68 protein-coding genes (1 of these 68 cut by a window edge) are annotated in these 55,830 nt (G+C 43.9%); 57 read left to right on the forward strand and 11 right to left on the reverse strand.

From position 1 onward, the window contains the following. Positions 1-352: 352 nt before the first annotated feature. The 3 genes from G469_RS0103730 to G469_RS0103740 all read right to left on the reverse strand — a co-directional run bounded on the left by G469_RS0103730 (position 353) and on the right by G469_RS0103740 (position 1,931). Positions 353-745 (reverse strand): hypothetical protein, encoded by a 393-nt coding sequence (locus G469_RS0103730; protein ID WP_028263903.1) that lies wholly within the window; start codon positions 743-745, stop codon positions 353-355. Between the two features lie 66 nt (positions 746-811). Beyond that, the gene (locus tag G469_RS0103735; protein WP_028263904.1) at positions 812-1,477 is read right to left on the reverse strand and encodes a helix-turn-helix domain-containing protein; all 666 of its coding nucleotides are present in this window, start codon (positions 1,475-1,477) and stop codon (positions 812-814) included. 223 nt (positions 1,478-1,700) lie between these two features. Beyond that, positions 1,701-1,931, reverse strand: coding sequence for a helix-turn-helix domain-containing protein (locus tag G469_RS0103740; RefSeq protein ID WP_028263905.1), 231 nt, complete (start codon positions 1,929-1,931; stop codon positions 1,701-1,703). A 140-nt stretch (positions 1,932-2,071) separates the two neighbouring features. On the opposite strand from G469_RS0103740, the gene G469_RS09210 reads away from it, so the two are divergent. The 23 genes from G469_RS09210 (at position 2,072) to G469_RS0103875 (ending at position 14,243) form a co-directional block, all read left to right on the forward strand. Beyond that, entirely contained in the window at positions 2,072-2,272 is a 201-nt protein-coding gene (locus G469_RS09210) for a helix-turn-helix domain-containing protein (protein WP_028263906.1), read from the forward strand. Between the two features lie 135 nt (positions 2,273-2,407). After that, positions 2,408-2,602: a helix-turn-helix domain-containing protein gene (locus G469_RS0103750; RefSeq protein WP_028263907.1), complete on the forward strand. Its 195-nt coding sequence runs from the start codon at positions 2,408-2,410 to the stop codon at positions 2,600-2,602. Positions 2,603-2,775: 173 nt separating this feature from the next. Then, entirely contained in the window at positions 2,776-3,042 is a 267-nt protein-coding gene (locus G469_RS0103760) for a hypothetical protein (protein WP_028263908.1), read from the forward strand. After that, positions 3,042-3,239, forward strand: coding sequence for a hypothetical protein (locus G469_RS0103765; protein WP_028263909.1), 198 nt, complete (start codon positions 3,042-3,044; stop codon positions 3,237-3,239). The genes G469_RS0103760 and G469_RS0103765 overlap by 1 nt, the downstream gene beginning before the upstream one ends. Then, a complete protein-coding gene (locus tag G469_RS0103770; RefSeq protein ID WP_028263910.1) occupies positions 3,229-3,729 on the forward strand; it encodes a hypothetical protein in 501 nt (166 codons plus the stop codon). Before G469_RS0103765 ends, G469_RS0103770 begins: the two co-directional genes overlap by 11 nt. Beyond that, entirely contained in the window at positions 3,729-4,352 is a 624-nt protein-coding gene (locus G469_RS08295) for a DEAD/DEAH box helicase family protein (RefSeq protein ID WP_051353748.1), read from the forward strand. Before G469_RS0103770 ends, G469_RS08295 begins: the two co-directional genes overlap by 1 nt. Before the next feature lie 3 nt (positions 4,353-4,355). Next, a complete protein-coding gene (locus G469_RS0103780; protein ID WP_028263911.1) occupies positions 4,356-4,562 on the forward strand; it encodes a hypothetical protein in 207 nt (68 codons plus the stop codon). A 2-nt stretch (positions 4,563-4,564) separates the two neighbouring features. Beyond that, on the forward strand, positions 4,565-5,095 hold the full coding sequence (locus tag G469_RS0103785; protein WP_028263912.1) for a hypothetical protein: 531 nt from the start codon (positions 4,565-4,567) through the stop codon (positions 5,093-5,095). A 122-nt stretch (positions 5,096-5,217) separates the two neighbouring features. After that, a complete protein-coding gene (locus tag G469_RS0103790; RefSeq protein WP_156908401.1) occupies positions 5,218-5,628 on the forward strand; it encodes a hypothetical protein in 411 nt (136 codons plus the stop codon). 45 nt (positions 5,629-5,673) lie between these two features. Continuing rightward, on the forward strand, positions 5,674-6,057 hold the full coding sequence (locus G469_RS0103795) for a hypothetical protein (RefSeq protein ID WP_028263914.1): 384 nt from the start codon (positions 5,674-5,676) through the stop codon (positions 6,055-6,057). Beyond that, complete coding sequence (locus G469_RS0103800) at positions 6,047-6,277, forward strand: hypothetical protein (RefSeq protein ID WP_028263915.1); 231 nt, start codon at positions 6,047-6,049, stop codon at positions 6,275-6,277. Before G469_RS0103795 ends, G469_RS0103800 begins: the two co-directional genes overlap by 11 nt. 38 nt (positions 6,278-6,315) lie before the next feature. Then, positions 6,316-6,579, forward strand: coding sequence for a hypothetical protein (locus G469_RS0103805; protein WP_156908402.1), 264 nt, complete (start codon positions 6,316-6,318; stop codon positions 6,577-6,579). Then, entirely contained in the window at positions 6,576-6,743 is a 168-nt protein-coding gene (locus G469_RS09085) for a hypothetical protein (protein ID WP_156908403.1), read from the forward strand. The genes G469_RS0103805 and G469_RS09085 overlap by 4 nt, the downstream gene beginning before the upstream one ends. 293 nt (positions 6,744-7,036) lie before the next feature. Next, on the forward strand, positions 7,037-7,477 hold the full coding sequence (locus tag G469_RS0103820) for a beta-sandwich lipoprotein (protein WP_084522295.1): 441 nt from the start codon (positions 7,037-7,039) through the stop codon (positions 7,475-7,477). 2 nt (positions 7,478-7,479) lie between these two features. Next, positions 7,480-7,857 (forward strand): hypothetical protein, encoded by a 378-nt coding sequence (locus G469_RS0103825; protein WP_028263919.1) that lies wholly within the window; start codon positions 7,480-7,482, stop codon positions 7,855-7,857. Positions 7,858-8,186: 329 nt separating this feature from the next. Beyond that, entirely contained in the window at positions 8,187-8,696 is a 510-nt protein-coding gene (locus tag G469_RS0103835) for a DUF551 domain-containing protein (RefSeq protein WP_028263920.1), read from the forward strand. Continuing rightward, positions 8,689-8,991 carry a hypothetical protein gene (locus tag G469_RS0103840; RefSeq protein WP_028263921.1) on the forward strand — a complete coding sequence of 101 codons (303 nt, stop codon included), beginning with the start codon at positions 8,689-8,691 and terminating at the stop codon, positions 8,989-8,991. The genes G469_RS0103835 and G469_RS0103840 overlap by 8 nt, the downstream gene beginning before the upstream one ends. Further along, a complete protein-coding gene (locus G469_RS0103845) occupies positions 8,972-9,280 on the forward strand; it encodes a DUF6378 domain-containing protein (protein ID WP_051353749.1) in 309 nt (102 codons plus the stop codon). The genes G469_RS0103840 and G469_RS0103845 overlap by 20 nt, the downstream gene beginning before the upstream one ends. A 51-nt stretch (positions 9,281-9,331) precedes the next feature. Continuing rightward, on the forward strand, positions 9,332-11,464 hold the full coding sequence (locus G469_RS0103850) for a phage/plasmid primase, P4 family (RefSeq protein ID WP_028263923.1): 2,133 nt from the start codon (positions 9,332-9,334) through the stop codon (positions 11,462-11,464). Positions 11,465-11,992: 528 nt separating this feature from the next. Then, the gene (locus tag G469_RS0103855; protein ID WP_028263924.1) at positions 11,993-12,343 is read left to right on the forward strand and encodes a hypothetical protein; all 351 of its coding nucleotides are present in this window, start codon (positions 11,993-11,995) and stop codon (positions 12,341-12,343) included. Between the two features lie 313 nt (positions 12,344-12,656). Next, on the forward strand, positions 12,657-13,118 hold the full coding sequence (locus G469_RS0103865) for a hypothetical protein (protein ID WP_028263926.1): 462 nt from the start codon (positions 12,657-12,659) through the stop codon (positions 13,116-13,118). A 464-nt stretch (positions 13,119-13,582) separates the two neighbouring features. Next, positions 13,583-13,906: a hypothetical protein gene (locus G469_RS0103870; protein WP_028263927.1), complete on the forward strand. Its 324-nt coding sequence runs from the start codon at positions 13,583-13,585 to the stop codon at positions 13,904-13,906. Positions 13,907-13,925: 19 nt separating this feature from the next. After that, entirely contained in the window at positions 13,926-14,243 is a 318-nt protein-coding gene (locus G469_RS0103875) for a hypothetical protein (protein ID WP_028263928.1), read from the forward strand. A 544-nt stretch (positions 14,244-14,787) separates the two neighbouring features. Here G469_RS0103875 and G469_RS0103885 read toward each other — a convergent pair. Continuing rightward, positions 14,788-15,093, reverse strand: coding sequence for a hypothetical protein (locus G469_RS0103885; RefSeq protein ID WP_028263930.1), 306 nt, complete (start codon positions 15,091-15,093; stop codon positions 14,788-14,790). 501 nt (positions 15,094-15,594) lie between these two features. Between G469_RS0103885 and G469_RS0103895 the strand changes: the two genes are divergently transcribed. The 22 genes from G469_RS0103895 to G469_RS08900 all read left to right on the forward strand — a co-directional run bounded on the left by G469_RS0103895 (position 15,595) and on the right by G469_RS08900 (position 33,800). Then, the gene (locus G469_RS0103895) at positions 15,595-15,828 is read left to right on the forward strand and encodes a hypothetical protein (protein ID WP_028263931.1); all 234 of its coding nucleotides are present in this window, start codon (positions 15,595-15,597) and stop codon (positions 15,826-15,828) included. A 486-nt stretch (positions 15,829-16,314) separates the two neighbouring features. Further along, entirely contained in the window at positions 16,315-16,656 is a 342-nt protein-coding gene (locus G469_RS08305; protein WP_051353750.1) for an HNH endonuclease, read from the forward strand. Continuing rightward, complete coding sequence (locus G469_RS0103905) at positions 16,649-16,963, forward strand: hypothetical protein (protein ID WP_028263932.1); 315 nt, start codon at positions 16,649-16,651, stop codon at positions 16,961-16,963. The genes G469_RS08305 and G469_RS0103905 overlap by 8 nt, the downstream gene beginning before the upstream one ends. A 3-nt stretch (positions 16,964-16,966) precedes the next feature. Then, entirely contained in the window at positions 16,967-18,676 is a 1,710-nt protein-coding gene (locus G469_RS0103910) for a terminase large subunit (RefSeq protein WP_035425381.1), read from the forward strand. A gap of 163 nt (positions 18,677-18,839) precedes the next feature. After that, positions 18,840-20,087: a phage portal protein gene (locus tag G469_RS08310; protein WP_051353751.1), complete on the forward strand. Its 1,248-nt coding sequence runs from the start codon at positions 18,840-18,842 to the stop codon at positions 20,085-20,087. A 1-nt stretch (position 20,088) separates the two neighbouring features. Continuing rightward, positions 20,089-20,700, forward strand: a complete 612-nt coding sequence (locus G469_RS0103920) for an HK97 family phage prohead protease (protein WP_028263934.1) — start codon at positions 20,089-20,091, stop codon at positions 20,698-20,700. A gap of 15 nt (positions 20,701-20,715) precedes the next feature. After that, positions 20,716-21,972: a phage major capsid protein gene (locus tag G469_RS0103925; protein ID WP_035425382.1), complete on the forward strand. Its 1,257-nt coding sequence runs from the start codon at positions 20,716-20,718 to the stop codon at positions 21,970-21,972. A gap of 2 nt (positions 21,973-21,974) precedes the next feature. After that, positions 21,975-22,172 carry a hypothetical protein gene (locus tag G469_RS0103930; protein WP_028263936.1) on the forward strand — a complete coding sequence of 66 codons (198 nt, stop codon included), beginning with the start codon at positions 21,975-21,977 and terminating at the stop codon, positions 22,170-22,172. 20 nt (positions 22,173-22,192) lie between these two features. Next, the gene (locus G469_RS0103935; RefSeq protein ID WP_028263937.1) at positions 22,193-22,492 is read left to right on the forward strand and encodes a phage head-tail connector protein; all 300 of its coding nucleotides are present in this window, start codon (positions 22,193-22,195) and stop codon (positions 22,490-22,492) included. Then, positions 22,492-22,827: a hypothetical protein gene (locus G469_RS0103940; protein WP_028263938.1), complete on the forward strand. Its 336-nt coding sequence runs from the start codon at positions 22,492-22,494 to the stop codon at positions 22,825-22,827. Before G469_RS0103935 ends, G469_RS0103940 begins: the two co-directional genes overlap by 1 nt. After that, positions 22,817-23,236, forward strand: a complete 420-nt coding sequence (locus G469_RS08315) for a hypothetical protein (protein ID WP_035425383.1) — start codon at positions 22,817-22,819, stop codon at positions 23,234-23,236. Before G469_RS0103940 ends, G469_RS08315 begins: the two co-directional genes overlap by 11 nt. Then, positions 23,236-23,610, forward strand: a complete 375-nt coding sequence (locus G469_RS0103950; RefSeq protein WP_028263939.1) for a hypothetical protein — start codon at positions 23,236-23,238, stop codon at positions 23,608-23,610. The genes G469_RS08315 and G469_RS0103950 overlap by 1 nt, the downstream gene beginning before the upstream one ends. Then, on the forward strand, positions 23,611-24,204 hold the full coding sequence (locus G469_RS0103955; protein ID WP_028263940.1) for a major tail protein: 594 nt from the start codon (positions 23,611-23,613) through the stop codon (positions 24,202-24,204). Positions 24,205-24,404: 200 nt separating this feature from the next. Next, complete coding sequence (locus G469_RS0103960; protein ID WP_028263941.1) at positions 24,405-24,845, forward strand: hypothetical protein; 441 nt, start codon at positions 24,405-24,407, stop codon at positions 24,843-24,845. 207 nt (positions 24,846-25,052) lie between these two features. Beyond that, a complete protein-coding gene (locus G469_RS0103965) occupies positions 25,053-29,540 on the forward strand; it encodes a phage tail tape measure protein (protein ID WP_028263942.1) in 4,488 nt (1,495 codons plus the stop codon). Next, positions 29,537-30,376 carry a hypothetical protein gene (locus G469_RS0103970; RefSeq protein WP_028263943.1) on the forward strand — a complete coding sequence of 280 codons (840 nt, stop codon included), beginning with the start codon at positions 29,537-29,539 and terminating at the stop codon, positions 30,374-30,376. The genes G469_RS0103965 and G469_RS0103970 overlap by 4 nt, the downstream gene beginning before the upstream one ends. After that, positions 30,364-31,350, forward strand: a complete 987-nt coding sequence (locus G469_RS0103975) for a Gp37-like protein (RefSeq protein ID WP_028263944.1) — start codon at positions 30,364-30,366, stop codon at positions 31,348-31,350. The genes G469_RS0103970 and G469_RS0103975 overlap by 13 nt, the downstream gene beginning before the upstream one ends. Then, a complete protein-coding gene (locus G469_RS0103980; protein ID WP_028263945.1) occupies positions 31,350-31,592 on the forward strand; it encodes a hypothetical protein in 243 nt (80 codons plus the stop codon). Before G469_RS0103975 ends, G469_RS0103980 begins: the two co-directional genes overlap by 1 nt. Further along, a complete protein-coding gene (locus G469_RS0103985) occupies positions 31,592-32,464 on the forward strand; it encodes a hypothetical protein (RefSeq protein WP_028263946.1) in 873 nt (290 codons plus the stop codon). The genes G469_RS0103980 and G469_RS0103985 overlap by 1 nt, the downstream gene beginning before the upstream one ends. Positions 32,465-32,473: 9 nt before the next feature. Then, a complete protein-coding gene (locus G469_RS0103990; protein ID WP_028263947.1) occupies positions 32,474-32,791 on the forward strand; it encodes a hypothetical protein in 318 nt (105 codons plus the stop codon). A 2-nt stretch (positions 32,792-32,793) separates the two neighbouring features. Further along, positions 32,794-33,021 (forward strand): holin, encoded by a 228-nt coding sequence (locus G469_RS08320; RefSeq protein WP_035425384.1) that lies wholly within the window; start codon positions 32,794-32,796, stop codon positions 33,019-33,021. Continuing rightward, on the forward strand, positions 33,021-33,800 hold the full coding sequence (locus tag G469_RS08900; RefSeq protein ID WP_051353752.1) for a peptidoglycan recognition protein family protein: 780 nt from the start codon (positions 33,021-33,023) through the stop codon (positions 33,798-33,800). The genes G469_RS08320 and G469_RS08900 overlap by 1 nt, the downstream gene beginning before the upstream one ends. 783 nt (positions 33,801-34,583) lie before the next feature. Here the strand turns inward: G469_RS08900 and G469_RS0104010 are convergent. Next, positions 34,584-35,798 carry a tyrosine-type recombinase/integrase gene (locus G469_RS0104010; protein ID WP_028263949.1) on the reverse strand — a complete coding sequence of 405 codons (1,215 nt, stop codon included), beginning with the start codon at positions 35,796-35,798 and terminating at the stop codon, positions 34,584-34,586. Between the two features lie 483 nt (positions 35,799-36,281). Between G469_RS0104010 and G469_RS0104020 the strand changes: the two genes are divergently transcribed. The 7 genes from G469_RS0104020 to G469_RS0104050 all read left to right on the forward strand — a co-directional run bounded on the left by G469_RS0104020 (position 36,282) and on the right by G469_RS0104050 (position 42,621). After that, the gene (locus tag G469_RS0104020; protein ID WP_028263950.1) at positions 36,282-36,866 is read left to right on the forward strand and encodes a DUF454 family protein; all 585 of its coding nucleotides are present in this window, start codon (positions 36,282-36,284) and stop codon (positions 36,864-36,866) included. A gap of 157 nt (positions 36,867-37,023) precedes the next feature. Beyond that, positions 37,024-37,362, forward strand: a complete 339-nt coding sequence (locus G469_RS0104025) for a glutaredoxin family protein (protein WP_028263951.1) — start codon at positions 37,024-37,026, stop codon at positions 37,360-37,362. A 226-nt stretch (positions 37,363-37,588) separates the two neighbouring features. Continuing rightward, positions 37,589-37,897, forward strand: coding sequence for a hypothetical protein (locus tag G469_RS0104030; protein WP_051353753.1), 309 nt, complete (start codon positions 37,589-37,591; stop codon positions 37,895-37,897). A gap of 33 nt (positions 37,898-37,930) precedes the next feature. After that, positions 37,931-38,908 (forward strand): tetratricopeptide repeat protein, encoded by a 978-nt coding sequence (locus tag G469_RS0104035; protein WP_028263953.1) that lies wholly within the window; start codon positions 37,931-37,933, stop codon positions 38,906-38,908. Between the two features lie 204 nt (positions 38,909-39,112). After that, positions 39,113-40,750: an aminotransferase class I/II-fold pyridoxal phosphate-dependent enzyme gene (locus G469_RS0104040; RefSeq protein WP_084522297.1), complete on the forward strand. Its 1,638-nt coding sequence runs from the start codon at positions 39,113-39,115 to the stop codon at positions 40,748-40,750. A 194-nt stretch (positions 40,751-40,944) separates the two neighbouring features. Next, positions 40,945-41,991: an inorganic phosphate transporter gene (locus tag G469_RS0104045; RefSeq protein ID WP_028263955.1), complete on the forward strand. Its 1,047-nt coding sequence runs from the start codon at positions 40,945-40,947 to the stop codon at positions 41,989-41,991. 9 nt (positions 41,992-42,000) lie between these two features. Continuing rightward, positions 42,001-42,621, forward strand: a complete 621-nt coding sequence (locus G469_RS0104050; protein WP_028263956.1) for a DUF47 domain-containing protein — start codon at positions 42,001-42,003, stop codon at positions 42,619-42,621. Positions 42,622-42,728: 107 nt separating this feature from the next. On the opposite strand, the gene G469_RS0104055 is transcribed toward G469_RS0104050, so the two are convergent. After that, on the reverse strand, positions 42,729-44,114 hold the full coding sequence (locus G469_RS0104055; protein ID WP_028263957.1) for a Na+/H+ antiporter NhaC family protein: 1,386 nt from the start codon (positions 44,112-44,114) through the stop codon (positions 42,729-42,731). A gap of 210 nt (positions 44,115-44,324) precedes the next feature. Between G469_RS0104055 and G469_RS08330 the strand changes: the two genes are divergently transcribed. Further along, on the forward strand, positions 44,325-45,269 hold the full coding sequence (locus tag G469_RS08330; protein ID WP_035425385.1) for a LysR family transcriptional regulator: 945 nt from the start codon (positions 44,325-44,327) through the stop codon (positions 45,267-45,269). A 105-nt stretch (positions 45,270-45,374) separates the two neighbouring features. Beyond that, positions 45,375-46,712, forward strand: coding sequence for a histidine--tRNA ligase (hisS, locus tag G469_RS0104065; RefSeq protein ID WP_028263958.1), 1,338 nt, complete (start codon positions 45,375-45,377; stop codon positions 46,710-46,712). On the opposite strand, the gene G469_RS0104070 is transcribed toward hisS, so the two are convergent. Genes G469_RS0104070 through G469_RS08335 form a run of 3 tightly spaced genes read right to left on the reverse strand, consistent with a single transcriptional unit; the run spans position 46,699 to position 50,098 of the window. Next, entirely contained in the window at positions 46,699-47,895 is a 1,197-nt protein-coding gene (locus G469_RS0104070; protein WP_028263959.1) for an ABC transporter permease, read from the reverse strand. The two genes, hisS and G469_RS0104070, sit on opposite strands and share 14 nt — an antisense overlap. After that, positions 47,892-48,623: an ABC transporter ATP-binding protein gene (locus tag G469_RS0104075; RefSeq protein ID WP_028263960.1), complete on the reverse strand. Its 732-nt coding sequence runs from the start codon at positions 48,621-48,623 to the stop codon at positions 47,892-47,894. Before G469_RS0104075 ends, G469_RS0104070 begins: the two co-directional genes overlap by 4 nt. Before the next feature lie 11 nt (positions 48,624-48,634). Then, on the reverse strand, positions 48,635-50,098 hold the full coding sequence (locus G469_RS08335; RefSeq protein WP_051353754.1) for an efflux RND transporter periplasmic adaptor subunit: 1,464 nt from the start codon (positions 50,096-50,098) through the stop codon (positions 48,635-48,637). Positions 50,099-50,299: 201 nt separating this feature from the next. Here G469_RS08335 and G469_RS0104085 point away from each other — a divergent pair, with 201 nt between their 5' ends. Next, entirely contained in the window at positions 50,300-51,901 is a 1,602-nt protein-coding gene (locus G469_RS0104085; RefSeq protein ID WP_028263961.1) for a 4Fe-4S dicluster domain-containing protein, read from the forward strand. Positions 51,902-51,979: 78 nt separating this feature from the next. Here G469_RS0104085 and G469_RS0104090 read toward each other — a convergent pair whose 3' ends face one another. Continuing rightward, positions 51,980-52,285 (reverse strand): hypothetical protein, encoded by a 306-nt coding sequence (locus tag G469_RS0104090; RefSeq protein ID WP_028263962.1) that lies wholly within the window; start codon positions 52,283-52,285, stop codon positions 51,980-51,982. Between the two features lie 286 nt (positions 52,286-52,571). Between G469_RS0104090 and aspS the strand changes: the two genes are divergently transcribed. Continuing rightward, positions 52,572-54,335 carry an aspartate--tRNA ligase gene (aspS, locus tag G469_RS0104095; RefSeq protein ID WP_028263963.1) on the forward strand — a complete coding sequence of 588 codons (1,764 nt, stop codon included), beginning with the start codon at positions 52,572-52,574 and terminating at the stop codon, positions 54,333-54,335. A gap of 103 nt (positions 54,336-54,438) precedes the next feature. Here the strand turns inward: aspS and G469_RS0104100 are convergent, their stop codons facing one another. Then, complete coding sequence (locus tag G469_RS0104100) at positions 54,439-55,194, reverse strand: GntR family transcriptional regulator (RefSeq protein ID WP_028263964.1); 756 nt, start codon at positions 55,192-55,194, stop codon at positions 54,439-54,441. Positions 55,195-55,464: 270 nt separating this feature from the next. On the opposite strand from G469_RS0104100, the gene G469_RS08340 reads away from it, so the two are divergent. After that, positions 55,465-55,830, forward strand: the 5' portion of a protein-coding gene (locus G469_RS08340) for a VanZ family protein (RefSeq protein WP_051353755.1). 159 nt of this gene lie beyond the right edge of the window; the window shows 366 of its 525 coding nt (coding positions 1-366); it begins with the start codon at positions 55,465-55,467; the stop codon falls past the right edge of the window.

The raw sequence follows: 55,830 nt of genomic DNA on the forward strand, positions 1-55,830 counted from the left end.
TTTCACGCTAATTAGCCTACCTGCTGTTTTATTCAGCGTAACTAGCATATCTAATTTATTCAGCTACATTTAAGGCAACTCGTAAAGCGGGGGTCGCAGGTTCAAGTCCCGTAGCTGGCTCCATATTTATGCAGGTAGATGGCTTATAGTCGTCTACCTTTTCTTTTAGCGCCGTAAGTAGCGCCGTATATGCGCCGTAAAACTAACGGGCGCAACCAGTTTTACCAGCGAAAAATCACCAGTTTATATATTTAAGGTTGGTGTAATTATTTATTAAGCTATGTGGTGAAACGGGGCATAAAAAACGCCACCTTTGAAAGATGGCGCTAACAATAAATATAGCTATGTTTAGTTATGATTTTTTATAAGCTACTAACATAGAAGAGCCAACATATGCCATGCAGCTTATTCCAGCTGCTCCAGACGCTATATACGTTAGACCCATAATTAAGGCAACGGCACTTTCCGCTTTTTCTAATTTATCGCTTTCATCGATAGAGCTATAACGAGATGAGCTAAGAGAATCTGCAAATAGAACATCATGTTGTGCCTTTGCTACGCTATTGCCTGCCATTAACCCCATGATTACACAAACAGCAACCGCAACTAATGAAAAAATAAATGCCTTCTTTGCCGTTGCGGCATATTCTTCAATTGGTGTTGCACTAGGTTGAGGTGATTGGAGGGGTGGTTCTTGAACTGTCTCTTTTTGTACCTTGTCCTGGCTAGTGACTTTTTCTTCCATTTTTTTACTCCTCTTTAATGGTTTGACAACAACCTACATTATATATTCTTGTTGTAGGATAATAAGTTAAAACTTCCAATCGTACGGCATCATGTACCATGCCAGTTTTCCAAGAATAGTGATCTGCTGTGTGCAGCCGATACTGTAATCAAAGACACGTGGGCGGTAGGTTGCATCTGTTGACTCACAGCTCAGCTCATAGCCATTATTAAGCTTACGTACACGCCGTAGTATTGCTGGTTCATCGTCTACTGCTACTAAATAAAGATCATTATTTTTCGTCATCGCACGCATAGGCACAATGAGAGCTAGAGCATGGATGGGCAAGAGTAAGTCCAAAGAATCATCTGGCACCTCGATAAAAAAGCTATCTGGGTAAAGCTTTGCAAGCTCAGGGGCGATGCTATATAGAGTAGACGTATGCGTATCTTCTAATATGCTGTGAGCATACAGATTATCTACTAGTGGCACCTGGTAAGCTTGGCGTTTATGCGCAAGCTGGATATACCCATCTACTACAGACGCATTATCTAGAGCGTGCTCATCAAGTAGCGTACAAGCTGGAATATCGTATACACAAGCTATTTGCTCAAGCGTATTAATACGTGGATAAGTCCGCTTACTTTCCCAAGCAGATATAGCAGACTGTGAATAGCCTATGGCTTGCCCAAATTCTTCGTGTGTGAGATTAAGCAATTCACGTAAGCGTTTTACATTATTACCAAAGTGCATATCTTCACGTCCTCAATATCACTATATTACTGGCAGTAATAATTTGCCTTTGCGCTTATACATCTACCAGCCTTTATGTAGCTGGGCAATAAATATAAGAACGTTGTAATAATATTACTAAAAATAATACTTTACCTGCGTATCTATCTTGCCCATACTACCCCATCAATAAGTGTCCGAGCGATTTTGTAGTATAGAACATGTGTTCTGTATAACGTTTGCGCTATGTTTTCTGTGCAAAAGAGTTTGTCAAGCCCAGGAGGTAATCAGAGGTGCACCCAAGAATTTCACACAGCCTACGTATCAGGTCGGCGTCGGGCGTTCTGCGACCATTCTCCCAATTAGATATGGTTTGTTTACTCACGCCAATCATTTCTGCAAGCTCACTTTGCCCCAAACGGTTAAATCCACGGGCACTGGCAATACGTGCGCCTAATTGCTCTTTAAAGTCCATTTTTTCTCCTTTCTGTTCTATTTAGTATAACAGTAGGAATACAAAAAATAAAAATATTTATACTTTTCTGTTGACAGAATATAACGAAAAGAATACTCTGTAAACAGTTCGTTATACAAAAGGGGGGGTGACAAACATTAATGGAGCGCACAAACAATTATAGGAAGTTCCGTAAACAAGCGGAGCTGCGCCCAGAAGTAGCAGCGTCCGAAATTGGGGTTTCTCTTCAAACTTTATATAAGTGGGAGAACGGAGAGACTGCTCCTTCCGCTGAAAAATTGCGAAAAATGGCAGTTATTTACAACTGCTCATCTGACGAACTGATTTGTCTTAGCAATTAAGCACCATTGTACCTTAACAACCGAATAGCACGAGATAAGCAATTGCCGATGCGTCTTTTGCTTATGTCGAGTTACTAACGCACTGGACTAAGAACTGCCAAAGTTTTATCCGCGCACAAATCAAGAGGAGGTGCGATGGAACACAAAACCTATCCACAACTACTTACTGTGGCACAGGCGGCGCACGTACTAAATGGCGCGCCATATTCAACAATCACAGAAGCATGTAGGACTGGAAGGATTTTTGCAGTAAAGATTGGCAAGCAATGGCGCATTAATACGCGCAGGCTTGCTAAACAGTACGGGTTAACACTTGAAATCGAAGAATAAAGCCACCTACCGAGTTTCAAAGGCTAAGGCTAGGTGGCTATCCCACCGAAAGGGGATGTAGATATGGTACATGATTTGCTAGAGGTTTTCAGTTATTACACATGGAGAGATTGGCTGGGGGCAGCTGGCATTATCGCCGCTCTACTTTTGCTTGAGTGGGGGTTGGCTGTTTTATGCTAGATAACTTCACGGCTGTTTTGTTCGGCAACTACAGCGTGAGTAAACACGTTGAGAAGCAATCGCCAAAAAATCCAAAGCCTTTTGGAAACATTCTTGTAACAAAGGGTGATTGGAAGCTTGAAAAGTCCAGCTTTATGAATAGCTACTTTATGCGCCACCCTAAACACGGTGGGTTCATTTTATCTGCACATACAGATACAGAAGCTATCGAAGAGTTCAATAGCAGAACTACAAACACAGATGAAACGGAGGAAAAGTAATGAAAGAAACAGATCCAGCAGCAGGCGTATTTGTATTGGTCGAGAAAGAGAAAACTGAGCCTTTTGCAGCGGTTTTGTTTGAGCAAGAAGCTAAAACACTTGCACGACTGATGAAGTGTGATTACTACATTGTTCCCCGCTTCGTCACAGTTTTAGGTTCTCCAGTTGTAAAGAGGGTGAAAGTTAATGTCAAATAAGCTAACGCCATTTGAGCGCCTATACATCGAGCAAGCAGTTTACAAGGCTATTGCGTCTGATGTATCTACAAAAGGTGCTGGGCTACGCGCACAGCTAGACGCAGCCTTAATTGACGGCTATCTCAGCACAGGAGTTAAGTCACGCGATGCTCTTATCCAGGGGCAAAAAGTCGGGGCTTACTCAGTTAAAGTATCCAAAGACACACGTAAGACAGTGCTTAGTATCCAGGACCGCAAGGCATGGCTGGATTGGGCACTTGAGAATGGGTACGCCCACGAAGAGAAGCACATCGTAGTGGACGATGAACAAGAAGTTTTAGCCGAGCTACTAAACAATGGCGAACTTCCTGATGGATGCGAAGTTCAAGAAGTAGGAACACCACCACGTCCAACCGGCACAACACTTACAGTAGACCCTGCCAAAGTTAACGCAATCATGGGCGAGCTAGGCATGGGTAATGTATTCCCGCTGCTTGATGGTGAAAAATAATGGGCGTTTGTGTAATGGTGCTAGGCGCATCCGGCTCAGGAAAGTCTACCAGTCTCCGCAACTTCAAAGACGGCGAGCTTGCTATCTTCAACGTGGCATCCAAACCACTACCATTTCGGGGGCATTTGCCCAAAATGGACGGAGCAACGTATAAGTCAATTATTCCCGCGTTACAGAAAAACGCATATAACGCTTATGTTATTGATGATGCCACATATTTAATGGCGTTTGATAACTTTGCACGAGCTAAAGACAATGGATACTCAAAATTTGTTGATATGGCGTTGTCTTTTGAGAAGTTGCTTGTAGCCGCGGCGCAAACCAGCAAAGACACAGTGGTGTATTTCTTAATGCACCCAGAAACAGACGCTTTTGGTAAAGAAAAGGTTCGCAGTATTGGAAAGATGCTGGACGAAAAGCTCTGTATTGAGGGATTGTTCCCAATTGTTATCAATACTCGCGTTGATGATGGTAAGCATATTTTTGTCACAGCTAATGATGGGACCAATTTAGCCAAAGCGCCAATAGATATGCTGCCAGATAACATGGACAACGACTTAAAGCAAGTAGATAACGCAATACGTGAGTACTGGGAGCTAAAGCCACTAAAAGTGGTGAAATAGCCTATGTTTTCTCAGGCAATCTATGACCAGCTTTTAGCATCCTGTGAAATGTATTTTGCATTTCTAGTTGAGCAAGGATGCGATGAAGATTTAGCAGCAGATAGGACATTTGATGCTTTGGATTCTGCTGTTGAGCAAAAACACCATGTATTTGACCAGCGAGACCGAGCATTTGAAGAATCATTAGCACAAACTATAGAAAGAGGTTAATTATGCGTAAGAATATTCCGTGGAAAGAGATCACAGAGAGTTCAGACGACTTCACCCGTCTACCAGCAGGTCCGTATGTAGCTAAGATTATTGATGTGAAAGACAACGAGAGCAAAGAGTACCTTGAAATTGTTTTTGACATTGCAGAGGGTGGGTATGCAGGGTTTTACTCTGATGATTGGGGCAAGACTCACCCTTACGCCCATCACTTTTTTATGAGCTACAAGGACAGCGCGTTTGGTATGTTAAAAGGACGCTTGAACGCTATCAACGACTCAAATCCAGGGTTTGATGGTTTTGCAGCATTTGATGCAGGGCGAGAAGACATGTTTGTCAATCGCTTAGTCGGCCTTAACCTCCAAGAGGAGGAGTATGAGTACGAAGGAAAGGTGCGCACTCGTCTTAACGTCTGCCAAGTAGTAGCAGCCGATAAGGTGCGCAATGGCGAGATTAAGGCACGTGAGCCAAAGAAGCTCGAACGTGATGCGCCTGTTTCTACATACGATGACTTATCTGATATTCCATTTCGCTAATGGAAGCGCCCGTAATCTACGTAGACACTAGGCAACAAGCAAATAAGCACAGCAATATAGATAATTGGTTTACCGCCCATAAAGTCCAGTTTGAATACAAAAAGCTGGACTTTGGCGATTATATGACCAGCCAATCTAATATCAGCGTAGACACCAAACAAAATTTAGCGGAGGTTGCGTCTAATTTTGGGCGTGACCACGCTAGGTTTGCACGTGAAATTAAGCGTGCAAATGAAGCTGGATACAAACTAATTGTTTTAATTGAAGTTGGACATCCATACCATTGTGTGGACGATGTCGCACAATGGACAAGTAATGTTTGCCAAAAATGCGATAAAAGACGCTTTGGACATTGTGACCCAAAAGTATCTATGCGTTGTGCTGCACGCAAACAAAAACCAATGCAGGGCAGCACATTAGCACGCATTATGCGCACCATTGAATATAAATATGGATGCGAGTTTATGTTTTGCAATAAACGCTCAACAGGGCGCGTTATTTGCGAGTTGCTAGGCGTCAATTACGAAAAGTAATATACATTTTTGCATATATTTTATGCATTTTGAAAGGCAGGGAATATGCCCAACCATACATCCATTCCTCATTATGTTACAAACTCTGAGGACTATGCAATTTATCGTATTGCTGAACTTCAAGACGAAGTTGCTCTATTAAAAGAAGAGAATGAGCACTTGCATGATATGCTTCCACCAGCGCATCCAGCCTCTGCGAGGCGTTTCAAAGAAGAGCTATGCAAACTAGGTAAGCAAGAGTATATAAATAACAATTTTTACTCTTGGATTCTGGAAGATGCGGAATGTGCTCGAAAAGATGGGTTCGAGTCTTGGGCAGAAAACGCGTGTAAGAACATCCCGTCTTACATTAGCTTTGACGTTATGCTAAGCATGCTGTCTGATGTATTGCACCCAATGTGGGAAGAGCTGGTCTCAGATGATGAATAGCTTGTCTGAGCACTACGCAGCGGAGAATCCCTACATCAATAGTGAGAATTACCACGGTAAATGCGAAAAATGCAAGCATTACGCCAAGGCTTACGAAATGAAAGGCTTAGAAAGCTTTGGCGTGTGCTTGCTCTATGCAGATGTAGATCAATGCGGCTATCACATCAATATTGATGCAGTTCGCGGTTCTGACACTTGTGTAGAAGGTGAATACAAGTGACTAGGGTACACAATGAATGGACCACCAAAGAGCTTGATGTGCTTAGACAAGGCTATGCACAAGGGCACAGCTATAAAAGCGATTACTGGAAACAAGCATTACCACGTCACACGCCTAATTCAATTTCACGCAAAGCTTATTTATGTGGGTTGACTACAGGCAAGCGTAAAAAATGGAACGCTGCCGAAAACGCATTTATCCATAACAACTTGCGCACATTGGCTCATGAACTACGTGTTAGTAAAAGCCAGCTTTTAGGGCATATTGCGTCAATGTATCAAAAGGAGAGCAAAAGAAAATGATTTTAATTATCCTCGGTTTTATAGCTCTTGGTGCCTATCTTTTTGTAATGGGAGCAGTGCCAATCATTTGCAGTGCTTTATTAATTGGAACTTTTTATTTTATCTTCCAGCTATGCAAAAGCACACCAGATGAGCAAAAAGAGAAGTCAAGCAATGAGAAGTAGCCTAGGGACCCGCTGGACAGCAGCAGAAGACACCATCCTTAGAGCAGGGTACGCTCAAGGGCATGGTTGCTATTGGTCAGGATGGTATGAGCTATTGCCAGGCAGAAGTGTTTACGCGATTAATAACCATGCCCAGAAGCTAGGTGTTGGTCTACGAAGGAACCACAAGTGGACGCCTAAAGATGACCAAGATATTTTATCGGCTATTGATTTTTTGGCAGAAAAACTCCAAGCAAGCCGACAAACAGTTATGCGTAGAGTCGTAACTTTGTATCAGAGGGAGAGGGGTAAAGATGGATGACAGTTTTATTGGTTTAAACATTGACAAACGTTTTATCAGCGTTGCGGTAGCAGCGCTTGTTATTGTTGCCGTGGCTATAACGGCGCTCAGTCTAACCAGTTGCAAAGAAGCAGACCGTGTATCACACAACATCAGCCAGGAAGCCGATAACTTCAACGTAGTACGACGCTTGACGGTTATCAATTGTCGTTCTGACCAGGTAACACTACAGCTGACAGGTACGTTTTCCATCCATAAGAACAACAATACTAACGAACTCGAAGTGACCTGTGAGTTGCCAGACGGTAAGTACACCAAGCACTTTGTGTATCTCAATGAGTGGACGTGTTACACCGTAGAGGATCTAAGCGGCTCAACTGTAGACAAGTACAGCTATGAGCTTAATTTCTTGCCGCAAGAAATCCCTGGCGTAAAAATCGTAAGTAAGGACTAAAGATGGCTAATCCAACACCCGAACAGCGCGAAGAAGCTGCAAAGTGCCTACGCGAAAATATCGTTCGTATCTATGATTGGGTAAGCGGTTACGATATTGCAGCAATGATAGGTGTCGAGAATTACACGGGAAACAAAGATAGTACGGATGAGCTGCTTGAACGCCTTGCTGGGCTTATTGACCCTACATGTCGCATCATCTACAAAAATACATCTTGGTTTGCACATGACGGTATACACGTTTACGAGTGGGAGTGTAAGTGCTCTGAGTGCGGTGCTGACCTTACAGATTATTGCGAAGACGCACTAGGAGAATGCGAAGAAAAGCCATTTAATTACTGCCCCAATTGCGGATCTCGCGTTACGGAGGTGTGCGAATGAGTGACGAGCGGCAAGAGATTGCAGAAAGGTTGAGGTTTTTCGCAGACAATGGTGTTGCCTCTTGGGCTATTGGAGCGTTTCTTCATAGCTGGATTAACGTAGATGATATAGCCGATGATAAAGGTCTAACTGTTACCCCTGAATCATCGCTGAGAACAAACTCGGAGACACTCAATAAGCTTGCTAATCTCATATACCCCACGTGTGAAATGGTTGAGGATGAACCATACAGCTGTCATTGCACAGCATGTGGGCGGACAAAAATGTATCCCCTAATAGGGTGGAATTATTGCCCTAACTGTGGCGCGCGTATTGTGGAGGACAAATAAATGGGATGGCAACTACCAGACCCATATGAAGTTGGTCTAGAAGGAATTAAAGCGGCAATTGACGAGCAGATAAAGCGCACCGCGCGTAAGCTTGAGTTTTTTATCCCAAAGAGAAGAAGGCTCAAGGCAATCATACGCTGTCAAGATGCTCTGGCTCCTCACCGCTCTATCACAACTTTTGAGCTCGATGAAGAAGAGCTTGAGGTACTTGGAGACCTAGAGCAAAAGCGCTTAGATGCTCTTATTGAGCTGAGGAAAAGCTTTGAAGATCAAATGCGTGAAAAGGAGGACACAATGCAATGGATACCAGTAAGTGAGAGGTTGCCTTACGAATGGCAGATTGTACTTATTACAATCGCTACTGATGATGACCCATATACAGCCACGTGTCCAGCACTCTATGATTGTGATTTTGGTTGGCGTTTTACTAATAATTTACCAGTCGACGGAACTGTTGACGCCTGGATGCCGCTGCCAGAGCCTTATGAGGAGGTAAGTAGAAATGCCTAAAGAATCTCTTCGAGATATTTCGTTGGAGTTACTAGATAAGTATATGGAATACAAAAAGGATCATGAGTTCTACTTGGGACCTCAAGAAGCTGCACGAGCTCGTCGTAAGCGAGAAAGGTATGAGTGGCTAAGCCGTATTAGGGAAGCAGCCGAGAACCAAGAAGAAATTGTACGCTGCAAAGACTGCATCTTTTATGATACGGTCCATCTTGATTGCGTCCGTCAAAAATGGACTGACTGCGAACCTATGGGATTTTGCAAGTGGGGTGAAGGCTATGAGCACATTCACAAGTAGTTGTGCGAGTAATCCAATTAGCGAACGCGAGAAGCTTTTGCAAGACGCTAAAAACGTTGTGTGTGGCGAGCGACAAAACCAATACGGAGATATTGAAGATTCATTTAACACAATTGCTAACTTATGGAGAGCTTACTTAAGCACTGATATTGCATCTGACGATGTAGCAAACATGATGATTCTATTAAAAATTGCACGCAATAAGGGTGGAGTACATCGCGATAATTGGGTTGATATAGCTGGATATGCAGCCTGTGGGTCTGAGATAGACGCCAATCTTTTACACTAAAAAATAGCTATCACATTTTCCGATAACAAAACTGAATATTAGGAGGTGAGTATGAGCCTAAAAGACAGCGCAATTATGTATTCACGTGCTGGATTTGCCATTATTCCATTAGCCGAGCGCGGCAAAATCCCAGCTGTCCAAGGCGGATTAAAAAGCGCTTGTGTTGATATCAATAATGCCAATGAGTGGTGGACCAAGCACGAAAAATCAAATATTGGCATTGTCTGTGGCGCCCAATCAGGTGGAATTGTCGTCATTGACTTAGATGTTGATGAAGACAATGGAAAAGATGGGTTGTCCGCTATGCAAGACTGGGAGGAACGGTTCCACGAATTACCAACCACAGCATGTGCAATGACGGGGCGGCATGGAATGCATTATTACTACCGCGTAGACCGTATTATCCATCCTTCCACCAACGCCGAGTTGGGCATTGATATACGCGGAGATGGCAGCTATGTAGTAGCACCTCCATCAATTCATGAGAACGGCAACCAATATCGCTGGGTAACACCTTTAACACAAATAGCAGATGCAGACGCATGTGTTTATGACTTTATCCAGTATTGCCAGGCTGGTGATAGAAAATTTAGTGAGCCAGGAGCTATCCAGTCTTTTAAATTGCCTAAGGTTATCAAAAAAGGCGAACGCGATAACATGCTATTCAAATACGCTTGCCAATTACAGGAATTTGGCGTTGATGACTTGGAAATTAAAGGAAAGATTGAGCAAGCTAATCAAGAACGGTGCGTAGAACCACTTAAGCAGTCAGAATTGGCTAGGATAGTTAATTCTGCGACTAAATACCCAAAAGGTAGCAAAAACAGCCTTAAAACGGCTCACAATGAGTCTAGTACAGCTGATAAACAAGACTTGCCAGATCCAACCAAATTTTTACGCAAGGGCGGCGGAATTAAGCATAACATGTTGGCGCGCGAGATTATTTCGCGTAATCACGCTGCAATTATTGACGGTGTCCCAGCAGCATGGACAGGTAAACGTTGGGATATGGGGGTAAAGTCCATCAACAGGCTATGTACCCATTATGTCGATAGCTGCAAAAAATCTGATAAGAGTGAAGTAGTAGCTTACATCCAGGAACAGGCTAAATATATTATCTCTAGCCGCGATATGGACAAAAAGCCATATATCCAGTTCAAAAATGGTACCTGGGACGTACTTGGCGAGACATTTGTTGAGCCAAGACCAGAAATGTACATTACAAACACACTACCTGTGGAGCTAAAGCTAAACACAAAAGAAGGTGAAGCGGATTTATTTATCCAGCGCCTATCTGCTGGTGATGAGCAAACTCAAAAGCTTATGTGCCAAGTAATAGGCGCTGCAATGTGTTCTAAAACCATTGTCTCACAATCGCCAATGTTGATTGGATATTCCAACGATATAGGAGGAGAAGCAAGCAACGGAAAATCAACGTTTCTCAAGGTTCTAACAGCGCTGTTGGGCACTCAAAATGTTAGTTCATTAGAGCTTGCAACACTAGGAAAGCGCTTCCAAGCATCACAAATTGTAGGCAAATTAGCCAATATTGGTGATGACATTCCCAATGGCTTTGTCAGCGGTGAAGAGCTTTCCATGTTTAAGAAAGTAGTCACAGGCGATACGGTGTACACCGACATTAAGGGGGGAGATGGATTTTCATTTACTCCACGGGCAACGCTAATTTTTTCTATGAATGAAGTTCCACGTCTAGGCGACTCATCCAACGGTATTTTACGCCGTATCGCGTTTGTGCCATTCAGAGCGCATTTCACGCCCGATAATGAAAATTACGTCCCGAACTACGATATTGTCCTAAACACGCCTAGAAACCTACAGAGATTGGCTTATTTGGGCATGTGTGAGGTTAAAGAACTGTATGAAAAAGGGATATTTGAAAGATTGGACGATATGGAGGAAGAATTAGAACAAGTCCGCCAGGAAAACAGTAGTGTTGTTCAATGGTTAGATGATGAACGGCTTATCCAACAGGATTTCATCAATAAGCCAACCAGCCAAATGTATTCACGCTACTGTGATTGGTGCAGGCACGCTGGTATACGTATTCCATTTAGCAAAAGACGATTCACGCTTAATGTGACCAAAGAAATGGGACTAGAGCGAAGAAGCATAAGGCTACCAAGTGGTCGATATGACAAGGCTTTTATAGCCAGAAAAGCATAATCGCAGGTAGATTGACATCATGGTATTTGTGTCTCTTTTAAAAAATAGAAGAGACACAGCATTTCCGCAGGTAAAGCATAAAAAATATAAAAATTTGTGTCTCTTCTTACATTTAATTTACTATTCTTATATTTATTATTAGAAATAGCGCATTACGCTAAGTATACGAGTTTATATATAAAAATAGCAAAGTTGCAAAATAAGAGACACAAACTTTTAAAATATATATATCTACCTGCGCAAATGCTTGTGCCTCTTTTAAAAATAGGAAAAAATAAGAGACACAAAAACAGCCGTTTACCTGCGCATTTAATTTTTGAGAAGAGACACAAAGAGACACAAATAAATAACACTGTTATCCAAGGTAAATATGCAAGTATGCGAAATTAGAATGTAAGTTTGAGGCGCATTTTACTCTAAATAGAGTAATTTTGATGTTTAACATAACGCTACGCTAGAAGCGTCTGGAAGAGTTTTCTCAACTTGCGTTAAAAAGTTTTATCTAATACAAAAGAAAGGAGTTCTATCATGGGGCGAAATCAATCATGGCAGCCATGGGAAGTTAAGCAAATCCACGCGCATAAAGGAGTGCGCAAGTTAATTCAAATTGCATTACCTCACCGCAGCAGCCGAGCAATTAGCGAGAAATGCCGAGAGCTTGGGTATTATTATAAACCACAAAAGTGGACACGCGAAATGGAGCAAGAACTGGTTGATGTTGTGTTTCCTAAAGCAGATAAATTTGGAATATCACGTCAAGAAATCTGCAATCATTTGTATTCAATGGCTAAGCGCTCATATAAAAATCCCAGCTTGCTTAAGGCTACACAAGAAAAGAAATCACACGTAGTCTGGGAAGAGCTGAACGAAGATGAGTAGAGCGCCACGCTACCGTTGGACTGAAAAAGAGCTGGATAGACTCTACGCATATTGCAATACACGAGACAAAATCAATGCTAGCGAGCTTAGCAAAATATTCCCAAATCGTACTATCACCAGCATAAAAGCAAAAATAGACCGCTTAAAGTTACGTAGATATTTGCGTGGTAGGCAATGGGAAAAATCTAATGACAAGTACCTGCTAAAAGCTATAGATGCACTTAGCGAACAACTTCATACAACACCTGACTCTGTAATGCGTAGAGCTGGGCAACTATATCGAGCCAATCATTAACCAAAGAAAGGAGAGCAAATGGACGCAGAAGAACTATTGAAAATCGCAGCTCAGGCTGTTAAAGATAAGCAGCGTATCTATGATTATCGAACTGAGAAAATCAATTCCACAATCAAAAATCAAAAATACCAACCTAGTGTAGCTGGACAAACCACATCTTCACCGATGGACTCTATAGATCAAATGCTGGACAAACAGCTGCATGTGTTTGATGAACGCGAAAAAGAGTGTGACTGTATTATTGATACAGCCTGGAATGTATTGGAACAGCTATCACGTAGGCGTTCAGTAGAGTTAGAACAGATATTATCTGCACGCTACATGTTCAATGAATCATGGACTAAAATTGCACATGCACATGGATATAAATCACATAACACTGTTATATCTAAAGCAAAACAAGCGATTGATTGGCTGGACTACCATTATCAATTCAGTTATTTACCAACTGGGCAAATTAATGTAATACCGCTTGTGTAGTGCTGGACCATGCACAGCCAACGAAAGTTATTGTTAACGATTAAATACTCATTCAACGAAAATCAAAACCTTAAAACGCCTTAGAATGGCTGGGATGAAAATCGTTTGGTAAAACTAACGAAAACGTGGATGATGTCATGGCGACGAACGAAAATCGCATGACTACATATTATTAAGATAAATAAATATAAAAATCGTCCTACGCTGCGGCTATCTGAGAGAATGATGGACCCCAGAAGGTCTAACAACTGGGCACCTCCGGTGCGGGTGGGCGGCGGTTTCTGCCCGGTTTACTTTTTAGGGGCGGCGTTTCTGAAAATCGTCTGAATCAAAATCATTTTTATCAGCCAACAAATACGAAAATCGTTTTGCTAAAATGAAAATCGTTATAGTGAAAATCGATAACAAAAATCGAAAATCGTTGGCGAAAATCAGTTTTATTAAATATAAAAAGGGGAGATAACATGCACGTAGATACAAATACTCTTGTTGCCGTATCAGCAATATTTATCATGGTTATCCTTGCGCTTGTCCACTGGGATTTGCGTAAATACATCTACAGTGCTTTGCTTGCTCAAAATATCCATTCAGATATTCAGCGTAACGAGCTAATTAAAATGTTGGATGGACTGCTATACGGACCTGATGGGGTAAAAGAGAATATACGGAAGCGCATTAAGACGTTTGATAAATATCGCGAACAAGAAAGCATCTGGGAGTGCTTAATACAGAGCGAGGACGAAGCCGAAAATATCAATATTCCTCCAACAACAAAAGCCAACGCATGATTACCGATGGAGACAAGCAATGGATAAAAACGAAAAAGTAATTAAAGACGCAGTTGTTAATGCGATTTTGTCTAATGAAAAGCTGGACAAACGCGCGCGTGAAATCTACGACAATAGCAAAGTTATGAATTACATCAAAGCGCAAGCAGACTTTTTTGAGCAAAACAACTGGACCTTAATTGAAATTGCAGAAGTTGGACGCGCTTTTATTAACTTCGCTACAGCAAGCCTAGCTGCAAATGGTGCAGAAAAATCAATCAATGAAATAGTAAACAACCTGGCGCTGGACCTTTTTAAGAGCAAAATCAATGAAGTTGTGGACTCTGAAAAGCAATAACAATGGACTTTACCTAGACTTTTTGAACATCGAAAATCGCTAATCAATGGCTATTTTTTTGGCAAGACAATGGAACATGAAAATCAATGTATCAATGCATAAAAAATCCCCGTTACCCTAAAGATGGATAGCGGGAAAAGTGCATGTTTTAGGCGTTTTCGCGTTCTTTTAATATACGCTTAATACGCTTAATACGTCTGTTTGTTAGCCAAGGTTCAATAAACCAAACATAGATAGGTGTTAGTATCAAAAGCGCCAATAGCAATGGACCATACATGTACAATGCGATCAATACCAGTACCCCTAAAATGAACATTGCTCGTCCTTTCTATTGTCAGATTAATTATATAGTATTGGTCAAAAAAATAGGGCGCATGTTTTTCCCACGCGCCCTGAGAATTACACTAGTCGGCTTCGTAAACCTCAACGATGCGGTAGAAGTAGTCACGGCTATAATTCTGGTTATCGTGGGGACCTTCGTAATCACACGTCCCACTGCATAATGAGCTGAATTTATCCAAGACGCGGGTGTAAAACTTTAGTTTTAAAGCTTGGATAGCTTTTCACAAAGCATGTCGAAAGCTTCTGAATGCGTGTAGAGTTCGCCAGGTGTATAGGTCGCGAACTCGTTAATAATTTCTTGGGGGACTCTCTGACCTCGTGTATTACGGTAACCAGTCGTGATAGCTATATCATATTCATTATGCGTATAGATATCACAATTCCATCCGTAGATGCCGTGGTTGTGGTAGTCGCTTGGCATCTCCGCTAGCCATGGAATAGCACAATAGGGGAGCTTGTAAACGTGCTTGTAGAGGTTGCAAACCTTCATTGAACTTGCTTGACTCATGATGTATACTCCTTTACATATTCTTTGTCTTGTGGGGTATCCCACATTAGGGACATACGGACCGAGCTGGTAACTTTCCGGGCTACAGCTCACACCTCCGAAGTCCTGCAGAAACTTGGAGAGGGTGGCTTAACCCTTCTTAGTCTTGGTCGCCCTTCTCCTTCTCAAGCTCAATTACAAGCCTTGTAAAGTCGATAAGCAGACCGGCTATTGATGTAACTACCGATATAAGATTTACTAAATCCTGTATCTTCATTGCATAACCTCCATAGTTGCGGAGGTTTCCGTATATCCCTAGTGCGGGGTATCCGCCTTGGCGAGCTATTCAGTTGTTAAGGTACGTTGCCCGGGTGGCTCGTTGCTCCCTTGCGTTGGCTGTAGTATCCGTCAACAATCGTTACAATGTCAACAACTGTTATTTACCTACATAATTCCTACATAACATTTGTTGACGTATTGTATTTATGCAGGTAGAATGTGATAAACGTTGAACGGAGGACTATGGATACAACACAATTAATTAAACATATCTTATCTAAGAGCGGTAAGACGTCTACGGATGTATCGCGCGTCATGGATAGATCTGATGGATACTTACGCCAAGTGATGCACCGAGGGAGCGCCCCAACGCTTCCCGTATTCATTGAGATTGCAAAAGCCTGTGGATATAAATTATGTTTAATAAAAGATGATGACACTATCGTCATCGACGAACTGGCATACGATAAACATTAACTTATATATTACTAACGGGGTAGCATTTGTCGCTGCCCCGCTTTCACTTATTCATTGGCATAAATTAAACCTTATCACCACACAGCGCCTGGAGATACCCATATATTGCACTGCTTGCGTTGACCATCTCCCAGGCGCACCGCGCAAAGCTTAATCTTATATATGTCTTATCTTATCAATACGTAGCATTGTGCATAAATTTATCCTATATGTGTATATGAGCAAGTATTCATATACCCCCCATAGGGGCTTTGACCTGCGCAAACGGGGAGACCGGCGTCAAGGGTTAGGATTTTATGCGAATTGCTTTTTAAAACCAGTTTTCTACATTTTTAGAGTTAATACATGTCTTATATAATGTGTATTGTCGAAAACTTTTTGTATAAACCGCTTACTTTTCTACAAAATTGTCGAAAACTTTGATATATTTAGGATAGTTTTCTACATTTTTCTGGGGGAGTTAGAGGTAAGAATAGCTGGTTTCTTATGGCACAAGCATTCTCTAAGAGGTTCTATAGGTCAACAAAATGGATAAAAGCTCGTGAGTTGTGTAAGGCAAGACAGCATGGGTTGTGTGCCGATTGTCAGGAACGAGGACTAGTTACGCCTATTGATGAAGTTCATCACATAAAACCACTTACTCCAGAAAATATTGATAACCCTGCGGTGACAGTTAATCAGGATAACTTGGTTGGACTTTGCAGGGATTGTCATTTTGCAAGACACAAAGCGATGGGCACCTATGGCGCACAAAAAGATGTGCTGCCAGCAAGAGTTTGGTTCGATGAACAAGGACGACCGCAAAGGATGGAGAGTATCAATGGTTAAGCTGGATAATACGCGCAATACAGAACGCTACAAGCTGTTTGCAAAGAACTACGATACAACAGACCCAATTATTGATGACATTTTGGTGGACTACTGCGACATTTGCGAGCTGATGGATAATGAGCGTCGTGTTTTACAGAGTGAGGGGACAACTGTAGAAGGTCTTCATAAGACGGAAACGAGTCCACATTTACATACATTTAATAAGCTTATGAGTCAGAAGAAAGCTGCATTATCTATGCTTAAAATTGCGACTGCCGTTTCTCCTGCTGGCGGGGACGAGCTGGATAGCTTCTTGCAGGGGTAAGTTATGGTTGACACTGAACAACTAACTGGTGCAGAACTTTATATCCAAGGTGTTTTGTCTGGCGAAATTATTACATCTAATAAGGTATACAAGCTTTGCGAGATTATGGACAAGCGCATAAAGCATGGCTACAAACAATGGCGTTATGATCGTGAGAAAGCAACGCATCCCGAAAAGTTTATCGAGCAATTCTGCTATATTCCGAGCGGAAAACTAGGGCAGAAGTTTAAGCTTGAACTTTATCAGAAGTTTATTATTGGGTTGATATTTGGGTTTGTTGGCGCAGATGGTGTTCGCGAGTTTAACGAAGCGCTAATTATCATGGCTCGCAAGTGCGGAAAAACTTCACTGGTGTCTGCTATACAACAGTATATGTTGGTTGCAGATGGCGAAGGCGCACCACAAGTTTATTCTATTGCTACTACGGAAGCGCAGGCTGCGCTGTGCTATGGTGCGGCAGTTAAGATGATGGAGCAGTCGGCAGTACTAAGAAAACGCGAACATACGGGCACAATTCGTGAGCGCAAACAATCTGGTATTTTATGTGACATGAACAAGGGGTATATCACTACGCTTTCTGGTACGCCTAAGTCTTTGGACGGTTTGGATATTCATTGTGCTGTCTGTGACGAGTTGGCGGCATGGACTGACCGCGCGCCGTATGATTTGATTGTCCAGGGCATATCGGCACGAGCACAACCATTGATTCTTGAGATTACTACTGCTGGATTTGTCCGGAACTCTATCTATGATTCTCAATATGAGTATGCAGAAGGCTGGCTAAAAGGTGAAATTGAGAATGATCACTTCTTGCCAATTATTTGGGAACTGGACTCACGTACAGAAGACTGGACAGACGAAAGTTGTTGGATAAAAGCTAACCCTGGATTAGGCACTGTAAAAAAGATTGAGCATTTACGTACAAATGTACAGAAGGCTAAACAAGATCCTTCGTTTTTGCCTACACTGCTTACTAAAGATTTTAATATCCCACAAAATGAAGCCGCCGCATGGCTAACATGGGAAGAATGCGGCAGTGAGGAATGTATCGACTGGAAAGAAGCTAAGTTCGATTACGGCATTGTTGGTTTTGATGCTTCAGACTCTATCGACCTAACCGCTGGAACTATGCTTTGTATGCGCAAAGATGATGATAAAATTTACGCACAGCATATGTACTGGATTCCTAGCGAACAGCTAGAAGCATATGAAAACGGTAATGCTCAACGTGGGCGTGATGGTGTGCCGTATCGCCTGTGGGAAGCTCAAGGATTGTTGCGCGTAGTGCCAGGAAATAACATTCCGAAGTCTGTATTAAATGACTGGATTGTTGAGCTGCGCGACGAAATGGACATTTATACATTTGCAGTCGGGGTTGACCCGTGGCATATGGACGATAGCACCATGCAACAAACAGAGTATCTAGTTGGCAAGTCACGCGTTGAGCGCGTTCGACAGGGCGCGCAAACATTATCTGACCCAATGAAACGGCTGCGTGCTGAGTATAAAAGTGGGCGCATTGTAGATAACAACAATCCCATTCAACGTTGGTGCAGAATGAATGTTGCTATTAAGCGCGATGTAAACGACAATATCCAGCCTGTAAAGAAAGGCTTAGTCCCTGAAAAGCGCATTGATGGTTTTATGTCTGAGCTTATTGCATATGTCGTGTTGCTTAAGCGTGAGGATGAATATAAAAACATAATTAGCTAGTTTTTATTGTATAATTGACAACGACTGACAGCTATTGACGTATAAAAGTGTTATATTGTTAGTGTCGCAAGAGCTGCGTAGCAACAGCGCGACTTTTGTTTAGTACATGGCGCGTCCCGTATGTGGGGCGCGTTTTTTATTAGCGAAAAGTTAGGGTGGTGATATGGGATTACTGGAAAATCTGTTTGGCAATAAAAAGCAACCAACGCAACCAACCAGTGCGTACTTTAAGACGTTTACCGAGTACAACCCTGCTTTTTCTACATTCGATGGCTCAGTTTACGAGGAAAGCATTACGCGTGCTTGCATTCATGCGTTTGCAACTGCGGTGTCAAAGCTAGAACCACACATTGACGGTACAAGTAATGATGCGATTGTGCGAGCTTTTCATACGTGTCCCAATAAAGACACAACGTGGAGTTCGTTTTTGTATCGCGTAGCAACTATTTACGAGGTAGATTGTAGCTGTGCAATTATCCCGAGCTTTGATAAGCGCGGTCAGATTAACGGATTATACCCGCTTAAATTTGACTTATGCGAGCTTGTCGAGTACGGCGGGGAAGTGTGGGCACGCTTTACCTTGCCTACTGGGGACATAGTTTCTATTGAAACCCGTAATGTTTGCATGTTGAGCAAATACCAATATGAATCAGACTATTTTGGTTCATCTAATGCGTTTCGTGGGACTATGCGATTATTGCGAGCGCAAGCGCAAGCGGAAGAAAACGCCATTAAGATTGGTTCAAAGATTTTATTTATTGGTAAACAGTCTGGAATGGTTAAGCCAGAGGACCAAAATAAAAAGCGTGAAGAGTTTGCAGAGGACAACTTTAGAAATAACAACTCTGGACTTCTTTTATATGACCAAACGTTTGATTCCGTTCAGCCAGTAACTCATAAACCATATGTTATCTCTGATAAAGAGATGGAACGTATCGACAATCATGTATTTAACTATTTTGGCTGCACGCAGGATATTTTGCAGAACAAGATTACCGAGGAAACCTGGGATGGATACTATGAGGGCAAGATTGAGCCTTTTGCAATCCAGCTTTCTGACGGCTTAAACAAGATGATTTTTTCTACGCGTGAGCAAATAACTAACCGTATTACTTTTACGGCTAATCGCTTGCAATTCATGAGCGCTGCATCTAAGCGCAACATGGTCCGCGATATGGTGGACCGTGGAATTTTCTCAATGAATGAAGCACGTGAAATTTTGCAATTACCGCCACTTGAGGGCGAGGAAGCCGAGATGGGCAAGAAGCATTGGATACGCGGCGAATATGTAGATATGGCTACTTTGCCTATTCCCGACCCAAAAGATAATCCCGACAAGGATCTTGGCGGAGATGACCAGTTATACAACGATACCGACAACTACGGTACAGACAATAACGGAGAACGATAATATGCCATTCAAAACAGACGGTAGTCGTGAATACCGGTCTTTCTTTGGTAGCTTTTCTACGGTTGGCGATACTGGGTACATCGTAGAAGGTTATGCAACTACATTTGACGAGCCGTACGATTTTGGCGTGTATGGCTGGAAAGAGCGCGTGTTGTGTAGTGCTTTGGATAACGCAGATATGAGCGATGTTATCTTCCAGCTCAATCATGAAGGGCAAACATTAGCGCGCTTGCGCAATAAAACGCTTGAATTAAGTATTGACGAACACGGCTTATATATAAAAGCAGACCTTGGCGGTTCACAAGCTGGACGTGATTTATACGAAGCCATTAAAAACGGACTTATTGACCGCATGAGTTGGGGTTTTGCGATTGGTGAAGATGGCTACCAATATGATTCAGAAAATAAAGTAGCAACCATCACCAATGTTATTAAGGTTTTCGATGTATCCGCGGTGTCTATCCCCGCCGACCAGGATACCGAAATACACGCGCGTTCTTATCTTGACGGAGTGATTGAGAAAGAGCTGTTGGAGCAGCAGCAGCGCGATTTAGCCACAAAGCAGTTAGCAAAACAGCGGCTTGCCTTGAAGGCTAAGGCTTTATCAATCTAACAGAAAGGTAAAAACATGGAGTTTAATCATATGGATGCCCGCGCTTATCGAGCACTGGGCACCAACGCTTACGCACAGCGCCGTGAGCTTATCATTGAGCTTGCAACTAATCTCCCTGAGGACGCTACAGACGAGCAAATGCGTGAGATTGACGCAGAGGTTGAGATTATTCGTTCTGAGGATGCCCGCCGTGAGGGTGTGGCACAGCTGCGCTCCGCTAAGGCTGCAAAAGTATCTAGTGGCGAGGGTCTTGTTATTGATAAGACTGCACAGCGCGGTATCCAGGAGATTGACCGCACCGAGGAAGCTTTGGGGTCTGAGGAATATGAGCGTGCATTTGCTGCTTATATTACCCGCGGCGCAGAGATCCCTAGTGAGTTTGCACAGTATGCACAGCGTAAGGACACTGTAACCACTACTAACGATACAGGCTTGGCAATCCCCACTACTTTGTCTAGCCGCGTAGTGGAAGAGATGCGCGAACACGCCCTTTTGTATCCTTACGTAACGCATGACAATGTCCCTGGTGGTGTTGATTATCCAGTAATTAACTTTAAGCCTACTGCAACATGGATTACGGAAGCTGCTGTTTCTGATGTTCAGGATGCCAAGGCTGAGCGTGTTTCTTTCAAGTATTACGCGCTTGAAGTTCGTACTGCACGCACCGCATTACAGAACTACACCACACTTAAGGCATTTAATGACCGCTATGTTGCTATCGCAGCTGCGGCAATGGGCGATGCTTTGGACTTAGCCATTGCTAACGGCACTGGCTCCGGTCAGCCCTTGGGTATTACTAAGGACCCACGTGTCAAGACTAAGGCAGCCATGAAGGCAGCCGATATGACCAAGTGGGATACTTGGCACAAGAACTTTAAGGCTAAGATTAAGCCTGCTTACTCTAACGGCGTTATCATCATGAACAACGCAACGTTTGAACAGTATGTTAACGGCATGGTTGACACTAACGGCAACCCAATTTGCCACACTACTTATGGCGTAAATGGTCAAGAGATCAAGCGCTTCCTTGGTAAGACTGTAATCCCTGTTGGCGATGAAATTCTAAAGGACTTTGACGCTGCTGCTAATACTGAGGTATTTGCAATTTATGCAAACCTTAAGGATTACATGATTAACTCCAACCTTCAGTTGCGTGCTGATAATTGGGAGGACAAGGATACTAATCGCTTTAAGACCCGTCATTTGCTTATTGCAGATGGTAAGCCGCTGGATACCACTGGCATGATTCTGCTTACCAAGAGTGCTGGCTAATCATGATTGAAGAAAAACCTATTCATGTGCTTGTTGTCGCGCCATTTATTGACATAGTAACTGGTGATTACCGCTATGCAGGTGACGAGATAGACGTTACTAGAGAGCGCATGGAACAGATTAATAATGCTGGGCACGGAAAACTGGTTGTTGCTTATAACGACAAGTCATACACAAAGTTTAAACGTGCTAATAGCTAGAAATATTGGAAGGACACACAATGGCTTTGCTTGACGAGGTCAGGAGCGCAGTTCGTGTATCTGATGGATACTATGACCCTGAACTTAAAACGCTAATTGATGCTGCATTGTTTGACATGCAAAACAAAGGCGTTCTTAAAGAGTTTATTGGGGACGATGAAAACAGCTACCCTGCAATTGTTAAGCAAGCTATTGTGTTGTTCGCTAAAGCTAACTTTGGCTTAGACAACGACGAAGCAGACCGCTTTATGAGGACGTACAACGTTATTGTTTGTTCGCTGCTTAATGGTACAGGCGGGATTGCAGGAGTTGGTAAATAATGGCTGGCTGGCGAGATACGATAGCCTTTGTTGTTCAGCCAAGCTCCAATACGCCACTCCAGGACGATGAAGGTAACTTTATCAGACCAGACGCAAGCGATGAAAAAAACCTACGTCGTGTCCCATGCAATAGATTCACTATTTCTGGGGCGGCATGGACAGCTGCGCTAACAACTGGACTCAGAGCAGACGCAAAGGTGCAACTACACTCAAGTGACTATCACGGTGAAACAGAAGCGATCTTTGGCGGAGTAAAGATGGATATTGTCCGTGTCTCTGATAACGGCGAGTTCGTCACACTCACGCTAGGGCGGATGATCCGCAATGAGCAGTAAAGAATGTGGCGCAGATGATTTTGCTTTTGCTTTGGGAGCAATCCTAAACGGCGTAGAGCAGCGTGTGGTTGATCACGTATTACCAGACGCTTTGAAGGCTGGCTCAAAGGTAGCTGCGAAAGAGTGGCGCAAAGGTGCGAAAAGTTTATTTAGAACCAACCGCCACTCACGCATTAACTATCGAAAGTCAATTAAAACAGACTTAAAGCTATTAGGGCGTGGGCAGCTAGAAGTAGTTGTTCATTCAGGAAAACCTGGACTTCCGCATTTGCTAGAGCATGGACATGCGACACCTGCACGTACTAAGCACGTAGCCGGGCGAACGCATATCAAAGCGGCAGCTGAAAACGGCAAAAAAGAGGTAATGAAGGTAATAAAACAACACTTAGATAGGGGGTTGATGGATTAGTGAATAATCGAACACGTGTTTATCAGGCGCTTAAGAAAACTGGACTTCCAGTTGCGCAGACACGATACGGGGATTATATATCCGGTGCAGATACTACGACACCAAATAATCCATTGCCTAACCTACCTTTTATCACTTTTCACCATTCGGGGGAAACAATTTTATTTGCTGATGGGAAGCGTTACGCAGTATTAGAAAAATTTATTGTTTCGCTCTGGCTGGATAAACGTCGTGATGAAGTCGAAGAAAAAGTCGAAGAAGCGATTACTAAGAATTTTGGAACATTTGAGCGTGACTTTGATTATGACGATAACGGACGAGCTTACGTCATTGATTACGAGTTCACGATACACCCAGACGAAGGGACAAAATAAATGGCAGAAGATAAAAACGCTGGTGTACGTTTTGGTGTAAAAAACGTTTACTATGCAATTTACAAAGAGGACACAGGCGTTTACGATACTCCCAAGCCTATTCCTGGTGCGATCAAGCTTACTCTTACACCAGAGGGTAGTGAGTCTACGTTTTATGCAGATGATGTAGCCTATGCGTCTTTCTCTACCAATGGTGGTTATTCCGTTGAACTAGAAGATGCTTATATTACTGACGAGATGCGTCGCGACATTTTGGGCGAGGTTCAGGACAAAAACAAGGTTCAGATTGAGGTTGCAGACGCAAAGCCTAACACAATTGCTTTGATGTGGGAGTTTAGTGGTTCTAAGATCGCTAAGCGTGGCTTGCTTTATAAGGTTACCTTCTCCCGCGCAACTGAGGAAGGCAATACTAAGACTGATTCCACCACCCCCGATACCAATACCATGAGCGGCAAAGCAATTACCACCAAGCAGACAATTTCGTCTGTAAAGCGTGACGTTGTTAAAGCATCTGTTACGGATGAAACTGCAACTAAGGCTATTTTTGGTAAGTGGTTCGAGAAGGTTTACCTCCCTGATAGTAATGCAGCTTAAGTTTTAATAGTTTAGCTTTATTCCCCTAGTGGCTATTACTTAGCTACTAGGGGATTTTTCGTATACGCATATGTGCCTATCCATTGGCACCTCTCCTCTTGCATGTCGTCTTTTCCCCTCCTTTCAACGATGTTGTACTCCTTATTGGCTGGTGGATAGGTGCATACGTGTGTACGGATGTGATTTGGAAGAGGAGAAATATGAGCAAGATTGTATTTGACGAGTCAGGCGAGCATGAAGCTTACTGCACCGCCTGGACATTAGTTATTTATGAGCAGCAATTCCATGCGGATATGATTCAAGACGTATTTGGGCGTATTGACATGTCGAAGTCTAGGTACGAGCTGGATTCAAAAGGCGAAGTATTGACCGTTGATTATACCAACGAGAACTGGACAAAGAATATCCAGGCACTCTGGGCAATGTTACGCACTGCATCTGAGATTGGCTTTATGGATGGCGATGTTGCCGCCAATAAACGTATTCCAAGTTATGACGACTGGATTAAAACAGTTAAGGCGGTGGACTCTGACGGAATTGCAAGTTTTGTAATTACCGAAATGCAGAGCGGCTTTTTTCGACCCGCTGCAACTGACAGCGGAACAACCAGTACAAAAGATAGTGGACAAGAGCAAGCGTAATCATCCATATACAGACGTTGTTATAACTGCGCTGGAATGTGGGCTATCGTTACGTGAAATTATGCGCAGTAGCTACGCAACAATATTTAACTTGCTCATTGCCTACTCTGACCGTAATTCGCGTGCAATGGAGAACAGCAACAAGCCAAAACGGACCATACGCGAAGCGACCCAAGATGACATTGATAATTTTTAACAGGAGTATTTATGGCTGATGATGTTAAAGGTTTAAGTATTAAGTTTGGTGGCGATGCAAGCGAGCTTAAGAAAGCTTTAGTATCTGTAAATCAAGCTGCACGACAAACCCAATCACAGCTAAGAGCAGTCGGCAGGTCGCTAAAGATTAGCCCACAGAATACTGGTCTTATCAATCGTCAGCTTAAAGAGTTATCAAAAGAAGCAGAAAACACTGCCCTAAAAATGAGCAAGACAAAGGCAAGTATTAAAAAGCTGGGTAGTGAACGCATAGCCTTTTTTGATTCTAACAAGTCTAAAGAGGTAGTCACCACTATAGATGAGCTGGCTAAAAAGACTAAGAATGCTGGGCTTGAAGCGGCACAAGCAAAACAGCGCTATGTCGAAATAAACAAAGAGCTTGAGCGCATGTATGCCGCTAATAATCAAAAAGGCAAGCCAAAACTACAAACGCTAAGCAATAAAGAACTTGCATCTAAGAGCACTACATCTTGGCTTGGTGAAGAAAAAGCTGCTGAAATTTTGCGCCTACGTGAAGCATGGAAACAGGCGACAAGTGAAGCTGCTGCGTATGACAAAGTAGTACAACTTGAAAATATGCGTGCCAGTCTACAAGACGCAAACTTTAAGCTGCGCAGCTTAAACACCGAAATGCTAAAGCTTGATGGACGGTCTAGTTTTGCTAAACAATCAAGAGACGTACAGAAGCTTGATAGTTCAATTGCACAATGTGATACTCGACTTGCCCAACTTAAGCAAAATGGCGAGAAGTTGGACCGTGCGCTTAAGCTTGATCCAAATAACATTCAGCTTGTTTCGCTTAAGGTACGTAATTTACAAGAGCAAGAAGAAGCAGCTAAAAATAAAGCAGAACTTCTCAAGCAAAAGTTGGACTCTTACAAAAATACTGATGCTTTTAGTAAGGTTAAAAATAGTCAAAAAGACTGGACAGCAGAAGTCCAACGCACAGAACAAGCTTATACTAATGCAAAGCAAAAACTGGAAAGCGCTAAAGGCACAATTGCCGAAATTAAAGAAAAGATTCGCACTCTTAATGTTAGAGACGGCGGCAAAGGCACGTCATCATTAGAGAATGATCTTAAAAAAGCAGAGCAGAACGCCAAGACACTTGATGTCGCGATGAAAAAAGCATTCAAGGACATGGATACTGCCCACGCGTGTTCTGAGATTAAACAGGTCCAAACTGAGCTTGTAGAGACAAAGGCGCAGGCACAAGGTGCTGCCAATGAACTTACCCGTCTTTCGAGCCGGCATGGTGCATCATTTGATGCTTTAGCGCGAGTCGGTGGTATTTTATCTTCTACAATAACGCCTGTTGTCGCTGCCGCTGGATATGCGTCTGTTAGTGCTGCACAAGAAATTGACGCGTCATTCCGCAATATGAAAAAGACGGTCAATGGCACACCAGAGCAATTTGAAGCATTGCGCAAGGCTGCTGTTGATTTTTCGACTACACATGTAACTAGTGCATCTCAGATTTTAGAAATTGAAGCACTGGGCGGACAACTTGGTGTGGCAGCAGATAAGTTAGGCGCATTTGCCGAAGTTACGTCTAACCTTGATATTGCTACCAACCTTAACGCAGAAGAAATCGCAACAAGCCTAGGTCAGCTATCTAATATCATGGGCGATTTAACACATGACAATCTACCTCGATTCGGTGACGCATTAGTCCGCCTGGGCAACAACATGCCTACGCAAGAATCTAATATCCTAGAGGTCACTAATCGCATTGCATCTGCTGGACAGATTTTTGGTTTTACTACGCCGCAGGTATTGGCTTGGGCAACTGCAATCGCTGCGACTGGACAAAACTCAGAAGCAGCTGGTACAGCAATGAGTAAGACATTCTCTACGCTACAAGGCATTGTTGACGGGACGGTAACACACGCTGGTGCAAAGATGGATTTGCTGGCAAAGACAATGCATATGAGCGCAGACGAGTTCGCAGAAGCATGGAGCACTAAACCATCTGAAACCTTGCAAAAGTTTATTGAAAGTTTAAAGGGTGTTAAAGATAATGGTGAGTCAGTAGACGCGGTGTTGGCTGGGCTAGGCATTAATTCTGTTCGCCAAAAACAGGCTATTGAAGGCTTGTTGAATACAACCGACGTTCTAAATGATTCACTTACTATTTCCCAGGATGCATGGAATGGCGTTAGTGATAAATGGGGTGCAGCTGGGGATGCTGCACGAGAAGCAGCACAAAAGTCAGAGGGTTTTTCTGGTGCATTAGAAAAAATCAAAAATGTTGCTAAGGCTGCTGGAGATTCACTAGGGCAATCATTTGCGCCTATTTTATCTAAGACTGCTGATGTAGCAAAAGACGTGTTTAAGGGCTTTGATGGGTTAAGTTCTGGAACAAAGACTAGCATAACTGGCATTGCCGTATTTATGGGGTTGCTTGGTCCAGCTCTTAAACTTCTTGGCGGCTTTGGTTTAGGTGCTGTTGAAGCTGGTAAATACCTTGGTGGATTTGGCAATGTATTTTCGCAGGTGCTAAAAGATAGTAAAACCTTTAATGGTGCGCTCGAAAGCGTGCAGCAGGGGTTAGACGCTGTCGAAGGAAATACAGTTAGCCTAACAGGCGCAATGGCTACGCTTAAAACAGCCGGTATTGCCGTACTTATTGTTGGCTTAGTAGCCTTGGCAAAAGGAATATACGACTGCTGGAAGCGCCAAAAAGACTTTGAAGATTCTCTTAACGCAGTTCGTGACGCTACAACAAGAGCTGTAAATCTCAATCAATATCGCGATGGGATAGCAGGAGCTGGACAAGTAGCTAAGTTGTCTGCTAAGAGCTTTGAGGAATTTACCGAGTCAATCAAAAACCACGCTAAAGCGATGGACGAGAACGCTAAACAAGCAGAATCAGAGATTGGCAAGCTTAATTCAGTACAGGGGATTCTTAAAGATAGTATTGGCAAAACTGACCTTAACGCCGAAGCGCAAGGCAGGCTAACTTGGGCAATTAAGGAATTTAACGAAGCGACAGGCGAGTCCATTACCGCACAAGACGTAATGAATGGTAAGTACACCGATGCCAACGGACAGGTCCAGGATTTGTCTGCTCATATTGACGAGCTAATCAAGAAGAAAAAAGAAGAAGCGCGTATTAATGCTTTAACTAAGAATCTTGAGGAAGCTTATTCAACGCAAGCAGAAGCGCAAAACCAATATGCAGCTGAACAGCAAGCTTGGAAAGACGCTTACGAAAGAAATAAAAAGTATTATGCGGAGCATAGCTCAGAGATAAAAAAGACTGGTGATAAAAGGACAGCAGAAGAATATGCTAAGGGACTTGCTGATGGTGCACATAAAGACAAGATTGATGAGTATAAAAAATCAATCGAGGAAGCCACTCTTTCAGTAGAACGACATGAAAACGCACTAGGTGAAGCTGGCAAAACACTAACAAGCGTAGCTGCTGGCTATGAAACCTTAGCGCAAAAACTAAGCGTTGCAACCAAAGGCATGTTTGAAGCGTCTTTACAGCCCGGTGTTGGTATTGCCGACTTATCACAAAAATTGTCCGAAGCTGGAATTAGCGTTGAGGATTTTGCCCAGCTTACGTCTGAGCAGCTAACAAGCATTGCTGAGAATTGGGATGGTAGTACTGCAAGTTTGCTAGAAAACTTAATGAAGCAGTCTGATGGTTTCAAAGAAAATAAAGAGAACATCATCAATGCGCTTGCTGAACAAGCTGCTAAGTGTGAGGAGTTCGCACAGATTGAAGTAGGCGATAAGCATTACTCAATTTCAGACGACGGAACTATTTACGGCAACATTAAAGACTTGCAGAACTTAGCTCAGTTCACCATTGCAGGCAAAAACTACTGGGTAACTGACGATGGAACTGTTTTTAATGAAATGGGCAAGCTTGGCAACGTTAATGATTTTAAGGTTGGCGACAAACATTACAAAGTAACTGATGACGGCAGCGTCCAGGAAACTACAAACGGCGTCAAAGACCTTGGAATTAAGATTGCTTCAATCCCAAGCAGCAAGACCACTACGTTTGATGGAAACACTAAACCATTGATGGATAAGATTAATAGCGCACGAAACGCACTAGATAGGGTTGGGCAGACAGTAGTAAGTGTATTGAGTGGTATTCCACACGCAGCTGGTGGCATTTTGCGCCAACACGCAAGTGGCGCGTTTATTGCATCACGTAATTCCATGCGCCTGCATGCAGATGGGTTTATCGCTAACCAGCCGACCATGATTACACCAAAAGATGTAGTTGGGGAAGCTGGAGCAGAAGCCATTATCCCGCTTACCAACAAAAAGTATGTATCGCCATTTGCAGGAACAGTAGCAGAAGAAATGCTTAAGCGCATTGGAGGAAGTGGGCAACAAGCAGATCCAGCTTTGCTCGCTTCTGTAGTTGCCCGCTCCATACGCAATGAATTAGAAGGCTTTGAATTAGTAGTAAATAACCGAGAGTTAGGGCGTTTTGTAAGGAGTAGTTTATGAGGTTTGACCTAAAATACAAAGCGTCTACAGGCGAAGTATTCGAGCTTGATAGTGGCGACTTACACACGCAAAAGGCTATTGACTTAAGGGTTGGCGCCTGGGATATCGACCTGGGCGCCCATTCTTTATTAAATGCCCAACGTTTAGCGAAGACGGTTAAAACAGACTTTGTCACGCGTAACCGAGAACTAATGGAGCAATTCAGAATCGTATGCGATAGAGACGTGCGTGAAAAAACTTGCGGCGAACTTATCGCTTGCGGTGATTGGAAACAGCGAGCCTATATTACAGGGTTTGATACTTCAAAAGTTGATGGTGACTACGTTGAGGGCAAGCTTACTGTAGTCTTGCTTGATGGTGTATGGCGTAAAACTAAGGTTCACGAGCTGTTAAGCCGCTCAGGTGACCAAACAAGTGAATATGGATTAAATTACCCTCATGATTACCCATTTGATTTTGCCTACACGCAGATAGGCACTAATATTACTTTTGGCACAGACGCTTTAGTACGTATTACATTTTGGGGTGCGTGCAAAAACCCATACATCCAAATTGGGACGAACATTTACGCAGTAGAAAACGTGGATGTCCCATCAGGCGCCCGACTAGTGGTTGACCCAACGCGCATAGGTGAAATTGGGCATTCTATTGAGCTTATTGGTGAATTTGGGCAAAGCGAAAACAAATTTGCTAACCGTAGGCGGGGCGCTAAAGGCAGCGGGAGCTATATTTTTGAGCGTGTGCCCCGTGGACCGCAAACAATCGCCTGGGGGCAAAGCTATGGAGTAACGCTTGAAGAAATACAAGAGAGGAGTGAGCCGCCTTGGAGCTTATAGTAACCAATAAAAAGCTAGAAGATGTTGGGATATTTGATGCCACAGGCGACTTTGCTTATGGCAACGATGAAAACGACTTCTCTTTAAAATGGCAGTATGGAACGACCCCTCCCGAAATAGGAGGGGTTATTTATTGTGAGAACAGCGATATTGGCGGCGTTATCCGTGGCTATGATGTCAAGAATAGGCAGCTAACAGTTGTTGGGGATAGTTGGACTGGCATTTTAGCCAAACGCGTAGTTGCGCCTAAGATTGGACAAGACTACCGTGTTGTTAATGGTGAGCTAAATAAGGTTGCCCAGGAGTTATGTGACGGGTGCGGTTTAGGTGGCTTTGTAATCACCGGACAATTTAACAGTGGAATTGAAGTTAACCATACATTCAAAGGCGTAAATAAAGACGAAGCACAAAAAGACACTGGGCGTTATATGAGCCTGTGGGCGGCGTTTTGGCAACTTTGCGTTGAATATAACGCGAAAGTTCGCGCTACATGGACTGGTAATCCAGTGCGCCTACACCTTGACTTTATGAAAGCAATTGACTACTCAAATAGCGAAGAACTACCAACAGATGCCTTTAGAGTGGATATTAAAACTGAGCGACCAACCAATCATTTGTGTTGCTTGGGCAAAGGTGAGTTGCATAACCGACATGTAATTGACTTATATATGGATGAAAACGGGAACATTTCCAGGCAACAAAGCATTTTTGGGTTGGATGAAGTTGTAGAGCTTTACGACTATTCCAGTACTGAAAATCTAGAAGCAGACGGCAAGAAGAAGCTAAAAGAGCTTTGGGAAAAGTCTAAAAACATAGAGGTTGATATACCAGATGACTCTGATCTGGTATTCGATTTAGGGGATAGAGTGGGCGGCGTTGACTTGTCAACAGGGATAACCGCCCATGCTGTTATTACAAAAAAGATTGTCAAAGTGCCCGAAGGCACAATCTCTTACGAAACGGTGGTGAGGTAATGAGCAAGCACACAGGTTATTCCTTGTGGATGTGTGATGTACAGGGATGCAAGAGCGAAGAATATATCAAAGATGACCAAAAAGTCGAGCTGTTCCAAACGCGCACATACACTGATAAAAACGGGTTTGAGCGTGAAGTTATCTTGTGTCGCCACCACGCACAGTTATTTGATATAGCACATGAAAACTTTCTCATTGCAGTACAAAACTTAATGAGTGGTAAGAAAGAGAAGGTTGATTAATGACAGTTGAATTAGTCACAGGTGCCGCAAGGTCAGCTCATGTGTCTTCTGATGATGTGGCAAATTTATTCGCTGGGCTTGCTGGGCGAGACGCATATGTGATGGGCAACAGTCTGCCTAAGCTTACGTTTCAAGGAGCAAATAGACTACAAATACCTGCATGTGGACTTTTAGTTAATGGTAGATTTGTCCGCTTAACTGGCAGTACACAAGTATCCATACAGTCTGGCTCACAATCTGCAAAGCGGCGTGATTTAATATGCGTGCGTTATATCGCAGACCATAGCTCTAATACCGAAACAGCAGAACTCAAGGTAGTAGCCGGCAATTCTGTATCTAAGAGTCAAAACTTATCTGACCCTAATGTCCCGCTAAAGGGCAATATTTTAGACGGTGCACCTGATGTATATGTACCAATTATCAAGGTTGAACTTGATGGACTAACACCAAGTGCCGAGTGGATCATTGGCAATATTGCTAGTCCACAGCCTGCCCGCCTGTTTAGTGGAACTTACGAAAGCACAAAAAGCGCTCAGATTACTCTTTCCGATATTGTAACCAATTACACCCGCCTTGATGTGGTCTATCAAACCTCAGGCGGAGACGTGGGCACAACTACGCTTTATAACCCGCGTGGGGGGATGAAATTCTCCATTGTGGCAATGGAGCCTTCAAACAATATGGTCTTTATCAAAAATAAATGCTTTGAAATACAAAGCAACTCCAAAACCATTAATGCCGCACGTCCCAATGATTCCACTTCTGCATGGTGGGCTAAAGAGCACAGATTCCAGCCAACTGACAATGCAGGTATTTACACCTCTCACGCAAATGTGATTGGCATTATTGCTGTATACGGCTACAAGATTTAGGAGGTGTCTATGAATGATTGGCAGCCACTCTTAAGCCTGGCGGTACCAGTAATTACTTTGGTGCTCTTTGCGCGCACGATGCTACAAGACCGCGAAGAGGCAGCACGTAGCTTTGAAGCTTTGACGGTAAGCCTTGACCAGCTTAAGTCAATGGTTGAAAAGCTTGAAGCCAAAGTAGACGGAATTACCGAGAGACTAAACGCCCATACGGTTGATTTATCGCGTATGGAATTGCGCGTTACTGCACTTGAAAGCCGTATGGGTGAGCTTGAGAGTAAGTGCGGGACACACACAGACCTATTAGCAAACATTAAGACAAAGGAGTAAGCATGAGTATTAAAAAGTGGGCAATCGCCGCAGGTATACGTGCACTAAAGACATTTGCGCAGGTATCCGTATCTTTGATTGGCACTGGTGCTGTTGGTTTTACTGACCTAGATTGGGTGCAGATTGCATCCGTAGCAGGTGTAGCAGCAGTGACCTCCATCCTCACTAGCATTGCAGGACTTCCCGAGGTCGAGCAGGGCACTAGCCCATTGGCAAAGAGTGAGCACTAATGGCTTGGTATCCTTGGAAAGCCATTTGGGCAAGCTCGCGCACCTATACACGCGGGCGCGGTGGTAAAAAGCCTGAATACATCTTTATTCATTACACGTCCTCACAAGCAAGTGCGCGTAATAATTGCCTGTACTTTAGCGGCGGCAATCGTGGTGCATCTGCGCATCTCTTCATTGATGGTAACGGGACGATTTACCAGTCAGTGCCATTAGACGACACCGCCTGGGCAGTGGGCAATTTCGATCTTAATCAACGCTCAATCTCTATTGAGGTAGTAAGTGATGGGCGAGATTTTAGCGATGCGGAAATCGCCGAGCTTATCTATCTTGTGCGCTACTTGATGGATAAATACGGTATCCCAGCAAGCCGTGTACTGCGCCACTATGACGCTGCAAGTGTAGCAAGCGTGGGCAAAACAGCTGACCCTTGGAAGCATTGTCCCGCGCCTTATATCAACAATGCAAAATGGAACGCTTTATGGAAGCAAATTACTACAGGAGATGATGACGAAGTGACTAGTGCAGATATTGAAGCTATTGCAACTCGTACGATGGAAAAGATTTGGGGATATTGCTGGGCAGGAAGTGCTAAGGATAAGGCACGTGGCAATGTGTATGACCGCCTGGCATTTATCTTTGATGCCTTGCAATTCAAAGGCTGGGATTATAAAAATGCAAGTGCAGGCGACACAATCGACATGCATCAGATGCTTGTAGAGTGCCACCAGATGCTACTTGAGCAGTCCAAGCGCATTGATGCTTTGGAGAAAAAGAAGTAATGGAGGACTGGAAGCTTACAGTGTGGAGCACACTATCTGATAATCCAGGTTTTCAATACTCAAAGATACGTACCGAGCACTTCGCATCCCGTAAAGGCGTTGAACGATTTATCAAAGACCATTATCTAGCCGTAAAGGTTACGTGGTTTGATGAAGAAAAGCGGTGTAGCGTCATTGTAAAGGGGTAGTATGTACATAGAGCTGGGGACACCTCTCCATGATGTGCAAATCCCCCGCGTACTTACTCGTTCTGCCAGCGGTAGAAGGAGATTCCGGGGGCGTCGCTGTCACAGTGGCGCCCCTTGCTTTTTGGTACAATATTAGCGATGACGGATATTGGCGGGTACGCCCCCATATCCCAAGCTGGTAGTAGCATTGTGGTAGTGCAAAACCAGTGAATACCACGGGCGTTTTACAGGGCACGTCCTGACAACCAATACAAGCTGCTGTCTAGGCAATGCAATTCGCGATTGCAAGCCGAACCCCTCACTTGCCAAATGGTAGGTGAGGGGTCTTTTTTGTTTGCCGTTTGTGTCCAACAAAACTGTTTGTGAGACACAAATAAGTAATTCTGTCCGACAATTTTGGTATAATAGCTATGCGCACGTGCAACTGTGGATATGCGGGGTTCCCGAAGGGGAGTAGGCGAGCGCTTAGAATTCCCCGCCCACAGCCTAAGAATGATTTACTTAAAACCAGCGGGTATATTTATGCAGGCAAACGGCTTGTTGTAAGGCGTTTTAAGCCGTTAGAATTTTGCAAACGAGTATTTATGCCTGCTTTTTACCAATTACTAGCATTGTCAAGCTTAACTACATCACCAGATGGAGCAGACAGCGCTTTATCCATTGCCCCCGCTGCATCTACAATTTGCGATAAGTCAGTATCCGCGTATCTCATGGTCATGGAGATGTCTGAATGTCCTAAAATATCCTGCGCCGTCTTAATGTTAAGCGCACGAACGGCGACAGTAGCATAAGTATGGCGCAAGTCATGGAATGTTGGTCTATGGTTTTGCGTGCCAACCAGTCCCCACTCTTTAGAATGCGCAGTCCACCAATGCGTAAGATTGTGCGGATTCAAATATCGACCGTCCGGGTATCCACAAACATATAAATCTGGTGAGAAGGCTACCCCAGCATTTAGGCATTCCTCTAATATTTTTGTTCGTCTATCGTTAAGCAATTTAGCAAGTTCAGGGGGAACTGGGACAACCCTATCTTTATTTGTCTTTGTAGACTTAACATAGGTTCCTTTTCGCCCCACTCCAACACTACGGCGCACATGCATTACTTTTGTGGTACCTGCAAGCTGGATGTCACCCCAGCGCAAGCCGCACACTTCACCGCGGCGCATCCCCGTATAATATGCTATCCACGTTGCCACAACTTCTTGTGTTAGCTCTATATCATTAAGCCTAGCGATCAAAACGCGTCGTGATGGTTCGTCTAATGGATTTGGAAGAACAGATATTTGCTTGGGCGTAGCCACAGGCTCACAAGGAGACCAATCTATAATTCTGGATGCCACAGCGTGCTTAAAACCAGCCTTTAATACGTTGTACGCCTTTTTCACAGTATTAGGGGATAACTGCTGTTCATCACGTAGGTAAGAAATAAAACCCTCGACATCATCAGGAGTGGACTCTTCAACTGTTTTGTTTTGGAAATAATGGCGGACATATTTTATATATAACTCATATCCATTCATGGTAGTTTCTTCAATATTGTTGCTTAGCACTTTAGACTCGTACCATTTTGTTAAATATTCCCACAGCACGTGGTTTGAACTTTTATTTGAACTTTGAACTTTTGCTATATTCAAAGAATTAAACCACGTTTGCGTGTATTGTTTTGCTTTTCGTTTGCCTGTATTGTCTGTAGCATTACATGGCACATTTGTCATAACAGACCGCTGGACCCATTTTTCGTTGACTTTAAATTGTGCAATTCCTCTCCAATATTTTCCTTCTTTTCTTACATAAAAAGATACATACATTTTCAGTTTCGCCCCCTATTTGCGCCGTAAGCTCCGCCGTAATTTTAGCAAAGAATTATATTCAGTCTCTATTAAGCATTCAACTGCGGTTTTTCACGCTAATTAGCCTACCTGCTGTTTTATTCAGCGTAACTAGCATATCTAATTTATTCAGCTACATTTAAGGCAACTCGTAAAGCGGGGGTCACCAGTTCAAGTCTGGTAGCTGGCTCCATGTTTGTGCAGGTAGATGGCTTATGGTCGTCTACCTTTTTTATTTTTTGTACTTTTTTACAAGCATACGAACAATAAAAAACAAAGCAGCAAACAGAAGAAGTATCCCTGTCATATACGTTGCGGCTATAAGTAGAATAAATAAGATGCCCATATAATTGCACCCTTTCTTTGTGATGGGTTAAATTATATCATCCAGTATCATTTGGGTAATTACATCAATAAGGCTGACAAATCATAATTCCTGCGCTTGCATACAAGAGAGGCCCTATGGATCAATTACACACAAACACGTCTGCGCCCAAGCGCAAATTCAAAACACATATAGAGGCACGAAAAGTGCGTCCAAAAGTTATCTATCTTGCTAGTCTTATCGATTTAGATTTTGTTGACGATAAACCCCATAATACCCGTGAGCGCATGCTCTATGGATTGGCAGCATTTGTTTGTATCATCGCTGCTATTATCGGCGCTATTTTCCCTATTTTACCGGCTATCCCGTTTTGGATTCTGGGAGCTATTAATTTGGCTCATGCATTCCCTGCTTTTGGTAGATTTTTGCGTGGGACACGCTTGTATCAATGGGCTATCAAAAAGCTTGAGAACTCTACCTTAGATACCAAGCTACCTGAACTTACGCGCAAGCAAAAGCTTAAGACAGTAGGTATTGTCACAGTACTTATGGCAGTACTTCTTATTGTGGTATGGCTGCTCCCGCTTGCACAGGCTCTTAAATGGATAATACGTATTGTGATGTCACTGGTCTGGGTTGCAGTTTGGTTGATAACCATCTTTGTGGTTGATGAGCCGCGCGCTCGTTATACCAAGCGTCCCCATGCGCGGAGCAACAAATAAACAAGGGCTGTATGTATTAGTCCAATCGCGTATATACCTAAACAAGCATTGTAACAGTGTATTGTTTGGATGGATAATGGCTGGGTATAAATGGACTAACGTATACAGTGCACAGTAGGCTTTATACCGCTGGACTGTGCTTTGGATTGGAGATGATATGGCAACTTCTGATTTGCAGCTTTATATCAAAAACGGCTGTCCCTTCTGTCACAAAGTTACCTCTTTTATGAAGGCTAACAACATTGAATTGCCTTTGCATAATATTTCTGTGTCTGATGCAGACCGTGATTTTTTGATAGAGCACGGTGGAAAGCGTCAGGTTCCTTGCCTGTTCATCGATGGTAAAGCTTTGTATGAGTCTAATGACATCATTGCGTACCTTGGCAAAGTGTTTAGTGTATCTGCCGTTGCAGAGGTTGCCGAGAAGAGCACTCAAGCAGCAGACTCTATGTCTGACGGTGCAAGCTGCACCATTGGTGGTGGCTGCAGTTTTTAAGAGCTGGCTTTTTCCAAAGAAATATTAAGAGAAAAGCAACCAAGGAGCGTTACACAGGCTTCTTGGTTGCTTTTTGTGTTGGTTATGCAGGGGGTGTGCAATTCTATAAAATCACACCGCTATGGATTAACAAACATAAAAATGGTCATACTTAATTGTACACAATGTAATTATGACGACGGTCATTCCGCCGCCTTAGGCAGACAAATAAGCAAAAGGAGCTTTTATGGTTGATAAGACCGTCAATGCTACAAGCACTTCCATGAAGATTAATGAGCCGCAGGTAGCTGTAGAAATCTCTAAGGAAGCCAATAAAAAAATCCTGGCACTTGTCCCTCAGGAGTGGATTGAGCGTATTCCATTCTTTGTTCGTAATCACGCTACTACTAAGACCTGTGCACGTATTGCAGAGCAATATCCAGAGTTGTATGCTCTTGCCTCGCAGCCTGGTGATTTGCCTGTAGAGGCTCGCGAGCAGGTATCAAAGATCGTGAATGGTATCTTTGAGGCGAAAATGAAGAAGCATAACCTGTAAGTTCCATGCAGGTTTATTGCAAGGGGAGATAACATGGTGCAGCAAGTTACAAACGCCCAAGATCAGGGCCTATCTCTGCGTGACGAGGCCCAGCTGGTATTTAGACGAGTTCAATTATCTTTGAGTATGAACCATCCTGCTCAAGCGTTGTCTGCGCTTGAACCTCTTGCACTCAAACTTGATACTTTTTCTCAGGATGGTCCAGATACCGCTGCTGGTGCGTATGATTTTGAGTCTCCAGACCAAGCATTTTTATTTTTTGCATTGCATCCTAACCTGTCGGTTGATGACATTCGTCCTGCTCAAGCTCCCTACGTAGATACCTATGGTGCACTTGCTGCCGTGTTGTGCGCACTTGGCCGTTATGAGGAGGCTCTTGCAGCTTTGGACAAAGCCATCAAGTGGGCTCCAACTGATGCTGGCTTATATTTAGAAAAGGCTGCTACACACCAGCAAATGGAACTTTATGAGGCGGTCAACAAGGACCTTGAAGATGCTTGGCCTCTTATCACCCGTCCCTTGGATATGGCACATTATCATGCGTTGCGTGCAAATGCACTGGTAGCGTTGGGAAAGTATGATGTGGCTGCTGCGCATTATGCGGTATATCGTGATTTTGACCCCAGAGATCATTTTTGCTCACCACATGCGGAGCTTCATGAACTAGGTCACGCATCTGGTCGTGGTCATGCATCTGCACATCTTTCTGCTCAAGAGGCTGCCGCTCGTCTTAAGCGTACCCATGAACAGTATGGAGCTTCTGACATGTCGCTTGCAGTGTTGCAAGAGGTACTTAACCAAGGCATGCAGTCTGGCAATATGGCTGCTGCCAAAACAGCGGCTTCTCAACTGTATGGACTAACTGGCTTTGATGGTTGGAACCAAATCATTCAAAAGATTGATTCTATTTCTGATAAGGCAGCTGATGCGGCAAGTGCTCTTGCAGCCGAGAAGCCCACTGCAGCAAATATAGGCGCTTCAAAACTCTCTAATCGTGGAGACCATGAGTAGTTCTGCGAATTCATTCAATAATTGAACTTTCTTGAACTTCTGATTAATTCTTAGTGCTATTCTCACTTCTAAGTTGAACTTGTGTACGTTAACTTGAACTTTTATGGCTTTATAAGCTTGGGATTGTGTTACATGTTGAACTTATGCTCATATTTGTTCATAGATGTGTAGCACCAACGTATATGTCAGTAATTTTGGAGTGACATGCAAACAACTTTTGCAACACGCCTTAAACAGGCAATGTTAAACAAATCGCTCAAACAAGTAGATCTCATTCGCATGGCAGCAGATAAGGGTGTCAAACTTGGAAAGAGTCAGCTCTCGCAATATGTAAGTGGAAAAACGTTTCCGCGTCAGGAAACCTTGGACTTTTTGGCGCGTGAGCTTGAAGTGAGTTCAAGTTGGCTTGAGTATGGTACACCTATGGGCATTACTTCATTTAATTCCAAGCCTTCGGGAGCGTCTGTAACATCACAATCTATATCTCCTATAGTGCAGGTTAATGGAGATTCAAGCAGTTTAGAGAATACAAATAGCTCAGACAATTCCAATATACAAAGAAGAACAACCAAGCAACATACCGTACTAACGGTGTTGCAGCAATCTGGTCCTTCGGAGGCACCCATCATGCGTGAATTTAAGAAATCTACCAAGCTGGATAACGTTTTGTATGACGTCCGTGGTCCGGTGGTAGATGAAGCCAACCGAATGGAAGATCAGGGCATCCATGTACTGAAACTCAACATTGGTAATCCTGCGCCCTTTGGCTTCCGTGCGCCAGATGAAGTGGTTGCGGACATGCGTGATCAGCTTACGGATACCGAGGGTTATTCTGCAAGTCGAGGACTTTTCTCGGCACGCAAAGCAATCATGCAATATGACCAAATTAAGCATATTCCTAATGTACAGATGGAGGATATTTATACGGGAAATGGTGTCTCCGAGCTCATTAACCTGACCATGTCTGCACTACTGGATACAGGCGATGAGATTTTGATTCCCAGCCCTGATTATCCGCTGTGGACAGCGTGTGCTACGTTGGCTGGTGGTACGGCTGTGCATTATTTGTGCGATGAGCAAGCCGATTGGTATCCAGATTTGGATGACATTCGTGCCAAGATTACATCAAACACCAAGGCTATCGTAATCATTAATCCCAACAATCCTACGGGCGCGCTGTATTCGCGTGAGCTGCTTGAGGAGATTGTAGAGATTGCTCGTGAGCATCAGCTCATCATTTTATCTGACGAGATTTACGATCGCTTGGTAATGGATGGAGAAGAGCACATTTCCATTGCATCCCTTGCGCCAGATTTATTTTGCATTACTTATAACGGTCTTTCTAAGTCCCATATGGTGGCCGGTTATCGTATTGGTTGGATGTCGCTTTCTGGTAATAAGCGCATGGCCCGCGACCTTATGCTGGGCATTAATATGCTGTCTAACATGCGTTTGTGCTCAAATGTTCCAGCGCAGTCTATTGTTCAAACAGCTCTGGGAGGCCATCAAAGTGTGAAGGATTACCTGGTTCCTGGTGGGCGCGTGTATGAGCAGCGCGAATATGTATATAACGCTCTTAAGGAAATCCCTGGTGTAAGTGTGGTTAAGCCAAAGGCAGCTTTTTATACCTTCCCTAGGTTAGATCCCAAACGCTTTAACATTACCGATGACGAGCAATTTGCCCTTGATTTGCTTCGTGAAAAGAAGGTTCTTATTGTGCATGGTAAGGGCTTTAACTGGGAAACTCCTGGTTACTTCCGTATTGTATATCTGCCTCGTTTGCAAACACTGGAAGATGCGATGGGTAAGATTACTGACTTTTTGAGCTATTATCGCCAGTAATACAGCCAATAGCATGCATGCGTTTAAAACCGTGAAACATCTTTGTTTTTATGCAATAAAACTCTCTGTGCAGTGTGATAATACAAATAACGGCAAAAGTGATTTATGCTCTTGTTAAGTGGGGTTTCATACCGTACACTTGCACAGCGGCTCTTTTTACCACACGCCGTCCAATCTTTGGAGAGGTAGCATATATGATTGATTTTGGGCAATTTATTGGCATGCTCCAGACCAATCCCTTTTTGGCACTTGTTATGTTTTTGGTATTGGGCACCATTTTTGTTAACGGTGCAACCGATGCTGCAAATGCAATTGCTGAGCCCGTTGGAACCCGTGCAATTAATGTAGACTCCGCAATTGCTATGAGTGTTGCATGCAATTTTGTGGGCCTTATTGGCATGTCGTTTATTTCTACCGCGGTAGCTAACACCATGAGTGGCATGGTGGATTTTGGTGGAGATACGCATGCAGCATTGATTGCCTTGGCGGCTGCAACGGTGGGTATTGTAACCTGGGCATCCATTGCGTGGGTTTTTGGCATTCCTACATCGGAAAGCCATGCATTGATTGCTGGTTTAACTGGTGCTGCCTTGGCGGTTCATGGTGGTTTTGGTGGTGTCAATGCCCATGAGTGGATTAAGGTTGTGTATGGTCTGCTTCTCTCCACACTATTGGGTTTCTTCTCTGGTTGGGCGCTTTCTAAGATTATTCCGCCCATATGTCGCAATATGGATCGCATAAAAGCAAATGAGTGGTTCCGTAAAATGCAGGTAGTCGGTGCTGCTGGTATGGCTACCATGCACGGTGCTCAGGATGGACAGAAGTTCATGTCCACCGCCATGCTTGCTGTGCTTTTCTCGCAAGGGCTTAGCCCAGAGGGTGCAACTTTCCCGCTGTGGCTCATGGTTTTGTGCGCGGGCATTATGGCAATTGGTACCGCAATTGGCGGTAAGCGCATTATCAAAAAAGTTGGTATGGATATGGTAAAGCTTGAGCAGTACCAAGGCTTTGCAGCTTCATTAAGCGCTACGGCAGCGCTGCTTTTGGCTACACTTACCGGCTTACCTGTTTCTACTACACATACGTCGTCTGCTGCTATGATGGGGGCAGGCGCTGCAAAGAATCCCCGTTCGGTTAACTGGGGTGTTGCGAAGGAAATGGTCTTTGCTTGGCTCTTTACGTTTCCTGGATGTGGCTTTATTGGTTTTGCACTTGCTAAGGTATTCCTCATTCTGTTCTAAGGAGAACACATGCCTCGCATGAAGAAAGAAGATCAGTTCTATACCATGCTCAAGGATCTTGCTCAGACGCTTTCTGATGCGGCTGACGAGTATGTAAACATTTTTGAGAATTACCCCGAGTCGGAGTCCCACATTCCCCAGATGAAGGTGTATGAGAATCAATGTGATCAGAAGGTTTCTCATATTCTTAAGGAGCTGTACTCTTCCTTTATCACTCCGTTTGAGCGAGAAGATATTTCTGCTTTGGCGTTTGCTATGGATGATATTATCGATAACATGAATGCCGCTACTCTGCGTTTTGACCTGTTTAACATTGCTGACATGCGTAAGGAAGCACCTCAGATAGCTCGTCTTACTAAGCGTGCAATAGACGAAGTTAAAACCATGATTGATCATTTGCCTAACTATAAGACTGATACAGTGGTAATGGAGATGTCTATTGCAATTGGTAGCGTAGAAGATGAGGGCGATGTAATTTATCAAAACGCCATGCGTCGTCTGTTTAATGATGAGGAAGCAGGTAGGTATACCCTTGCTTGGGTAAGAATGTTTGAGATTATGGAGAAGTGTGTGGATGCTTGTGATCACACGGCAGGCGTTGTTCGCTCTGTTGTTATGAAGAGTGCTTAGTCATAGCAAGTAGTTTTAGCAAATGTATATAAGATATACCTCAAAAGCCCGGTTGCTTATTGCAGGCAGCCGGGCTTTTTATAGTTTTTAAGGTGAGCTATGTGGACTTAGGCTGCCATACTCTCGCCAACTAAGCGAATATCGTCGCAGCGATTAAGACCCATAAGCTGGCCACTTTTTGACTCTACAAATTCTGGATGGTGGTACTCGTAGACGGAAAGCGCAACAGTCCATGCGGGAACGAGGATTGCATACAGTGCAAATAAAATGCTTGTAGAAGGTGCGCCAACAAAGGCAAGTATTCCAATGACAGAAGTAGACCAAGGCACCAATGCGGGGATGATAACGCTGCTGTTCTCTATGTCTAAAGCAAGCGCACTGCCAGAACCCTCACAGCCATCGCATAACTGGGCAGTAAGCATGATGCACACCACCTGATCGCATGCAATGATTGCAGTAATAATGGCCGTGAGTAAAACACCAATAAAGGGCGTAGTGCGCTTGGAAATCTTTTTGACCGTGCAGCGCAGTTTGTCAAGAAGACCCGTGCCATTAAAAATACCCGAGTACGTAGATGCAACACTTACAATACAGGCAAGATGAAACATGCTTACAATGCCGCCACCATTAACCATGCTTGCAATGGTTTGATCGGATGTCTTAAAGCCAAACAAAAGCATGCTAGGAATATCCAAAATGCTCATGTGTTGTACCAAGATACAAATTGCAATAGCGCTAGCAAGGCTTACCAGCATAGTTTTCTTTACGCTTACATGTGCAAAAGAGAAGATCAATACAATAACAATAGGAATTAAAACGATGGGGGACAGCACAAAGGTGGAGCTAAACGCCTGGCTAAAGTTGGGTGTAGTGGTGGCAGTGCTGTTGCTCATGCCTAGTGCAGCAAAGATAATGCAACTTAAGATAAGAGGGACAGCTGCACTGCGCATCATGCGTCCAATATTTTCTTGAACATTTGTGCGAGTAAGATTCCCAACTAAGGCAGCAGAAGAGCTCATGGGGGAGCAGCGGTCACCAAAGAAGCAACCACTTAAAATAGCACCGCCCAAAACTGAGGTGTTTGCACCCATAATTTCGCCAATGGTAAAGCAGGCAACACCAGCGGTTGCCGCAGCACCAAAAGAACTTCCGCACAAGAAACTCATGCCGCAGCAAATCAAAAATGAGGTAACAACAATAGTGGAAGGCTTAACCAGTGCTGCAGACCAACTTGTAATAAAGGGGATTGTGCCAGCAGCACGCCATGTGGCGGTAAGCATACCAATAATGGCAAAAAGAATAAGCACATGTGAAACCGTCTTAACACCAGACAAGGCCATGCGTACTAATTCTTGAGTAGAGTGCCCTCGCCACAGGCCATAGCCAGCAAACAGTGCTAAGCCAATAAGAAGTGAGGTAAGAAGGGGGGTGCCAATAATGATTCCGGAAATCAAAATAGACGCGAAAGCGATAAGTACTATCGTTTCTATCATAAAGCGACTGCATCTCCCAGGTGCTTGGTTTTTTCTTTGCAACAGTTAAGATACGTGCCATGATGCAGCGAGTCCAACTGTTAATATTGATATGAGTTACAAAAAGCACTTGTAACCCATAGTCAACGGGAAATGAGTATGCAATGTAGCTTAAAACAATGTATGAATGGTTAGATATGGTCTATAAACGGTTTGTAAAAAGGGGCGTGTATGAATTTCCAAAGCATGGATTACTTTGTGGCTCTTGCAGAAGAGCAGAGTTTTACCAAGGCTGCAAAACGCTTACATATTACCCAGCAAACACTTTCTGCACATATTGCTTCTCTGGAAAAAGAGCTGCGCGTAAAACTGGTTAATCGCAGAGTTCCTCTTTCCCTTACGGCTTCTGGTCAAGAGTTTTTGAGTTTTGCACGTCGCTTTAGGAACGAAGAACGTGATTTGCGCCATGTTTTTGATGAGATTGCGGGCGATAAACGAGGTCTGTTGGGTGTGGGTATTGCCTCCACACGCGGGCACATGATTATGCCGGATGCTATTACGCGTTATCGCAACAAGTATCCTAATATTCGTGTCCGCATTTATGAGGGCGAGAACACAGAGCTTCTCGAACTTCTTAAGGAAGGCCGCATAGATATGGCGGTGAGCACTATTAGTTCTGTACAGCCTCAACTTGTTGTTCGTGACTTATACGAAGAGAATATCGTATTGGTAGTATCTAACCAGCTGCTGCATTCACTCTATGGAGATGACATGCAGTCCAAAGTAGCAGAGGTGGAGCGTACAGGCAGTCTCAAAGCGCTTAAGGACTTGCCTTACTTGCTTCTGGGCGAGAAAGATGTTCCTGGAAAAATTGCACGTCTTGAATTTGAGCGTGCAGGTTTTAGACCCAATGTTGCGGTGTACTCCACCAACTCAGAAACCCTTTTTGCGTTGGCTCAGCACGGTGTAGGTGCCGCATTTTGCCCCAAAGAAATGGTTAAGGTAAAGATGGGCTCCAGTCCTAATCCAGACTTGCGTACCATTGAGTTATCCAGCCATGCACATTTTAAAGTTTCGGCGGCGTGGCTAAAAACAGATCATGTATGGAGCGTTATCGAGAGCTTTTATAAGACGCTCGTGGAGCAAACAAACGATCGACGTAAAGAACCCCTTTAGGGGTATACTTCATCCTCAATCAACATGGAAGACGCAAAGGGCGCTCGCTTGTGCGTTTGTGGCCATGTTACAAATTGCGCTGAAGGCGCAAAGAGAGGAGTCACCATGGCTCAGAAGGTTCAAGGTACGGAAGATTTATATGGCGGCTATATGCGCGCTTGGCAGTATATGCAGGCTGTTGCGCATGAGCTATTTGATACCTACGGGTTTGACATGATAGAAACTCCGGCACTTGAGCAGGTAGACACCTTCGTTCATGGCATTGGTGAATCCACAGATGTTGTCCGTAAGGAAATGTTTCGCGTTATCTCGGGTGCTTTGTTTGAAAAACTTCTTGGGGATGGTAGCGAGAAGAGCCTCAAGCCACGTCAGCGCCTCGCTATGCGCCCAGAAGGTACTGCCGGGGTTGTTCGTGCCGTTGTAGAGAATAACTTAGTGCCTCAAGGTTCTTCTCCAGCAAAGCTGTGGTATGCAGAGTCTATGTTTCGCGGCGAGCGTCCTCAAAAGGGTCGCTTGCGTCAGTTCCATCAGGTAGGTCTTGAGTGGCTGGGAGCTCCAGATCCTGCAGCGGATGCAGAATGTATCATCATTCTTATGGAGTTCTACCATCGTTTGGGCTTTGACATGTCCAAACTACGCTTGTATATCAACTCTATGGGCGATTCTCATTGTCGTCCTGCATATCGTGAGAAGGTCAAACAGTTTATCTACGATCATAAAGATGAGATGTGTGCAGACTGCCTGGAGCGTGCAGAGCTTAATCCTTTGCGCAGTTTTGATTGCAAAAATGAACGCTGTCATGAGGTTATGAAGTCTGCGCCATTGATATCAGACAACCTATGTGAAGACTGTGCCGAGCACTATGCCCAAGTAAAAGCCTATTTGGATGCTGCGGGTATTTCATATGTAGAAGATCCTACGCTTGTACGCGGACTGGACTATTACACTCGTACAGTCTTTGAGGTAGAAGTTGTTAATGTTGATGATGTTGGCGCTATTGGCGGTGGTGGTCGCTATGATGGCTTGGTAGAACTTGAGGGAGGTAAGCCTACGCCTGGCATTGGCTTTGCTGTTGGTTTTGAGCGCATTGCATTAGCGCTGGCAGCTCAGGGCGTAGATTTGGCGGGTGACGAGCCTACATGCGTATATGTTGCGTGTGCTGCTCCAGAGCAGCGTAGTGCTGTTTTTGATGCCACATTAACCTTGCGTGACGCTGGTTTGCGTGTAGAAGCAGACTATCAAGGGCGCTCACTTAAAAGTCAATTTAAACAGGCCGATAAACTCCATGCGCTTGTGTGTGTTGTTATCGGTGCGGATGAGGTTACTAACAATACCTATACTCTGCGTGATATGAATACACACGAACAAATAAGCGTTGCCAAAGATAATCTGGTGGATGAGGTTATTAAGCTTATGTACGGTGCGGAGTTTATTGATATCTAAGGGACTCTATAGGGTCGAGTTTAGCTGCACGGCGTGCAGGCCACCAGCCAAAGAGAATACCAATAAAAACACAGGTGGTGGTAGCTGCAACTACGGCCATGGGTGGAATAATAGGAGTAATGGCCTGGTCGGTTCCAAAAAACAAGCCACCAAAACTGCCCAGAGCCATTGCACCAACATAGCCAATGGCAATACCAAAGATGCCACCTACTATGCAAATTAAGATAGATTCCAATAGGAATTGTTTTGTAATATCTGCTGCTCGTGCACCTAATGCTTTACGAAGGCCAATTTCATGAATGCGCTCGGTTACATTTGTAATCATCATGTTCATAATACCAATGCCACCAACTAGCAAAGAGATGCTAGCAACAGCAGTCATAAGCAGCTGGAATGTTCCTAAAGCAGCGTTAAGCTGTTTGATGGTTTCTTCCATGGTGATAACGTAAATCGAGTCCTGTGCACGTTCCTCGGACAAATTTAACCAGCTCTTAAGCCAGTTACGAGTCTGATGAGAAATCTCACTCATGTCAGTCCCTTCACGAGCAAGACCATATGCAGCATCAATGCGCTTGCTTCCAGACATACGCGATGAAAAGGTAGTCTGTGGTATGTAAATCATGCCATCGCCTTGTGTCATCTGGCTTTTAACTACGCCAGCAACACGATAGTTATCGTTGTCAATATGCAAAGTTTTTCCTATGGCTTCCTCATTTGAGCCAAATAGTTTATCTGCAATGCTCTTATCGATAACGACACGCATGGCAGATGATGCAACGTCACTATCCAAGATAAGCTCTCCAGCAAGCGCCTCAAGGCCCATGACAGTAAAGTACTCGGCGTTACAGCCTATTACACTGGGATTAATCTGCTTAGTACCATTACTTATGCTGCTACTGCCGTAGGAAATACCAGTTACAAATTCAAAAGCAGGGTTTTGTTCTTTGAGCTTGGTAAGATCATTTTGGTTGAGTGCATGTCCGGAATAAACCTGAATGGATACTAGTCTTGCTTGGTTAAATCCCATTTGAGATACCATGCCAACCTTTGCGCCTTCGATGTAGGCTGTCATGGCAATAACTGCTGCAATGCCAATGACAATACCCAAGACGGTAAGAAGGCTGCGGCCACGATTGGAATCAAGTGCCGAGAAGGTTTCTATAAGAAGGTCGCGAAATCTCATGTATTGTGGACCTCCCTGAGATTGTGATTTGCAACAAAGTGTTGTTCTTGAATATCGGTAAGAAGTTTGCCGTCACGGATATGAACGGTACGATCTGCCCATTGCGCTACTTCTGGATCATGAGTAATAAGCACAATGGTTTTGCCTTGTTCGCGCATGGTATGGAAGGTTTCTAACACCATGGTGCCTGTGTTGGAATCCAAGTTACCCGTAGGTTCGTCTGCCAAGATAATTGCTGGATTATTGACCAGTGCACGTGCAATGGCCACACGTTGAACCTGTCCTCCTGACAACTCATTAGATTTGTGATCGTAGTACTTTTCGGGTAGACCTACGGCATGAAGGGCTTTCCATGCACGGATTTCTCGTTCGCGCGGGGAAATAGATGAGTAGATGAGTGGCAGCATGACATTGCGCATGACGGTGGTACGTGGCAAAAGATTAAAAGACTGAAAAACAAAGCCAAGACGGGTAGCTCTAATTTCTGCCAAGTCATCATCGCAGAGGTTGGAAATTTCCAAACCCTCCAGCTTGTAGGAGCCATGGGTGGGTTTGTCTAAGCAACCCAAAATGTTCATGAGGGTAGACTTGCCAGAACCTGAAGGCCCCATAATGCACAAGAACTCGCCCTTCTCGACAGCTAAGGAGACACCACGCAAGGCATAGGTATAGCTGGCCTCTGTTTCGTATATGCGGTGGAGGTTTGTGGCTTGAATAACCTTAGGCATATTACGACACCTTATTTCTTGGCGCCAACACTTACAGGAGCATTGGTGTCAGCTCCTGCATCATATTGTTCGTCATCTGCAAACATACCACTGCCATCCATGCCGCTATCAAATCCAGCTTCGTTGCCAACGCCATTTGGGTCGCCAGAAATTTGTATCTGCATACCTTCACTTACTTCGGAACCTTCAACAACGGCTGTGGTAGAGCTTTGTGCAACTACCTTTACTTCCACACGCTTAAATGAGGGCTTATTGTTATTGTCAAACGTGACGGAGTTTATATAGGTGCCTGCCTCGTCAGTCATGATTGCCTGGCTAGGAACGCATAAAACATCGGGGATATCTTGCAGTAAGATGTCAACAGTAGTAGACATACCAGGCTTAAGCTGGGCATCTGGTTTATCTATAAGCAGTGTTACAGAATAGGTAACAATAGCGCCTTCTGTAAAGCTTGCAGTTACGCCTTCATTAGAGCCATTGGAAACTGTAGCAATACGTGTTACTTGGGCCTCACAGCTCACCTCAGGCAATGCTGAGAAACTCGCGCGTGCTTTTTGACCAACCTGTATCTTTGAAATGTCTACTTCATTAACTTGTATGGTTACGGTCATTTTTGAAAGGTCAGCAATAGTAATCAGGCTGCTGTTGTTGGTATTAGGATTAAGGCCTCCCTTTCCAGATTCAGCACCAATACCAGCGCCATTTACTGCGTTCATGACAATAATATTGCCATCTGCAGGAGCAACTACCTTTCGCTTTGCAGCGGTTGCTACGGCGTCATTATAGGCATTTTGAGCAGTATCAACTGCAGCTTGTGCAGCCTGTACTGATGATTCTGCGTCCGAAGTAGATCCAGGTCCACCCAAATTGTTTTGTGTGCCTTCTTGGATGTCATCTACGGTTGGAGTTGGTGCTAATTGGGCTGCACTAAGATTAGCCTTTGCCCTCTCTAAATCTGCCTGTGCAGTGCGGAGCTGTTGTTGGGCATCACGCACCGCCTTATCTAGAGCGTCATTTTTTAAGTTAAAGAGAAAGTCACCTTTTTTAATAGAAGATCCCTCAGCAACAGAAACATCTTGGATGATACCGTCTACTTCGGGTGTTACCACGTATGAGCTTACGGGTTGAACAGTGCCTGTCGCACTTACCGCTTCGGTAAAATTAGTACGCTCTACAAAAGCAGTTCCTAGAGGAGCCTCTAGTTTTTGCTTTGGTTGGAGCACGGTAAAAGCAATGATTGTAAGTATAGTAAGAGCTATGCCTCCCGCAATGCCTAGGTGAATCAGTTTTTTGCGTTTACGTGCTGCACGATGGCGCATGAGTGATTCATATGCCTCACGACCTTCTGGGTCGTTTAAAAATTCATCGGGGATAGCATTATCAGAGGGGGCGTAAGGATTTCCCTGTGATATTTCGGGCATGACAGGTACTTTTGGATTACGATTGTTCTTCTCGCTAGAATCAAAGCCAAACATGGTTTCTCCGAACAGCAGTAATTGAAATTCGTAAGACCTTCGAACTTCGATAATATCGTTATATTTCAATGTTACAAAATTTTTGAGACTTAACACTACCTGCACATTTCAACATGGGTTGGTTATATCCGTCTAACTGTATCTTGCCTTGCTATGATGTAAGTTCATCTGGCTCATGGATCTAAAGGGGAGGAGAGATACATGAGTAACACTATGCGCGGTGTATATACCAATTTGACGGAAATTCGCCGTAATGTTTTTAGAGAGGTTGCAGCTGTTGCGTATGGCAATGCAAAGGATGAGACTACCAGGTTAGAAGAGTTGCCATACAAGATTATTCCAGGTGAGATTGCTACCTATCGCGAGAGTGTTTTTCTTGAGCGCGCAATTGTGGCAGAACGCATTCGCTTAGCGTTAGGATTACCGTTACAGGGTGTGGATAAGCCTGCCCCACTTACCGATGGTATTGAGGATGCGCTTAAGCCAGAGACCTATTATGAACCTCCCTTAATTAATATCATTAAGTTTGCTTGTAATGCCTGTGCAGATAACGTTTATCGTGTAACGGATGGTTGTCAAGGCTGCTTAGCACATCCGTGTCGCGAGATTTGCCCTAAGGGTGCCATTAGCTTTGTGGACAAAAAAGCTTATATCGATCAGGAAAAATGTATCAAGTGTGGTCGTTGTTTTGATGTATGTCCATATCATGCCATTGCTCACCAAGAACGTCCTTGTGCTGCCGCCTGCGGGATGCACGCCATTTCTTCTGACAAAAATGGTCATGCAGATATTGATTACAATAAATGCGTTTCCTGTGGTCAGTGTTTGGTTAATTGTCCGTTTGGTGCTATCGCGGATAAAAGCCAGATTTTTCAAGTTATTCAGGCCATGCATTATGGAGAAGAAGTTATTGCTGCTGTCGCCCCTTCTTTTGTAGGGCAGTTTGGCGGCAAGGGTAACGTAGGTAAACTGCGTGAGGCTTTTAAACAACTGGGCTTTGGCGGAGTAGAAGAAGTTGCCTTAGGTGCAGATTTGTGTTCTGTAGAAGAGGCACATATGTTTTTGGAAGAAGTGCCTCAAAAGCAAGCTTTTATGGCAACGTCATGTTGTCCTGCTTGGTCAGTTATGGCTAAAAAGGAATTCCCTGAGCATGCAGATAAGGTAAGTATGGCCCTTACTCCCATGACACTTACTGCACGTATGATTAGACGTGAACACCCTCATGCAAAGATTGTCTTTGTGGGTCCCTGTTCTGCAAAGAAGCTTGAAGCAATGAGAAAATCCGTGCGTTCGGAAGTAGATTTTGTTCTCACTTTTGAAGAGCTTGCTGGCATGATGGAAGCCAAGCATATTGATTACAGCAGTTTGGCAGATGATAACAAGTCTGACTTTAATGTAGCTTCTCATGATGGTCGTGCATTTGCAGTTTCTGGTGGTGTAGCTGCGGCGGTAAAGAACGTTATTGTATCCGAGTACCCAGATAGAGAAGTTAATGTTCAGACCGCAGATGGTTTGGAAGCATGCCGCTCACTTATGAAGGCGGCCATTAAGGGTCAGTATGACGGGTATTTACTTGAAGGCATGGCGTGTCCGGGCGGTTGTATTGCAGGTGCTGGCACCATTAATGCCATTAAGAAGTCTGCTGCTTTGGTGAATGCATATTCTCGCAAGTCGCCTCATAAGATTGCGTCTGAGTCTGGCTTGGAAAAGTACTTGCCTGAACTCGAGCGAGATAATGACTACATTGTGATGGGACAAAATGAAGTTGCTGAATCTGATGAGGCAACGCGTCCTGCTCAATAAAACACAGATTAAAAAAGAGGTGTTGACCTACGTCAACACCTCATACATCGTATAATTTCCTATACGTCTAAAATCACGCTATTCCTTCTCGCCTTTTATTGAAGCGTAGAACTTGGCAGAGTCAAATACGTCCTTGATGGTGTTGCCACCAATAAAGGGGACAACAAGAAATTCATCTACTGTAGATACAAGATCGCTGCAATCGATGTAGTGATTCTTCTCGTTACGTTTACTGGTATCCTGAGCCCTCCATGCCTGGAAGTTTGCATCGGTAAGGTAATACATCGAACTGCCAACCTTCATATAAATAGAGTGTTTGGCATGGAGGTAATCTACCAGTGCATCGTAATCCAAATCCAGAGTCTCGCTTGCCCTCTTTCCCATGGTTGGTCCTTTCTTCGTAGGGACAACTTCCATTACACAAATCCTACCGCTATATTCACCTGTCTTTCACGATTGTTTGACCTTCTCGGGAAACGGGATAGTAAGTCTGGTAGAAGGTAACGCGGTTCGTAAAGGTTTCGTTTCTTTTGGTCTGCGGTCACTTAAGCTCATCTATGCTGATACCATAGAAAAAATGTGCGCAACCAACGCAGTCTACGCTTGTTGCGCCGTCTGAGGGCAATGGTCATCCGTACCGACACGGGGTGATCCAGACGAAAGGAATACTATGCACTCTATGCACACACACGATTGTGGCCAACTCCGCGCATCTGATATTGGTGTAACCGTAACCCTTACCGGTTGGGTATGGCGTCGCCGCGATCATGGTGGTCTTATCTTTATTGACTTGCGCGACCGTGCGGGTGTGACACAGATTTCTTTTGACCCCGATCATTCTGGTGGCCTAGCGTTTCATCAGGCCGAGAAGGTCCGCTCTGAGTGGCCCATTAAGGTAGTGGGTGTGGTTCGTAGTCGTCCTGAAGGTATGAGTAATCCCAAGCTAGAGACGGGCGATATTGAGGTATTGGTGTCCAAAATTGAGGTGCTTAATACTTCAAAGACACCTCCTTTCCCCATAGAGGACCGTTTGGACAGTTCTGAGGATGTGCGCTTGCGCTATCGCTATTTGGACCTGCGCCGTCCTCATATGATGAGCAATTTACAATTGCGTTCCGACTTTACCTTTGCCATGCGCCAAGCCTTACATGACCAGGCTTTTATGGAGGTAGAGACTCCTGCTTTGTTTAAGTCCACACCTGAAGGTGCTCGTGACTTCTTGGTACCTAGTCGTGTACAACCAGGTCATTTTTATGCCTTACCTCAGTCTCCTCAGTTGCTTAAGCAAATGCTGATGATTGGTGGCGTTGAGCGCTACTATCAGGTGGCAAAGTGCTTCCGTGATGAGGATTTGCGTGCAGATCGCCAGCCGGAGTTTACCCAGGTAGATATAGAGATGAGCTTTGTATCCGAAGATGATGTTATGTCATCTTTGGAAGAGGTTTTGTCAAGCGCTTTTGCCAAGGTGGGTGTTGATATGCCTACGCCCTTGCGTCGTATTTCTTATTGGGATGCTATGGATACCTATGGTGTTGATAAGCCCGATACACGTTTTGGCATGACCTTGCATGATGTAAGTGATGTGTTTGCAAATTCGCAATTTAAGCTGTTTGGTAGTGCTGCTACCACTGATGGGCAGTATGTAAAGGCTATTAATGCAAAGGGTGCTGGAACATGGCCACGTGCGCAGATTGATAAACTTGCAGATATTGCAGCAGGTTTTGGTGCTAAGGGCTTGGCTTACATTGCATTTCGTGAGGATGGCTCTGTTACGAGTCCTATTGTTAAGTTCTTCTCAGACGAGGAAATGGCAAGCTTACGTGAAGTTATGAACGTAGAGCCTGGTGATTTGGTTATGTTTGCGGTTGGTAGCCGTCTAGATACAGACACCATTTTGGGTGGCATGCGTACGCATATGGCTAACGTTTTAGAGGTGCCGCGTGACGGGCATGATTTTTTGTGGGTTGTTAACTTCCCCTTGTTCCATTGGGACGAGGATCGCAAAGCATATGCTGCAGAACACCAACCCTTTACACAGCCTCTTGAGGATCAAATTGAACTTTTGGACACGGATCCTTTAGCTATTGGTTCTCATACTTATGACTTTGTCATGGATGGCTATGAAGCGGGTGGTGGTGGCATGCGTATTCATGACGCTTCACTTCAGATGCGCATTCTTGAGAAACTTGGTTTTACCAAGGAGTCCGCGCATGAGCAGTTTGGCTTCCTTATGGAGGCTTTAGAATTTGGTGCTCCTCCCATGGGTGGCTTTGCTCTTGGATTGGATCGTGTTTGCATGCTGCTTACTGGATCAGATTCCATTCGCGATGTCATGGCATTCCCTAAGACCAGCTCTGGCTCTGATCTTATGAGTGCTGCACCTAGTGAGGTTTCTACCAAGCAGCTCAAGGAAGTTTCACTGCGCACACTGTAGAACTTTTAGCTCTAAATCAAGGCAATAACTATCAAAAAATCTCGCAGTTCAAGTGGTTGAGCTGCGAGATTTTTGTAGATGTGCTATACGGGTGTGGCGTGACTTACGCTACGGTAGCGTCCTTGATAAAGTATTGGGGAAAACGTTCCATCACCACGTCAAGTTCTTGGATGGAACTGTTAATCTCTGCTTGAATGGCTTGATTAATACCTATGGTGTCATTATTGCCTAGGTATAAGTATTTATAGAGCTGCTGGCAGTATTGTGTATTAGGCTCTACCAGTTTGTTAAGAAGTAAGATGTAACGCAAACGCTCCAGAGGTACTGTTGCTTGGTAGAGCAGCTCCCACAAGTAATCCTTGTGAGCAGCTACATATAAAAGTTCCCAAAATTCACTTGTTACTTGTGTATATAAATAGATATCTGCAGAGCTTTCTACCAGCTGTTTTTGTACGCGAATATTGGCTGCAAGTTTTTGCAATAGTTCGCTCGATACATTGCCTACCAACTGAGACACAACGACAGGTTCAACAACAGATCGTAAAAAAATGCCTTGTCGTAAAGTATCTATATCAATGAGCGAGACATGCGTTGCGCTTTGAGGGGCTACATCAACTAAACGCCTATCGCGCAGAAGACCAATCGCCTCATGGACAGGCGTGCGTGATACCGCGAGTTTATCGGCAATAAGGCGCTCACGTACCCATGCGCCAGGAGCCATATGCAACATGAGGATGTTATATTCCAATACACGATAGGCGTAGGCGGAGCCTGTCTCGCCCTCCATGCGGGGAAGCACTACCAAAGAATCCGTAGTGGAATCAGACTTTTGACCTTCTAAAATGGTTACCGCATTCATGGTTCACCTAGCTTCTCTGCAGTTTGACTCTGTAGATGTAAGCGCAAATATATCAGTTGCCTATAGAGGTAGAGGATGAGGTAACGGTTTTTTCGATTACCGGAGGTAGATGATTCGCGAGCGTTGTTTTTTAGCGAATCTACCAAAGTTTGTCTTTTCTAATTTTACCGCGTAGCCGATAAAAGCAATACGGAATACTAATAATGTACGGTAGGTATTCTTAATAATAGCTACTCGTAGCGATATATATGAATAAGTAAGGTTGTATACATGATACCTAATACAAAACAGCACATGCTTGCATCGGTACCGTTTATTCTTCTTTTGCTGTGGACACTCTTTATTTGGGGAAACTCGCTTGTGATAGGAGAGGCTTCAACCGCCCAGAGCAACAGGGTGGTTGAATATGCGGTACCACTACTTAATTTTGTAGGCCTGCAGTGGAGTAATGCGACTTTTATTGTTCGTAAGTTTGCTCACTTCTTGGAATATAGTGTGTTGGGTGTTTTGGGATTAGTTGCTAGTAGACACTTTATTTTTCAAAGGTATAAGTGCCACGGTCGTCTTTTAGCTGTGATGTACCTTCTTGCAGTTCCGTGCATTGATGAAACCATTCAGCTTTTTGTGCCAGGTAGA

The sequence above is a fragment of the Atopobium fossor DSM 15642 genome, from assembly GCF_000483125.1.
Classification (GTDB): Bacteria; Actinomycetota; Coriobacteriia; order Coriobacteriales; family Atopobiaceae; genus Atopobium; species Atopobium fossor.

Bases quoted from the DNA above. Each gene is read 5' to 3' on its own strand.
- G469_RS0103730 (WP_028263903.1), bottom strand. From the start codon at position 745: ATGGAAGAAAAAGTCACTAGCCAGGACAAGGTACAAAAAGAGACAGTT.
- G469_RS0103735 (WP_028263904.1), bottom strand. From the start codon at position 1,477: ATGCACTTTGGTAATAATGTAAAACGCTTACGTGAATTGCTTAATCTC.
- G469_RS0103740 (WP_028263905.1), bottom strand. From the start codon at position 1,931: ATGGACTTTAAAGAGCAATTAGGCGCACGTATTGCCAGTGCCCGTGGA.
- G469_RS09210 (WP_028263906.1), top strand. From the start codon at position 2,072: ATGGAGCGCACAAACAATTATAGGAAGTTCCGTAAACAAGCGGAGCTG.
- G469_RS0103750 (WP_028263907.1), top strand. From the start codon at position 2,408: ATGGAACACAAAACCTATCCACAACTACTTACTGTGGCACAGGCGGCG.
- G469_RS0103760 (WP_028263908.1), top strand. From the start codon at position 2,776: ATGCTAGATAACTTCACGGCTGTTTTGTTCGGCAACTACAGCGTGAGT.
- G469_RS0103765 (WP_028263909.1), top strand. From the start codon at position 3,042: ATGAAAGAAACAGATCCAGCAGCAGGCGTATTTGTATTGGTCGAGAAA.
- G469_RS0103770 (WP_028263910.1), top strand. From the start codon at position 3,229: ATGTCAAATAAGCTAACGCCATTTGAGCGCCTATACATCGAGCAAGCA.
- G469_RS08295 (WP_051353748.1), top strand. From the start codon at position 3,729: ATGGGCGTTTGTGTAATGGTGCTAGGCGCATCCGGCTCAGGAAAGTCT.
- G469_RS0103780 (WP_028263911.1), top strand. From the start codon at position 4,356: ATGTTTTCTCAGGCAATCTATGACCAGCTTTTAGCATCCTGTGAAATG.
- G469_RS0103785 (WP_028263912.1), top strand. From the start codon at position 4,565: ATGCGTAAGAATATTCCGTGGAAAGAGATCACAGAGAGTTCAGACGAC.
- G469_RS0103790 (WP_156908401.1), top strand. From the start codon at position 5,218: ATGACCAGCCAATCTAATATCAGCGTAGACACCAAACAAAATTTAGCG.
- G469_RS0103795 (WP_028263914.1), top strand. From the start codon at position 5,674: ATGCCCAACCATACATCCATTCCTCATTATGTTACAAACTCTGAGGAC.
- G469_RS0103800 (WP_028263915.1), top strand. From the start codon at position 6,047: ATGATGAATAGCTTGTCTGAGCACTACGCAGCGGAGAATCCCTACATC.
- G469_RS09085 (WP_156908403.1), top strand. From the start codon at position 6,576: ATGATTTTAATTATCCTCGGTTTTATAGCTCTTGGTGCCTATCTTTTT.
- G469_RS0103820 (WP_084522295.1), top strand. From the start codon at position 7,037: ATGGATGACAGTTTTATTGGTTTAAACATTGACAAACGTTTTATCAGC.
- G469_RS0103825 (WP_028263919.1), top strand. From the start codon at position 7,480: ATGGCTAATCCAACACCCGAACAGCGCGAAGAAGCTGCAAAGTGCCTA.
- G469_RS0103835 (WP_028263920.1), top strand. From the start codon at position 8,187: ATGGGATGGCAACTACCAGACCCATATGAAGTTGGTCTAGAAGGAATT.
- G469_RS0103840 (WP_028263921.1), top strand. From the start codon at position 8,689: ATGCCTAAAGAATCTCTTCGAGATATTTCGTTGGAGTTACTAGATAAG.
- G469_RS0103845 (WP_051353749.1), top strand. From the start codon at position 8,972: ATGAGCACATTCACAAGTAGTTGTGCGAGTAATCCAATTAGCGAACGC.
- G469_RS0103850 (WP_028263923.1), top strand. From the start codon at position 9,332: ATGAGCCTAAAAGACAGCGCAATTATGTATTCACGTGCTGGATTTGCC.
- G469_RS0103855 (WP_028263924.1), top strand. From the start codon at position 11,993: ATGGGGCGAAATCAATCATGGCAGCCATGGGAAGTTAAGCAAATCCAC.
- G469_RS0103865 (WP_028263926.1), top strand. From the start codon at position 12,657: ATGGACGCAGAAGAACTATTGAAAATCGCAGCTCAGGCTGTTAAAGAT.
- G469_RS0103870 (WP_028263927.1), top strand. From the start codon at position 13,583: ATGCACGTAGATACAAATACTCTTGTTGCCGTATCAGCAATATTTATC.
- G469_RS0103875 (WP_028263928.1), top strand. From the start codon at position 13,926: ATGGATAAAAACGAAAAAGTAATTAAAGACGCAGTTGTTAATGCGATT.
- G469_RS0103885 (WP_028263930.1), bottom strand. From the start codon at position 15,093: ATGAGTCAAGCAAGTTCAATGAAGGTTTGCAACCTCTACAAGCACGTT.
- G469_RS0103895 (WP_028263931.1), top strand. From the start codon at position 15,595: ATGGATACAACACAATTAATTAAACATATCTTATCTAAGAGCGGTAAG.
- G469_RS08305 (WP_051353750.1), top strand. From the start codon at position 16,315: ATGGCACAAGCATTCTCTAAGAGGTTCTATAGGTCAACAAAATGGATA.
- G469_RS0103905 (WP_028263932.1), top strand. From the start codon at position 16,649: ATGGTTAAGCTGGATAATACGCGCAATACAGAACGCTACAAGCTGTTT.
- G469_RS0103910 (WP_035425381.1), top strand. From the start codon at position 16,967: ATGGTTGACACTGAACAACTAACTGGTGCAGAACTTTATATCCAAGGT.
- G469_RS08310 (WP_051353751.1), top strand. From the start codon at position 18,840: ATGGGATTACTGGAAAATCTGTTTGGCAATAAAAAGCAACCAACGCAA.
- G469_RS0103920 (WP_028263934.1), top strand. From the start codon at position 20,089: ATGCCATTCAAAACAGACGGTAGTCGTGAATACCGGTCTTTCTTTGGT.
- G469_RS0103925 (WP_035425382.1), top strand. From the start codon at position 20,716: ATGGAGTTTAATCATATGGATGCCCGCGCTTATCGAGCACTGGGCACC.
- G469_RS0103930 (WP_028263936.1), top strand. From the start codon at position 21,975: ATGATTGAAGAAAAACCTATTCATGTGCTTGTTGTCGCGCCATTTATT.
- G469_RS0103935 (WP_028263937.1), top strand. From the start codon at position 22,193: ATGGCTTTGCTTGACGAGGTCAGGAGCGCAGTTCGTGTATCTGATGGA.
- G469_RS0103940 (WP_028263938.1), top strand. From the start codon at position 22,492: ATGGCTGGCTGGCGAGATACGATAGCCTTTGTTGTTCAGCCAAGCTCC.
- G469_RS08315 (WP_035425383.1), top strand. From the start codon at position 22,817: ATGAGCAGTAAAGAATGTGGCGCAGATGATTTTGCTTTTGCTTTGGGA.
- G469_RS0103955 (WP_028263940.1), top strand. From the start codon at position 23,611: ATGGCAGAAGATAAAAACGCTGGTGTACGTTTTGGTGTAAAAAACGTT.
- G469_RS0103960 (WP_028263941.1), top strand. From the start codon at position 24,405: ATGAGCAAGATTGTATTTGACGAGTCAGGCGAGCATGAAGCTTACTGC.
- G469_RS0103965 (WP_028263942.1), top strand. From the start codon at position 25,053: ATGGCTGATGATGTTAAAGGTTTAAGTATTAAGTTTGGTGGCGATGCA.
- G469_RS0103970 (WP_028263943.1), top strand. From the start codon at position 29,537: ATGAGGTTTGACCTAAAATACAAAGCGTCTACAGGCGAAGTATTCGAG.
- G469_RS0103980 (WP_028263945.1), top strand. From the start codon at position 31,350: ATGAGCAAGCACACAGGTTATTCCTTGTGGATGTGTGATGTACAGGGA.
- G469_RS0103985 (WP_028263946.1), top strand. From the start codon at position 31,592: ATGACAGTTGAATTAGTCACAGGTGCCGCAAGGTCAGCTCATGTGTCT.
- G469_RS0103990 (WP_028263947.1), top strand. From the start codon at position 32,474: ATGAATGATTGGCAGCCACTCTTAAGCCTGGCGGTACCAGTAATTACT.
- G469_RS08320 (WP_035425384.1), top strand. From the start codon at position 32,794: ATGAGTATTAAAAAGTGGGCAATCGCCGCAGGTATACGTGCACTAAAG.
- G469_RS08900 (WP_051353752.1), top strand. From the start codon at position 33,021: ATGGCTTGGTATCCTTGGAAAGCCATTTGGGCAAGCTCGCGCACCTAT.
- G469_RS0104010 (WP_028263949.1), bottom strand. From the start codon at position 35,798: ATGTATGTATCTTTTTATGTAAGAAAAGAAGGAAAATATTGGAGAGGA.
- G469_RS0104020 (WP_028263950.1), top strand. From the start codon at position 36,282: ATGGATCAATTACACACAAACACGTCTGCGCCCAAGCGCAAATTCAAA.
- G469_RS0104025 (WP_028263951.1), top strand. From the start codon at position 37,024: ATGGCAACTTCTGATTTGCAGCTTTATATCAAAAACGGCTGTCCCTTC.
- G469_RS0104030 (WP_051353753.1), top strand. From the start codon at position 37,589: ATGGTTGATAAGACCGTCAATGCTACAAGCACTTCCATGAAGATTAAT.
- G469_RS0104035 (WP_028263953.1), top strand. From the start codon at position 37,931: ATGGTGCAGCAAGTTACAAACGCCCAAGATCAGGGCCTATCTCTGCGT.
- G469_RS0104040 (WP_084522297.1), top strand. From the start codon at position 39,113: ATGCAAACAACTTTTGCAACACGCCTTAAACAGGCAATGTTAAACAAA.
- G469_RS0104045 (WP_028263955.1), top strand. From the start codon at position 40,945: ATGATTGATTTTGGGCAATTTATTGGCATGCTCCAGACCAATCCCTTT.
- G469_RS0104050 (WP_028263956.1), top strand. From the start codon at position 42,001: ATGCCTCGCATGAAGAAAGAAGATCAGTTCTATACCATGCTCAAGGAT.
- G469_RS0104055 (WP_028263957.1), bottom strand. From the start codon at position 44,114: ATGATAGAAACGATAGTACTTATCGCTTTCGCGTCTATTTTGATTTCC.
- G469_RS08330 (WP_035425385.1), top strand. From the start codon at position 44,325: ATGAATTTCCAAAGCATGGATTACTTTGTGGCTCTTGCAGAAGAGCAG.
- hisS (WP_028263958.1), top strand. From the start codon at position 45,375: ATGGCTCAGAAGGTTCAAGGTACGGAAGATTTATATGGCGGCTATATG.
- G469_RS0104070 (WP_028263959.1), bottom strand. From the start codon at position 47,895: ATGAGATTTCGCGACCTTCTTATAGAAACCTTCTCGGCACTTGATTCC.
- G469_RS0104075 (WP_028263960.1), bottom strand. From the start codon at position 48,623: ATGCCTAAGGTTATTCAAGCCACAAACCTCCACCGCATATACGAAACA.
- G469_RS08335 (WP_051353754.1), bottom strand. From the start codon at position 50,098: ATGTTTGGCTTTGATTCTAGCGAGAAGAACAATCGTAATCCAAAAGTA.
- G469_RS0104085 (WP_028263961.1), top strand. From the start codon at position 50,300: ATGAGTAACACTATGCGCGGTGTATATACCAATTTGACGGAAATTCGC.
- G469_RS0104090 (WP_028263962.1), bottom strand. From the start codon at position 52,285: ATGGGAAAGAGGGCAAGCGAGACTCTGGATTTGGATTACGATGCACTG.
- aspS (WP_028263963.1), top strand. From the start codon at position 52,572: ATGCACTCTATGCACACACACGATTGTGGCCAACTCCGCGCATCTGAT.
- G469_RS0104100 (WP_028263964.1), bottom strand. From the start codon at position 55,194: ATGAATGCGGTAACCATTTTAGAAGGTCAAAAGTCTGATTCCACTACG.